This is a genomic window from Paraburkholderia sp. RL17-368-BIF-A (assembly GCF_046054045.1).
In the GTDB taxonomy this organism is placed as follows: domain Bacteria; phylum Pseudomonadota; class Gammaproteobacteria; order Burkholderiales; family Burkholderiaceae; genus Paraburkholderia; species Paraburkholderia graminis.
Genome location: NZ_JARESN010000012.1, coordinates 172,170 through 220,885, shown reverse-complemented (window position 1 = coordinate 220,885; position 48,716 = coordinate 172,170). Strand labels below are relative to the sequence as shown.

The 48,716-nt window shown below is 61.8% G+C and carries 51 protein-coding genes (1 of these 51 only partly in view); 12 read left to right on the top strand and 39 right to left on the bottom strand.

What is annotated here, in order from left to right; all coding sequences use genetic code 11:
• From P0D87_RS21635 to P0D87_RS21545, 19 genes are all read right to left on the bottom strand, one after another.
• Nucleotides 1-621, bottom strand: a 621-nt coding sequence (locus P0D87_RS21635; RefSeq protein WP_408637029.1) for a contractile injection system protein, VgrG/Pvc8 family, incomplete at its 3' end; no start/stop codon positions are given.
• Between the two features lie 413 nt (nucleotides 622-1,034).
• Nucleotides 1,035-1,400 (bottom strand): DUF3658 domain-containing protein, encoded by a 366-nt coding sequence (locus tag P0D87_RS21630; RefSeq protein ID WP_053859824.1) that lies wholly within the window; start codon nucleotides 1,398-1,400, stop codon nucleotides 1,035-1,037.
• Between the two features lie 80 nt (nucleotides 1,401-1,480).
• Nucleotides 1,481-2,152, bottom strand: a complete 672-nt coding sequence (locus P0D87_RS21625; protein WP_053859825.1) for a glutathione S-transferase — start codon at nucleotides 2,150-2,152, stop codon at nucleotides 1,481-1,483.
• A 90-nt stretch (nucleotides 2,153-2,242) separates the two neighbouring features.
• Nucleotides 2,243-3,466, bottom strand: a complete 1,224-nt coding sequence (locus P0D87_RS21620) for a dienelactone hydrolase family protein (RefSeq protein ID WP_053859826.1) — start codon at nucleotides 3,464-3,466, stop codon at nucleotides 2,243-2,245.
• Nucleotides 3,467-3,509: 43 nt separating this feature from the next.
• The gene (locus P0D87_RS21615; protein ID WP_053859827.1) at nucleotides 3,510-5,150 is read right to left on the bottom strand and encodes an AMP-binding protein; all 1,641 of its coding nucleotides are present in this window, start codon (nucleotides 5,148-5,150) and stop codon (nucleotides 3,510-3,512) included.
• 61 nt (nucleotides 5,151-5,211) lie between these two features.
• Nucleotides 5,212-5,607 carry a RidA family protein gene (locus P0D87_RS21610; protein WP_053859828.1) on the bottom strand — a complete coding sequence of 132 codons (396 nt, stop codon included), beginning with the start codon at nucleotides 5,605-5,607 and terminating at the stop codon, nucleotides 5,212-5,214.
• On the bottom strand, nucleotides 5,604-6,047 hold the full coding sequence (locus P0D87_RS21605; RefSeq protein ID WP_053859829.1) for an acyl-CoA thioesterase: 444 nt from the start codon (nucleotides 6,045-6,047) through the stop codon (nucleotides 5,604-5,606). The genes P0D87_RS21610 and P0D87_RS21605 overlap by 4 nt, the downstream gene beginning before the upstream one ends.
• Nucleotides 6,044-7,276, bottom strand: a complete 1,233-nt coding sequence (locus P0D87_RS21600; RefSeq protein WP_053859830.1) for an acyl-CoA dehydrogenase family protein — start codon at nucleotides 7,274-7,276, stop codon at nucleotides 6,044-6,046. Before P0D87_RS21600 ends, P0D87_RS21605 begins: the two co-directional genes overlap by 4 nt.
• A gap of 1 nt (nucleotide 7,277) precedes the next feature.
• Nucleotides 7,278-8,129 carry an enoyl-CoA hydratase family protein gene (locus tag P0D87_RS21595; protein WP_053859831.1) on the bottom strand — a complete coding sequence of 284 codons (852 nt, stop codon included), beginning with the start codon at nucleotides 8,127-8,129 and terminating at the stop codon, nucleotides 7,278-7,280.
• 31 nt (nucleotides 8,130-8,160) lie between these two features.
• Complete coding sequence (locus tag P0D87_RS21590; protein WP_053859832.1) at nucleotides 8,161-8,733, bottom strand: MarR family winged helix-turn-helix transcriptional regulator; 573 nt, start codon at nucleotides 8,731-8,733, stop codon at nucleotides 8,161-8,163.
• Nucleotides 8,730-9,503 carry an SDR family NAD(P)-dependent oxidoreductase gene (locus P0D87_RS21585; protein ID WP_053859833.1) on the bottom strand — a complete coding sequence of 258 codons (774 nt, stop codon included), beginning with the start codon at nucleotides 9,501-9,503 and terminating at the stop codon, nucleotides 8,730-8,732. Before P0D87_RS21585 ends, P0D87_RS21590 begins: the two co-directional genes overlap by 4 nt.
• On the bottom strand, nucleotides 9,500-11,872 hold the full coding sequence (locus P0D87_RS21580) for a bifunctional salicylyl-CoA 5-hydroxylase/oxidoreductase (protein ID WP_053859834.1): 2,373 nt from the start codon (nucleotides 11,870-11,872) through the stop codon (nucleotides 9,500-9,502). Before P0D87_RS21580 ends, P0D87_RS21585 begins: the two co-directional genes overlap by 4 nt.
• 118 nt (nucleotides 11,873-11,990) lie before the next feature.
• A complete protein-coding gene (locus tag P0D87_RS21575; protein WP_006047311.1) occupies nucleotides 11,991-12,734 on the bottom strand; it encodes an SDR family NAD(P)-dependent oxidoreductase in 744 nt (247 codons plus the stop codon).
• Between the two features lie 32 nt (nucleotides 12,735-12,766).
• Nucleotides 12,767-13,903, bottom strand: coding sequence for an amidase (locus tag P0D87_RS21570; RefSeq protein ID WP_053859835.1), 1,137 nt, complete (start codon nucleotides 13,901-13,903; stop codon nucleotides 12,767-12,769).
• Nucleotides 13,900-14,415, bottom strand: coding sequence for a nuclear transport factor 2 family protein (locus P0D87_RS21565; RefSeq protein ID WP_029967133.1), 516 nt, complete (start codon nucleotides 14,413-14,415; stop codon nucleotides 13,900-13,902). Before P0D87_RS21565 ends, P0D87_RS21570 begins: the two co-directional genes overlap by 4 nt.
• A gap of 4 nt (nucleotides 14,416-14,419) precedes the next feature.
• Entirely contained in the window at nucleotides 14,420-14,800 is a 381-nt protein-coding gene (locus tag P0D87_RS21560) for a hypothetical protein (RefSeq protein WP_053860789.1), read from the bottom strand.
• A 53-nt stretch (nucleotides 14,801-14,853) separates the two neighbouring features.
• Entirely contained in the window at nucleotides 14,854-15,228 is a 375-nt protein-coding gene (locus P0D87_RS21555) for a tautomerase family protein (RefSeq protein WP_044020373.1), read from the bottom strand.
• A 54-nt stretch (nucleotides 15,229-15,282) separates the two neighbouring features.
• Complete coding sequence (locus P0D87_RS21550; protein WP_053859836.1) at nucleotides 15,283-15,783, bottom strand: aromatic-ring-hydroxylating dioxygenase subunit beta; 501 nt, start codon at nucleotides 15,781-15,783, stop codon at nucleotides 15,283-15,285.
• Nucleotides 15,780-17,063, bottom strand: coding sequence for an aromatic ring-hydroxylating oxygenase subunit alpha (locus P0D87_RS21545; RefSeq protein ID WP_029967125.1), 1,284 nt, complete (start codon nucleotides 17,061-17,063; stop codon nucleotides 15,780-15,782). The genes P0D87_RS21550 and P0D87_RS21545 overlap by 4 nt, the downstream gene beginning before the upstream one ends.
• A 155-nt stretch (nucleotides 17,064-17,218) precedes the next feature.
• On the opposite strand from P0D87_RS21545, the gene P0D87_RS21540 reads away from it, so the two are divergent.
• Nucleotides 17,219-18,139: a LysR family transcriptional regulator gene (locus tag P0D87_RS21540; RefSeq protein WP_408637028.1), complete on the top strand. Its 921-nt coding sequence runs from the start codon at nucleotides 17,219-17,221 to the stop codon at nucleotides 18,137-18,139.
• 18 nt (nucleotides 18,140-18,157) lie between these two features.
• Here P0D87_RS21540 and P0D87_RS21535 read toward each other — a convergent pair whose 3' ends face one another.
• The 7 genes from P0D87_RS21535 to P0D87_RS21505 all read right to left on the bottom strand — a co-directional run bounded on the left by P0D87_RS21535 (nucleotide 18,158) and on the right by P0D87_RS21505 (nucleotide 25,405).
• Nucleotides 18,158-19,126: a PDR/VanB family oxidoreductase gene (locus P0D87_RS21535; RefSeq protein ID WP_053860790.1), complete on the bottom strand. Its 969-nt coding sequence runs from the start codon at nucleotides 19,124-19,126 to the stop codon at nucleotides 18,158-18,160.
• Between the two features lie 40 nt (nucleotides 19,127-19,166).
• Nucleotides 19,167-20,471 (bottom strand): MFS transporter, encoded by a 1,305-nt coding sequence (locus P0D87_RS21530; protein ID WP_006047302.1) that lies wholly within the window; start codon nucleotides 20,469-20,471, stop codon nucleotides 19,167-19,169.
• Nucleotides 20,472-20,613: 142 nt separating this feature from the next.
• A complete protein-coding gene (locus tag P0D87_RS21525) occupies nucleotides 20,614-21,534 on the bottom strand; it encodes a LysR family transcriptional regulator (RefSeq protein ID WP_006047301.1) in 921 nt (306 codons plus the stop codon).
• Between the two features lie 48 nt (nucleotides 21,535-21,582).
• A complete protein-coding gene (locus P0D87_RS21520) occupies nucleotides 21,583-22,272 on the bottom strand; it encodes a hypothetical protein (protein ID WP_053860791.1) in 690 nt (229 codons plus the stop codon).
• 2 nt (nucleotides 22,273-22,274) lie between these two features.
• Complete coding sequence (gene hpaC, locus P0D87_RS21515; RefSeq protein ID WP_053859837.1) at nucleotides 22,275-22,778, bottom strand: 4-hydroxyphenylacetate 3-monooxygenase, reductase component; 504 nt, start codon at nucleotides 22,776-22,778, stop codon at nucleotides 22,275-22,277.
• A gap of 21 nt (nucleotides 22,779-22,799) precedes the next feature.
• Nucleotides 22,800-24,014, bottom strand: coding sequence for an acyl-CoA dehydrogenase family protein (locus P0D87_RS21510; protein WP_053860792.1), 1,215 nt, complete (start codon nucleotides 24,012-24,014; stop codon nucleotides 22,800-22,802).
• Nucleotides 24,015-24,046: 32 nt separating this feature from the next.
• On the bottom strand, nucleotides 24,047-25,405 hold the full coding sequence (locus tag P0D87_RS21505) for an MFS transporter (RefSeq protein ID WP_053859838.1): 1,359 nt from the start codon (nucleotides 25,403-25,405) through the stop codon (nucleotides 24,047-24,049).
• A gap of 290 nt (nucleotides 25,406-25,695) precedes the next feature.
• Here P0D87_RS21505 and P0D87_RS21500 point away from each other — a divergent pair, with 290 nt between their 5' ends.
• The 4 genes from P0D87_RS21500 (at nucleotide 25,696) to P0D87_RS21485 (ending at nucleotide 29,665) form a co-directional block, all read left to right on the top strand.
• The gene (locus tag P0D87_RS21500; protein WP_053859839.1) at nucleotides 25,696-26,832 is read left to right on the top strand and encodes a muconate/chloromuconate family cycloisomerase; all 1,137 of its coding nucleotides are present in this window, start codon (nucleotides 25,696-25,698) and stop codon (nucleotides 26,830-26,832) included.
• A 25-nt stretch (nucleotides 26,833-26,857) separates the two neighbouring features.
• Nucleotides 26,858-27,148 carry a muconolactone Delta-isomerase gene (catC, locus tag P0D87_RS21495; RefSeq protein ID WP_006047295.1) on the top strand — a complete coding sequence of 97 codons (291 nt, stop codon included), beginning with the start codon at nucleotides 26,858-26,860 and terminating at the stop codon, nucleotides 27,146-27,148.
• Nucleotides 27,149-27,219: 71 nt separating this feature from the next.
• On the top strand, nucleotides 27,220-28,155 hold the full coding sequence (gene catA / locus P0D87_RS21490; RefSeq protein ID WP_053859840.1) for a catechol 1,2-dioxygenase: 936 nt from the start codon (nucleotides 27,220-27,222) through the stop codon (nucleotides 28,153-28,155).
• Between the two features lie 139 nt (nucleotides 28,156-28,294).
• On the top strand, nucleotides 28,295-29,665 hold the full coding sequence (locus P0D87_RS21485) for an MFS transporter (RefSeq protein WP_053859841.1): 1,371 nt from the start codon (nucleotides 28,295-28,297) through the stop codon (nucleotides 29,663-29,665).
• Between the two features lie 41 nt (nucleotides 29,666-29,706).
• On the opposite strand, the gene P0D87_RS21480 is transcribed toward P0D87_RS21485, so the two are convergent.
• Together P0D87_RS21480 and P0D87_RS21475 are read right to left on the bottom strand one after the other, a co-directional pair.
• Nucleotides 29,707-30,360 carry a Vgb family protein gene (locus P0D87_RS21480; RefSeq protein ID WP_053859842.1) on the bottom strand — a complete coding sequence of 218 codons (654 nt, stop codon included), beginning with the start codon at nucleotides 30,358-30,360 and terminating at the stop codon, nucleotides 29,707-29,709.
• Between the two features lie 9 nt (nucleotides 30,361-30,369).
• The gene (locus P0D87_RS21475; RefSeq protein WP_053859843.1) at nucleotides 30,370-31,596 is read right to left on the bottom strand and encodes a hypothetical protein; all 1,227 of its coding nucleotides are present in this window, start codon (nucleotides 31,594-31,596) and stop codon (nucleotides 30,370-30,372) included.
• A gap of 123 nt (nucleotides 31,597-31,719) precedes the next feature.
• On the opposite strand from P0D87_RS21475, the gene P0D87_RS21470 reads away from it, so the two are divergent.
• From P0D87_RS21470 to P0D87_RS21460, 3 genes are read left to right on the top strand one after another with little or no spacing between them, the layout of a single operon-like run.
• Nucleotides 31,720-32,487: a DUF899 domain-containing protein gene (locus P0D87_RS21470; protein ID WP_029967095.1), complete on the top strand. Its 768-nt coding sequence runs from the start codon at nucleotides 31,720-31,722 to the stop codon at nucleotides 32,485-32,487.
• Nucleotides 32,488-32,495: 8 nt separating this feature from the next.
• Entirely contained in the window at nucleotides 32,496-33,329 is an 834-nt protein-coding gene (locus P0D87_RS21465; RefSeq protein WP_053859844.1) for a DUF2182 domain-containing protein, read from the top strand.
• Between the two features lie 40 nt (nucleotides 33,330-33,369).
• Complete coding sequence (locus P0D87_RS21460) at nucleotides 33,370-33,879, top strand: DUF1697 domain-containing protein (RefSeq protein WP_053859845.1); 510 nt, start codon at nucleotides 33,370-33,372, stop codon at nucleotides 33,877-33,879.
• Between the two features lie 99 nt (nucleotides 33,880-33,978).
• Here the strand turns inward: P0D87_RS21460 and P0D87_RS21455 are convergent, their stop codons facing one another.
• The 6 genes from P0D87_RS21455 to P0D87_RS21430 form a co-directional block, all read right to left on the bottom strand.
• Complete coding sequence (locus P0D87_RS21455) at nucleotides 33,979-35,718, bottom strand: ABC transporter substrate-binding protein (protein ID WP_006047286.1); 1,740 nt, start codon at nucleotides 35,716-35,718, stop codon at nucleotides 33,979-33,981.
• Nucleotides 35,719-35,824: 106 nt separating this feature from the next.
• On the bottom strand, nucleotides 35,825-36,106 hold the full coding sequence (locus tag P0D87_RS21450; RefSeq protein ID WP_006047285.1) for a DUF2160 domain-containing protein: 282 nt from the start codon (nucleotides 36,104-36,106) through the stop codon (nucleotides 35,825-35,827).
• Entirely contained in the window at nucleotides 36,106-36,918 is an 813-nt protein-coding gene (locus P0D87_RS21445) for a carbohydrate ABC transporter permease (protein WP_006047284.1), read from the bottom strand. Before P0D87_RS21445 ends, P0D87_RS21450 begins: the two co-directional genes overlap by 1 nt.
• Entirely contained in the window at nucleotides 36,908-37,804 is an 897-nt protein-coding gene (locus tag P0D87_RS21440) for a carbohydrate ABC transporter permease (RefSeq protein ID WP_029967086.1), read from the bottom strand. Before P0D87_RS21440 ends, P0D87_RS21445 begins: the two co-directional genes overlap by 11 nt.
• A complete protein-coding gene (locus P0D87_RS21435; RefSeq protein ID WP_408637025.1) occupies nucleotides 37,801-38,925 on the bottom strand; it encodes an ABC transporter ATP-binding protein in 1,125 nt (374 codons plus the stop codon). Before P0D87_RS21435 ends, P0D87_RS21440 begins: the two co-directional genes overlap by 4 nt.
• The gene (locus tag P0D87_RS21430) at nucleotides 38,912-40,006 is read right to left on the bottom strand and encodes an ABC transporter ATP-binding protein (protein WP_053859846.1); all 1,095 of its coding nucleotides are present in this window, start codon (nucleotides 40,004-40,006) and stop codon (nucleotides 38,912-38,914) included. Before P0D87_RS21430 ends, P0D87_RS21435 begins: the two co-directional genes overlap by 14 nt.
• Before the next feature lie 343 nt (nucleotides 40,007-40,349).
• Between P0D87_RS21430 and P0D87_RS21425 the strand changes: the two genes are divergently transcribed.
• The 4 genes from P0D87_RS21425 (at nucleotide 40,350) to P0D87_RS21410 (ending at nucleotide 45,178) form a co-directional block, all read left to right on the top strand.
• Nucleotides 40,350-42,293: a putative bifunctional diguanylate cyclase/phosphodiesterase gene (locus tag P0D87_RS21425; RefSeq protein WP_053859847.1), complete on the top strand. Its 1,944-nt coding sequence runs from the start codon at nucleotides 40,350-40,352 to the stop codon at nucleotides 42,291-42,293.
• 59 nt (nucleotides 42,294-42,352) lie between these two features.
• On the top strand, nucleotides 42,353-42,781 hold the full coding sequence (locus P0D87_RS21420) for a hypothetical protein (RefSeq protein WP_053859848.1): 429 nt from the start codon (nucleotides 42,353-42,355) through the stop codon (nucleotides 42,779-42,781).
• A gap of 125 nt (nucleotides 42,782-42,906) precedes the next feature.
• Nucleotides 42,907-44,595, top strand: a complete 1,689-nt coding sequence (locus P0D87_RS21415; protein WP_171800049.1) for a purple acid phosphatase family protein — start codon at nucleotides 42,907-42,909, stop codon at nucleotides 44,593-44,595.
• 142 nt (nucleotides 44,596-44,737) lie between these two features.
• Nucleotides 44,738-45,178 carry a hypothetical protein gene (locus P0D87_RS21410; RefSeq protein WP_006047277.1) on the top strand — a complete coding sequence of 147 codons (441 nt, stop codon included), beginning with the start codon at nucleotides 44,738-44,740 and terminating at the stop codon, nucleotides 45,176-45,178.
• Nucleotides 45,179-45,271: 93 nt separating this feature from the next.
• On the opposite strand, the gene glnQ is transcribed toward P0D87_RS21410, so the two are convergent.
• From glnQ to P0D87_RS21385, 5 genes are all read right to left on the bottom strand, one after another.
• The gene (gene glnQ, locus P0D87_RS21405; RefSeq protein WP_006047276.1) at nucleotides 45,272-46,000 is read right to left on the bottom strand and encodes a glutamine ABC transporter ATP-binding protein GlnQ; all 729 of its coding nucleotides are present in this window, start codon (nucleotides 45,998-46,000) and stop codon (nucleotides 45,272-45,274) included.
• Nucleotides 45,997-46,653, bottom strand: a complete 657-nt coding sequence (gene glnP, locus P0D87_RS21400) for a glutamine ABC transporter permease GlnP (RefSeq protein WP_053859850.1) — start codon at nucleotides 46,651-46,653, stop codon at nucleotides 45,997-45,999. The genes glnQ and glnP overlap by 4 nt, the downstream gene beginning before the upstream one ends.
• A 63-nt stretch (nucleotides 46,654-46,716) precedes the next feature.
• On the bottom strand, nucleotides 46,717-47,469 hold the full coding sequence (gene glnH / locus P0D87_RS21395) for a glutamine ABC transporter substrate-binding protein GlnH (RefSeq protein WP_053859851.1): 753 nt from the start codon (nucleotides 47,467-47,469) through the stop codon (nucleotides 46,717-46,719).
• 271 nt (nucleotides 47,470-47,740) lie between these two features.
• Nucleotides 47,741-48,496: an enoyl-CoA hydratase gene (locus P0D87_RS21390; RefSeq protein WP_053859852.1), complete on the bottom strand. Its 756-nt coding sequence runs from the start codon at nucleotides 48,494-48,496 to the stop codon at nucleotides 47,741-47,743.
• On the bottom strand, nucleotides 48,493-48,716 hold the 3' portion of the coding sequence (locus P0D87_RS21385) for a CaiB/BaiF CoA transferase family protein (RefSeq protein WP_053859853.1). 943 nt of this gene lie beyond the right edge of the window; the window shows 224 of its 1,167 coding nt (coding positions 944-1,167); the start codon falls outside the window, past its right edge; the stop codon is at nucleotides 48,493-48,495. The genes P0D87_RS21390 and P0D87_RS21385 overlap by 4 nt, the downstream gene beginning before the upstream one ends.

Below are 48,716 nucleotides of genomic sequence, written 5' to 3'. Positions count from 1 at the left end.
TACGATCAACCGTGGGTCGTAGACATAGTGATCGACGTCATCCGCGAATACGATTTCGTCGCCGTATTGCGTCTCCACAATGAAGCAGTAAATTCCGGCCTTCTCTGCGAGCATGTGGACATAGGCAAGGTCGCTCATCTGGTGCTGCATGCGAAACAGATGCTTGCGGTACTGCTCGCGCAACCTGAATGAAAACTGGTGTTCCCTCAGCCCATGACTGCGCAGAACGGCCGCGATAATGTCGGGCGTGCTCGCGTGCTGGAAGATTTTTCTGCGGGTCACTGCCTCGAGTCGCGCGAAGTGCGATCTGAGCACGACCTGGTACTTCACATAGTCCCGCGTGGTCTGGATCGTCGAGAAGCGCGCGATGAATCCCGAGAACTTACGTGTAGCGCCATCGTCGGGCACGATGGAAAACGTGGCGTCAACGTTCAGGTAGTCGGCGCGTGCAAGCTGCTGCGGGTGGGTCAACTCGATGCGCACCTCGGTGGGTGCGCCCATCTTTTCGGTTGCCGTGAACGACACGACCGAGAGCGCCGCCGCGCTGTCCGTGCCGGGCACGTCGAGAAAGTACGCCTGGCGTCCGGTTATGGCACGCAGCGCGTCTTGCAGGTCTGCCATGGACCTGGCCTCCTTGTTGATTTGTCGGAGACGCGGCCCGATAGGTCAGGACTGCAAAGGTCAGGCTGGCCGCGATCTGGAGCTATTTCAGCTCTTCACGCGTTTTACGCTGTGGGGTGATTCGGTCCAATCAGACGTGTCTGAAAATCCGTTATCTGTGGTCAAACGGCAAAGGGCGACCGAAGTCGCCCTTTGTCGCCAGAAAACTGCTGGCGCGCTAATCATGGGGCGACGGCTTCCCGTCTCCCGTTTCGTACCACCGTACTCCCGACGCACGCGGCGCTTCATCACGCGGGTTGCCGGTGCCGATCTCAACCGAGCGCTGCAGGCAGCGGCGCAGTCGCATCACTTCCTAGGTTGTTGCGCGGTTCGCGCACACGGCTGGGATAGCATGCACTGGGTGCGGCGGCGCATCAGCGCTCACTCGTGCATTCGCCACTTGTCGACCGCGGCAACCGGACCTCGCTATAGCCCATGCGCTTCAGATCGCCGACCGCCTCGACAAGACCCTTCTCGACCATCAGCCTTATCCGCTGCGCGTAAAAGACATCGCCCAAACCCGGATATAACGACTGGTCGGCGAATCCGATAATAGTCGTGCCCACTACTCTCGCAACCTTCCGCCAGTTGTCGACAATGTTAGCAATGGTTGCCGCATCTATCGCAAGCAGATCAGCCTCCGTGAGGCGACTGACCGCTTCCTGCTGTGCAGCGGTCAACGGCGGATTGTCGCCGTGCGGGTCGTAGTCTTCCGGGTATTGATGGACTGACTTGATCATCCTGCGGGTGTCCTTTGTTCTTTTTGAAATCGCGGGAGTTTAGTGCAACGATGCATTCCGCGCCATGGCTCGTCACCCGATCACCCCCCACCCAAAACCCCATACTCCCCACCCCTCTCCAAAGCCCGCCGATACGCCGCGCGCGCATGAATCCTCTGCAAAAACGCAGTCACAGCAGGCAGCCGCATCCCACCGCGCGCCGTCGCCGCCTCAAGCGGAAAACTCATCTGCACATCGGCGGCAGAAAACTCATCGCCAGCAAACCACGTGCTCTTACTCAACTGATCCTCGATATACCCAAGATGCAGCTTCAACTGCGGATCCACAAAACTCGATTGCAGCGTCCCCGCAATTTTCCGCGCGATCGGTTTCGCAAAGAAGGGCATCGGCGCACTCGCGATACGCAGCGCGATCAGCTTCAGCAGCAACGGCGGCATCGCCGACCCTTCCGCGTAATGCAGCCAGTACGTGTAACGCAAACGCTCGGGGGTGCCGGCCGCTGGCGCAAAGCGCCCCTGTCCATACTTGTCGACCAGATATTCGATAATCGCGCCCGACTCGGCGATGGTCAGCCCATCATCGGTAATAACCGGCGACTTGCCGAGCGGATGCACCGCGCGCAACTCGGGCGGCGCGAGCATCGTTTTTGGATCGCGCTCATAGCGCTTGATCTCGTACGGAACGCCGAGTTCTTCGAGCAGCCACAAGACGCGTTGCGAGCGCGAGTTATTCAAATGATGGACAGTCAGCATGGTCGATAAACGGTGGCCAATGGAACGTCACATCATAGGGCTATTGTGCAGAGGCGGGCCTCTAGCCGCACCCTTGCACGAAACAAAGAGTCACACACGCGACTTCGCTCCCATCAACTCATTAGAAGGCAAGCTCTCATCGAGCAACTTACGCGCGCTTTCAATACCCGCCACCGGCAATCCCTCGGGATTGAGCAAGCCCACCTGCACCAGCACACTCGCCTGATCCCAGTAGATGTGCTCGTTATAAAGCTTGTCGCCGCGGAAGCACACCACAGCCAGCATCGGCACTTCGAAGTACTTTCCCGTCGGCGCAACACCCGGCAATAGCCAGTCGATTTCGCAGCTATGCGTGCAACTGAAAATGAACTCATCGACGATACGATCCGCGCCGATAGTCCGCGAAATCGGAATCAGCTTCGTGTCGGGCGGATTCGAGTTGACGAAGTGATGCGTGTAAAAGCGCTTGAGATTGTCATGACCGACACCGCCCGTCATCGTCGGAACGTGATTGACGTAAGGCTCGGCGACCATCGTCGGCATGACCGCTTCCACGTCGCGCGTCGCGAACTCGTGATAGCAATGCGCTTCCCACAACGCGTTGAGATCGTAGACAGGCCCGAGTACTTTGCGCAACAGGGCCAGCGTGCGCGAATACGCCATCATTGCAGCAGGCTTGTCGTATTGCGGACGCGCAGGCGCGGCAAACGCATGATCGCAACCGGGGTACACGTACTGCTCGATTTGCGGACGCGTGCGCAACGCAGCGCTGATCCGCTCGCGCGTTTCCGGCGGACACATCGCATCGTTCTCGGGGAAGTGAAACACCATCGGACAACGCACGGCCGGTACTTCGTCCAGATACGCATCGAGGCCCACGCCGTAGTAACTCACCGCGCAATCCACATCGGTACGCGCCGCGCTCAAAAACGCGAGCTTGCCGCCGAGGCAGTAGCCGACCGCGCCAACCTTGCCGGCCTGCTCGGGCATCGCGCGCAACGCGGCAACGGTGGCCGCGATATCGTCGACGGCAAGATCGGTGTCGAATTGCGCCAGATAGTTGAGCGCCTGCTTCATGTCGGCGTCGCCATAACCGAGTTCGATGCCTGGCTTGATGCGCCAGAACAGATCGGGCACCAGCACCACATAGCCTTCTTCGGCGAAGCGCTCGGCCGTCGCCTTCATGGTCTCGTTGATGCCGAAAATTTCCTGCAGCAGAACGAGCCCAGGGCCCGAGCCTTGCACCGGACGCGCAACGTAGGCATTGAAACGGCCGCCGTCCTGGGCGACAACTTCGATGAAAGAGCCGGCCATGCGTGTGTCTCCTGAGGTCTCTCGAGATTGGCGAGGAAGAGGGCTACGCCATCGTACGCAATTCGAAGCGCTTGAGCTTGCCTGTTTCAGTGCGCGGCAGTGAATCGACGAACACGATAACGCGCGGATACTTATACGGCGCCACCGTATCCTTCACGAATTCCTGCAACTGTGCGACGAGTTTGTCGTCGGCTGTATAGCCGGGATTGACGACGATGAACGCCTTCACGATCTGCCCGCGCGTGTCGTCCGGCACGCCGATCACGCCGCATTCGGCCACGGCTTCATGTTGCAACAACACGCTTTCCACTTCCGGACCGGAGATGTTATAGCCGGCTGAAACGATCATGTCGTCGGCGCGCGCCTGGTAGAACACGTAGCCGTCTGCGTCGATATAAACTGAATCGCCCGGCAGATTCCAGCCGTCGCGCACGAATTTCAATTGCCGTTCATCGGCGAGATAACGGCAGCCGGTCGGCCCGCGCACCGCGAGCTTGCCGATGGTGCCTGGCGCGACCGGTTGCATCGCGTCGTCCACGGCTTGCACGACATAGCCCGGCACTGCGCGGCCAATTGCATGCGGGCGTATCTCATGGCCCTGCGCCGAAATGAAAATGTGGATCAACTCGGTGCCGCCAATTCCGTCGATCATGTCGATGCCCGTCGCGTCGTGCCATAAACGCCTCGTCGAGTCAGGCAATGCCTCGCCGGCCGACACGGTTTTCTGCAAGCTCGACACGTCGTGATGCGCGACGAGCGGCGCCATCTGCCGATAAAAAGTCGGCGCTGTAAACATGATGGTCGCGTGAAAGCGCTCGACGGTCTGCAACAACGTCTCGGGCGTGAGCTTCTCAATCAGTACCGTCGACGCCCCCACACGCAGCGGAAAACACAGCAAGCCGCCAAGCCCGAATGTGAAAGCGAGCGGCGGCGTGCCGCAGAAAATATCGCTGGCGGAAGGGCGCAACACATGACGCGGAAACAGATCGCACATCGCCAACACGTCGCGATGAAAATGCATGCAGCCTTTTGGCGCGCCTGTCGTGCCGCTCGTGAACGCGATCAGACAGACGTCGTCGGCTGCGGTATCGCATGCGGTAAAGTCGTCGGGCTTATTGACGGCGAGCGTATCGAGCGAATCGGCTGCATCGTCATGAAACAGCAGTGTTTGCTTTAACTCCGCGCAATAGAACTCGTCTTGTGGATTTGTGCAGCGCGCGAGTTCTTCGGTCAGGCGCGCATCGCAAAGCGCGGCGCTCGCTTGCGCCTTCACGATGATCTGCTTCAACTCCTTCGCGCGCAGCAGCGGCATGGTCGGCACGACAACAAGCCCGGCCTTCAGCGACGCAAGCATGGCCACCGCCATCTGCAACGTATTAGGCCCGCGCAACAGAATGCGATTGCCAGGGTGCAAACCCATTTCATCGACGAGTACATGCGCGCTGCGATTGACCATCGCGAGCAACTCGTTATACGTGGTGGCGCGCGGCTCGCCGTCCACCAGCGACCAAACAGCCGGACGCTCGCCGTGACCTGCTTCGATCGTGCTATCGAGCAACTCCGTTGCGCAATTGAAACGCGCTGGATAAGCGACGTCGGGGTTGTCCAGCAGAAAAACAGGCCATTGATCCTGCGGCGGAAGATTGTCGCGCGCGAAAGTATCGACGTGTGCTGACGGTTCCATCGTGGTCTCCCCGGTATCGAGCCGGCTTCATGCGCTTCAGTTGACGAGAGCTTGCGTGTCCTTACTGCGGAATGACGGCGGTGGCTTCGATCTCGACCTTGGCTTCGTCCTCGATCAACGCGACGACTTGCACCGCGCTCATCGCGATGTCGTAGTCGCCGATCAACTCGCGAAACGCGCGGCCGATTTCCTTCAATGAGTCCAGGTACTCGCGTTTGTCGGTGACGTACCACGTCATTCGCACGAGATGCTCGGGTTTGCCGCCGGCTTCGTGCAGCACGGCGAGTACATTTTTGAGCGCCTGAATCGCCTGGCCGGCGAAGTTGTCGGTCTGAAACTGCGCCTGTTCGTCCCAGCCGATCTGGCCTGCAATGAACACTTGCGTGCCGGTTGCCGCGACGCCGTTTGCGTAACCGCGTGGCTTGATCCAGCCGGCGGGAAGAAGTGCTTTTTTCATGAGCGTTGCGCCTCGCTGAATTCGGGCTGGGGAGCAAACATCGCGAGTGCGTTGGCGATGTCGGTGGGAATGTCGATCGAGCGGCCGCTTTCAAGCGATGTCGTCACGAGTACCTGTTTCGCACGGAAACGTGTCTCGCCGTTGCAATGACCGAGAATGTCGATGCTGATCGAGCGTCGGCCGATCGCGTTCACGCTCAGCGTCAAGATGAGCGTTTCGCCCATCTGGCTCGGCCGTGAAAACTCGCAGTCGAGCTTGACGATAGGCAACCCGATGCGGCGCTGGGCGATCATCTGCGCATAGTCGATGTGCAAGCCCTCGTTGAACCAGTCTTCGACGAGCGCATTCGTCATCACCAGATACTGCGGAAAGAACACGATGCCCGCAGGATCGCAGTGCGAAAAGCGGATACGTACGGGCCTTTCGAAGTGCGTGGTCATTTCGCGCTTTCTCCAGCGACGGCGCTTGCGGCTGCGTGCGCCTTCAGCAGATCGCGGCCGACGATCAATTGCTGCACCTCCGTCGCGCCTTCGTAAATGCGCAGCGCGCGAATCTCGCGATACAGCATTTCGACCGAGACGCCGCTTTGCACACCCATGCCGCCATGAAGCTGCACGGCGGCGTCGATGACCTGTTGCGCGCCTTCGCTCGCGTGCCATTTCGCCATCGCCGCTTCGCGTGTCACGCTTTCGCCCTGATCGCGCAACCAGGCCGCGCGATAGACGAGGAGCGCGCTGCTGTCGATGGTCAACGCCATCTGCGCGAGCTTCGCTTGCGTCAGTTGAAAATCGGCGAGCGTCTGGCCGAACATCTTGCGCGACGCGGCGCGCGTGAGTCCTTCGGCCATCGCATGGCGCGCGAATCCGAGCGACGCGGCCGCAACCGACGTGCGGAAAATATCGAGCGTGCGCATCGCGAGTTTGAAGCCTTCGCCAGGCGCGCCGAGCATCTGGCTGCGCGGTACGCGTGCGCCCGCGAAATGCAGACGCGCGAGCGGATGCGGCGCGATGACGTCAATGCGTTCGGCGATTTCGAGTCCCGGCGTATCCGCGTCGACGATGAACGCGCTGATGCCGCGCGCGCCCGGCGCTTCGCCGGTGCGTGCGAACACGACATAGAAATCGGCGATGCCGCCGTTGGAAATCCACGTCTTGTCGCCGTCGAGTATGTAGGCGTCGCCGTCTTCGCGCGCAGCCAGCGACATGGCGGCGACGTCAGATCCCGCCTCCGGTTCGGACAACGCAAAGGCCGCAATCGCGGTGCCGTTCGCCACGCGCGGCAAGTAGCGGGTTTTCTGCTCATGCGTGCCGCCGAGCGAGATCGCGCCTGAGCCGAGGCCTTGCATCGCGAGTGCGAAATCCGCGAGGCCCGAATGTTTGGCCAGCGTTTCGCGCAGCAGGCAGACCGCACGCGTGTCGATGGTGTCGCCGTGGCCGCCGTAAGCGACGCCGCCGACGCCATACTTAAGCCATCCGCTTGCGCCGAGTTCGCGCACGAGCCGGCGGCAGGTCGCATCGACATCATCGCGCTCGACGTTTGCCGTGTGTTCTTCATGCGATAAATTCTCGCGGCACCAGGCCTCGATGCCCGCAGCCAGCTCACGATGACGCGGCTCGAAAAAAGGCCACGCGAGCGCGCTATGCAAATCGATGTGCTTATCGGCGCTCACGTCAATCTCCCTCGAACACAGGGCGCGATTTCGCGGCGAACGCCTGATATGCGCGCTCGAAATCGCGAGTGCTCATGCAGATGGCCTGTGCCTGCGCTTCGGATTCGATCGCCTCGTCAATGCTCATGCTCCATTCCTGATGCAGCATCTTCTTCGTGATGCCGTGCGCGAATGTCGGACCGGCGACGAGATCGGCGGCGAGCTTCTGCGCTTCTTCAAGAAGCTCGGCGGGCTCGCAAAGCCGGTTATAGAAACCCCATGCATAGCCTTCGTCGCCGCTCGCCGAGCGTCCGGTGAAAAGCAGTTCGGCGGCGCGTCCTTGACCGATGATGCGCGGCAAAATCGCGCAAGCGCCCATGTCGCAACCCGCGAGACCGACGCGCGAAAACAGGAAGGCGAGCTTGCTGCGCGCGGTGCTAAGGCGCATGTCGGACGCCATTGCGAGAATCGCGCCTGCGCCGGCGCACACGCCGTCGACGGCGGCAATCACCGGTTGCGGACAATGGCGCATCGCTTTGACGAGGTCGCCCGTCATGCGCGTGAAGAGCAGCAGTTCGGGCATCGGCAGGTCGATCAGCGGCGCGATGATGTCGTGCACGTCGCCGCCCGAGCAGAAGTTCTCTCCTGCGCCGTGGATGACGACGGCCTTCACGTCGGTCGCATACGCTAGCTGGCGGAACAGGTCGCGCAACTCCGCATACGATTCGAAGGTAAGCGGGTTTTTGCGCTCGGGGCGATTGAGCGTGATGGTCGCGACTTTGTTCGCGACCGACCAGCCGAAGTGCCGCGCTTCGTAATTCGCGAGTGTGACGCGGTTGCCTGCTAATAGCGCGTCGGCGTTTGTTTGTGACATATGCGTGTGTCCTCCTTGAATGCGCGAGGCCTTAGTCCTTCAGACTATCCAGCAGATGCTTCTTCAACTTACCAAGCCGCTGATGCGTGCGCGACTTCTCCTCGAGACTCAAGCCGCCGAACAGCTCCACAACCCATTGCTCATGCGCGGCCGCCATCCTGTCGAACGCTTTGCGGCCCGCAGGCGTGAGGCACACGCTAATCGAACGGCGATCGTTCGGATCGTTATCGCGCGAGACGAGGCCTTCTTTTTCGAGCTGATCGGTAATGCCAGTGACGTTGCCGCCCGTCACCATCAGGCGACGCGAAAGTTCGGTCATCTTGAGCCCTTCAGGATGACGCTCGAGTTGCGCCATCAAGTCGAATCGCGGCAATGTGGTGTCGAATTCGTTACGCAGACGCTTGCGCAATTCGGCCTGCACGAGGTTCGTCGTGGTCAGCATGCGCAGCCACAAACGCAAGCCCATGTGACTGTCGGCGCCAGTGCTCATTTCCAGATCCACGACGTTCTCCGCGGGTTTCGCGACGCCTTTGCGCGGCGCTTTGGCTTCTGCAGCCTTCGCGTCGCCGGTGGCAATCTTCTTGATGTTGGATGACTTGCTCACATCACTTCTCCACCGGCGATGGAAATTGACTGCCCCGTGATCGCGTCCGAGCCCGGTTGACACAGCCACAGCACCGCATTCGCGACCTGCTCCGGACTCACGAAACGATGCTGCGGATTCGAGCGAAGCAGACTCTCGCGCGCCTGTTCTTCCGTGCGCGAAGTCTTGCTGGTGATTTGTTCGAGCGACGCATGCAGCAGTTCCGTTTCGGTGTAACCGGGACAAACCGCATTGACGGTGATGCCTTTGGTCGCGACTTCGAGTGCAAGCGAGCGCGTAAGACCGATCACGCCGTGTTTCGCCGCGCAATACGCGGCCACATACGCATAGCCGATTTGCCCCGCTGTACTCGCCACATTAACAATGCGTCCGTTCTTGCGTTCGAGCATGCCCGGCAACACTGCACGCGTGCCGAGAAAGACACCGGTGAGATTCACGTCGAGCATGCGCTGCCATAGCGTCATGTCGGTATGCGTGAACGGCGCGGCCTGGGCCTGGCCCGCGTTGTTGATCATTATGTCCACCGCGCCCGCTTTACTGAAAGCCTTCGCGACGGACTCTTCTTGCGTGACATCGACGGTGATGCTCGCGACGTCGCCCAATGTGTGGCATTTTTCGCGTTGCATCTCGAGCCGCTCCGCATTGCGGCCCATCAAGGTGACGCGCGCGCCGGCGCGCAGCAGTGCTTCGGCAATAGCGGCGCCAATGCCGCTGCCGCCGCCCGTGACGACAGCATGTTGTCCCGCGAGTGACGAGTGGTTTGAATTCACGTGGTTCCTTCCGCGCGCTGTGCGCGCTCTTGCGCCGACAAACCCGCGTTGGCCGCAGCCTGCGCGCGTTCGCGTTCCAGGTTGCGTTCGAGTTGCGACTTCGCGGCGATGTATTGATTAGGCCACGTTACGTCGAAATAGCCTATTTTCGCGGCCTCATTCAACGTCCACGATGGATTGGCGAGATGCGGACGCGCGATCGCGCACAGATCGGCGCGGCCGGCGGCGATGATGCTGTTCACGTGGTCCGCTTCCGAAATCGCGCCGACGGCGATGGTCGCGATGCCCGCTTCGTTGCGCACGCGATCGGCGAACGGCGTCTGAAACATGCGGCCATAGACGGGCTTTTCTTCCTTGCTGACCTGACCCGACGACACGTCGATCATGTCGGCGCCCGCGGCTTTGAATGCGCGCGCGATCTGCACGGCGTCGTCGGGCGTCGTGCCGCCTTCGACCCAATCGTTCGCGGAAATACGCACGGAAATGGGCTTGTCTTGCGGCCACACCGCGCGAATGGCCTTGAAGATTTGCAGCGGATAACGCAGACGATTTTCGAGCGAGCCGCCGTATTCGTCGGTGCGACGGTTGGTGAGCGGCGACAGAAAGCTCGACAGAAAATAGCCGTGCGCGCAGTGCAATTCGAGCCAGTCGAAGCCGGCTTCCGCGGACATTTGCGTTGCGCGCGCGAACTGCGCTTCGATTTCGCGCAGGTCGTCGTGTGTTGCTTCGCGCGAATGCTGGCTGACGCCGCGCAGATACTGCTGCGGCGATGCGGAAATGAGCGGCCAGTTGCCTTCGTCGAGCGGCTGATCGATGCCTTCCCACGCGACGCGCGTGGAGCCTTTTGCGCCCGAGTGGCCGAGTTGAATGCCGATTTTCGCATCGGACTGACGATGCACGAAATCGACAATGCGCTTCCACGCGGTGAGATGCTCGGGCGCGTACATGCCGGGACACGCTGGCGTGATGCGCGCCTCCGGAGACACGCAGGTCATTTCCGTCATGACGAGCGCGGCGCCGCCCATTGCGCGCGCGCCGAGATGCATCAGGTGATAGTCGCCGGCAATTCCGTCGACGGCCGAGTATTGCGCCATCGGCGACACCACCACGCGGTTTTTCAGCGTGACGCCGCGCAACGTGAACGGCGTGAACATGGGCGGGACCGAATGCTTTTGCGGCGCTCGCTCGACGCCCGAACGCCGCGCGAGCCAGTCTTCGAAACTGGACACATAACGCGCGTCGCGCTCGCGCAGGTTCTCGTGCGAGATGCGCTGTGAGCGCGTGAGCAGCGAGTACGCGAACTGTTCGGGCTCGAACGATGTATAGCGCTCGACGTGCTCGAACCATTCCGTCGAATTGCGCGCGGCGTTCTGAATGCGCAATACGTCGACGCTGCGCACTTGCGTGTAGTGCTCCAACGCCGCATGCAGATCGTCGCGATGCGCGCCGATGCTGTTGGCAAGTTCGATCGAATCTTCGAGTGCGAGCTTGGTGCCCGAGCCGATCGAGAAATGCGCGGTGTGCGCAGCGTCGCCCATCAGCACGACCGGCGTTTGCGTGCCGTCTGCGTTGCTGCGCCAGTGCACCCATTCCTCGTTGACCACGCGCGGAAAGCGAATCCATTGCGATGAGCCGCGCAAATGTGCGGCGTTCGAGAGCAGCGGATTGCCGTCCAGGTACTTTGCGAAGAGCTTCTCGCAGAATGCGATGCTTTCTTCCTTGCTCATTTCGTCGAGTCCGGCGGCGCGCCATACGCGCTCCGGCGTTTCGACAATGAACGTGGATGTCTCGTCGTCGAAACGATAGGCGTGTGCCTGAAACCAGCCGAATTGCGTCTTTTCGAATGCGAAGGTAAACGCGTCGAATAACTTCCGCGTGCCGAGCCACACGAAGCGGCAATCGCGCATGTCTACGTTCGGCTTATAGGCCGACGCGTACTTCTGACGAATAGCGCTGTTCGCTCCATCGCACGCGACGATCAGGTCGGCTTCGTACTGGGTGTCGTCTGTGACCTGCGTTTCGAAGACGAGCTTCACGCCCAATTCCTCGCAACGCGCCTGCAAGATATTCAGCAGACGTTTACGGCCGATGCCGCAAAAGCCGTGACCGGACGAGCGCACTTTGCGTCCGCCGAAATGGATTTCGATGTCGTCCCAGTGATTGAACGCGTTCAGTATTGCGTCGGCGCTTGGCGCATCGGCGGCGCGCAGGTTGCCGAGCGTCTGATCCGAAAAGACGACGCCCCAGCCGAAAGTGTCGTATGGACGGTTGCGTTCCACGACGGTGACATCGTGCGCCGGGTTGCGGCTCTTCATCAACAGGGCGAAGTACAACCCCGCCGGGCCGCCGCCGATACAGACGATGCGCATGCTGTTCCCCACTGTGGACTTTGCTGTGGGGTTAATTTAGGTCTAGATAGTTTAGATGTCAAGTAAAAGACGTTGCGAGACCAGGCGGCCAGCCCACGATCCACTTAACGCTCAACGCTTAACGCATGAAAAGCCCGCCGTTGATGTCCCAGCAGGCACCGTTGGTGAAATAGGCATCTGGCGATGCCAGCAGCACGGCGACGTCCGCGATATGAGTTGCAGAGCCGAGGCGCCCCACCGGAATGCCGGCGATGATCTTCTCCAGCTTCTCTGCCGGTACGGTTTCATGAACGATGGCCAGATCGAGCGGACCCGGCGAGATAGCATTGACAGTCACCCCAAGCGGGCCGAGATCGCGAGCGAAAACTTTCGTGAGCGTGAGAGCGCCGCCTTTTGCCGCGGCGTAATGCGCGCCGGTCGCCGAGCCGCCGTTTTGTCCCGCGAGCGAAGCGATATTGACGATGCGCCCTGCGCCCTTTGTCGCGAAGTGCTGTCCGAAAACCTGGCAGCCGAACAGCACGCTGCGCAGATTCACGTCGATGACCTGATCGAACTGCTCGGCCGTAATGTCCATGACCGGAACGATCTTCGATGCGCCCGCGTTGTTCACGAGCGCATCAATCGCGCCCCAGCGCTCGAGCATCGCATCGCGTGCGGCCTCGAAATCCGCCTTCGATGTGACGTCGAGCCTGATCGCAAACGCACGCGATCCATCGCTGCTCAGTTCGCGCGCGAGCGCTTGAGCGGCGTCGACGGCAATGTCGCCTAACGCGACCCGATACCCGGCATCGAGAAAGCGGCGCGCGACCGCTGCGCCCAATCCTCTCGCAGCGCCTGTAACGAGTACGACTCTATTGGACATAAGCGCGGTTCCTGAATGTGCGTTCGACGCGCTCAGCGCATCAACATGGCTTCGATATGTGCCGCAACCGCGCACACCGTTTCATCTTCGCCCGTGCGACCCACGACCTGCAATCCCGCTTTAAGCGACGACCCGACGATCGGAACCGGCAACGTGAGCGCCGGATGTCCGCTGAGATTGAAAGGCCGGATAAGCGACGACATGCCGATCACCGACGTGCCGGCGCGCGCCGCTTCGATCGTAATCGGCAGCGCGGGCATTGTCGGGAGGATAAGCACGTCGGCTTGCTCGAGCGCGCGGTCGACCTCATCGGTGAAGATGTGGCGGATACGTTCGGCCGAATCCAGATCAGCCGCTTTGGTGTTCGCCGCGGCACGCAGACGGGCTTCGATATCCGCGCCGAGCTTCCCGCTGTCGACCAGATGACCGAACGCACGCCATGTCTCCGCGTTGATGACCGCAAGACCTGCCGCGAACGCATCGCGCATGGATGGCAGCCGCACGTCATGCGAGCCAAGTTCGCTGCGTGTCACGGCGGCCGCGATGGCGCGACTGATTTCGCCATCGGCTTCGACATCGAGCATGGCGATACGCGCGGTTCTTGCGTCGCGGCGCGCACGGTCGACTTCAAACGATGGGTCGATGGCGAGCATCACGTCGATAATCGTCGTCATGTCGCGCGCGAAGGGACCGACGCAGTCGAGCGTGGTAACCCGCGGCGACACGCCTTCGCGCGACACGCGCCCGAACGTCGGCTTGAGTCCGATCACGCCGCAGCATGCAGCGGGACCGCGCACCGACCCGCCGGTATCTGTTCCGAGCGCGGCATCGACGAGCCCGAGTCCAACGGCCGATGCCGAACCGCTCGACGAGCCGCCGGGAATGCGCGCCGCGTCTTGCGGATTGCGCGGCGTGCCGCTGAAGTCGTTAATGCCGGTCATGCCGAACGCCAGCTCGTGCATGTTCGTTTTGCCCGTGATGCGCCAGCATGCATCGAGCAGGCGCTGCACAACTTCCGCGTGACGCGAGGCGGGCGGCGTATCGGCGAGCGCGCGGCTTGCAGCGGTCGTTGGATAGCCGGCAATGTCGATGCTGTCCTTGATCGCGATCGTGGGCGCATTCGCGCGCGGTTGCGCGACGAGATCGAACTGTTGCAGGAAAGCGCTCATGCGCACGCTCCTTGAACGGGGTTGACGTGCCAGGGCGCACTGAAGAGACGCTCGGTGCGGAAGTGGCGAATCAGCCAGTTATCGTTGTCGCGCGGCGACGGCGTGAAATCCACTTCGAGGCGTGCCGAGATGAGCTCGGCGTTGGCACCGACATAGCCGGAAGCCTGCAACATGACCCAGCGGCCTTTGGCTGTATCGCCGTCTACTTCGATATGCTCGCTCGTCAGAAAATGAACGTTGGTCGCGAAGTGCGGCGTGGGCGGCAGATAGCGTTGCAACATCGCGACGATGTCCGCCGGTCCCTGCAAGCGGCCGAACTTGTTCGCATACTGCGGGCCGATGCCTTCCCACACGGCGTCATCGGTGAATAGTGCCGCGAGCGATTCGTGTTCGAGCGCGCGCGCCGGTACATCGCACAGTGCCATATACCGCGCGATGGTGTTGCGCACGGCGTTTTGCGCTTCGAGTGCGTGCAGGCGCGCCTGCAGTCGTTCGAGAGTGATGTCGATCATCGCGTCATATATCTTTGCTGGCGGAGACAGGCGGCGCGGTCAGTGGGCGACCTACACGCGCTTCGATCTTGCCGTAGCGCCAGAGGTTGTATCGGCCTACAGGCGTCGTGCGATACAGATTGCAGACCGCAACGGCGGTGTCGAAGTCGGCAACATCGGCCATGATGTAGAAGGTCCACGGCGCGCCGTCAGCGTTGCCGACGACCAGCCTGTCGTCGTCCATCACGCCGAGCACGCGTACATTTTCCATTGCTTCAATCGCGGCGAGCATGGTGCTGTAGGCTTGCCATACTTCACCGATCTCGTCGCGCGGCAGGTCGAAAAAGTTCTGCGTGACGCCGCAGCAAAACAGCACGCGCAACGGTAGTTCTCGAGTGTCGGTCATCATGTTCTTTGGAGTGACAGCGGGTTGGTGAGCCGCGCGCACGCATCGCGTCGCTATCGGCCCAAAGCGCGAGCGGTTTTACCGCCAAGACCAAAATCCGTATTCGGAATGTCCTTGATCATCACGCGTGTGGATTGCAACGGCACGTCAAGCACAGCGGCGCTGGTTTCACAAAGCTGTGCGATCAGCGCTTCTTTCTGCGCGTCGGTGCGGCCCGCGATCAGTATCGCGACGATCACCGGCAACGCGGCTGGCGTGAGCTTGCCGCCCAGCCCGATATTGGATGCCGGCAACTCCGACAATAGAATGCGTACGGACTCGGCGGGCGCGCCGATGGCATCGACGGTCGCCTGCGTGAGGCCATGAATGAGCGATGCCTTGCGGTCGTCGCTGTGACCTTGCGGCAAATAAACTTCGAGTGTCGGCATGATGAAAAGGCGAAAGCGCATCGGCGCATGCATGTGCCGATGCGCGATTGAACATCAAAGCAGGAAGCCGATCGCGTTCAGCGCTTCCGTCGAATTGATCAGGCGGATGACTTTCTCGACGAGACGCGGCTCGCCGTCGGCCATGCTGATCTTGTGCGTGAGATCGGCCGCGAAGATCGTCGACACGCCACGCTTGTACGCGATGATGATCTGCGAAGACTTCACTTCAACGACGTCCGCACTCTCCGACGACCGCGTGAAGCGCGACACCGTGCGCACCGTGCGCGCCGCATCGGATGCGGATGCCGAGTAGCCCGAAGTCATGCGTTGCACACGCAATTCGCGCATGTGCTGATCGTCGAAGGCGTAGTTAAGCGTGGATGCGTAGTCGGTCGTATCGGGATCGATCGGCACGACATAAACGCCTTTCGGGTCCCACATCTGCAACCACGCGTGATAGTCGCGCCGGTCGAGAAGCTCGGCTTCGCGCCAGATAAACTCGATCGCGCGTGCAAACGTCTGGTGCGAGAAAAGTGCGTTGCGCTCGTCCATCATGCTTGCTCCATCATTGCGCGCCATTGGCGGTACGCTTCGCGCATGCCGGTTTCGTCGGTTGCGTGCGCGGTCTTTTCGCCGTTCGGCGCGGTCGTTTCGCGGTTGAGGCCACGGTTCACGAGAATCGGTACGTCGGGGCCCGCATACGAGCCGCGCTGCACGCGTTCCCATGCTTCCGCGTCGTCGGGACTGCCGAAGCCAAACGGCCCCTGAAAGTGCTCGTGTATGCGAAGCCGCACGCGGTTCGCTTCTTCGGGGCCGCCGTCCATCGCGAGCGCGACGTGACGAATCTCCGTTTCTTCCGCGGAGATCGGGCGCAGCACGCGGAAGAAAGCCATCGACAACGCGAGGTTCGGGAACAGATTCAGATTGAAGCCGACGCCCATCAGCGATCGCACAATGCGGCGCACTTCTTCCGGCGTGTGCTTGTGCGCGAGTTGCGCGGCGAGTTCGTTAAAGCGCTCGGGCAACGGCGCGCCGTCGTCCTTATCCAGATCGACGATCTCGGGCACCAGCACCGCGAGGCTATGGCCATTGCCGAGCGAGCGGCAAAACGCGTCTTCGCTCGTCATGAAGCTGGTGATGGCGGCGGCGGTTTCATCGTCAATAGACTTCATCCACGACTTGTGCACGACGGGGAAGTGATAGAGGTCAGTCGTGTTCTCGAGTTGGATCTTCCAGTTGCCCTTGAACTTGAACTTGTGCTCGCCGTTGGCCTTGATCGGATAGCCGGCGCCTTGCTTCATGAAAAGGTCGATCCACGGTTTTGCACCGCCGAGGAAGTCTTCCAGCGATTCGATGTTTTCGTTGAAGCTCGCGAAAATCAAACCCTGGTACACGCCGACGCGCAGCTTCTTGAGCGGCAGATCGCCTTTCTCGCAAACGCCTTCGTAGCCGTCGCCATAGGGCAGCGCGCGCAGTGTGCCGTCGAGCGCATACGACCAGCTGTGATACGGGCACGTAAAGCCTTTTGCATTGCCCTTGTGCTCTTCGCACACGGTCGCGCCGCGATGACGGCAGCGGTTCTGCAGCACGTTCACCGCGCCCGTCTTGTCGCGTACGACGATGACCGGCTGCCGGCCGATCGTCGTCGTCACGAAGTCGCCTGGCTTCGGCAACTCGCTGTCATGCGCGACCCACACCCACGTCTTGTAGAAAATGCGCTCAAGTTCTTCTTCGAACAGTTGCGGATCGTAGTAAAGCGAAGGCGCGATGCGGTCGGCTTCCGCGCGCTTCGCGAGCGCGCTGGTGTCGATGGTTTGATAGGTCGGCGTACTCATCGTGATCGTGGGGAGGTTGAGTGGCTGAGAAGGGAGAGGCACTGCGACGTGAGCGCATCGTCTCGTTGACATCAGTCTCGCTTTGCGAAGATCATGCGTCAAATCGATTAAAAACAGGTCGCCCGATAAACGCGGCCGATTTAACGCGAGTCCCCATGACCTCCATCGACCACATCGATTTGAATCTGCTGCGCGTGTTCCAGGCCATCGTGGAGGAACGCAGTCTGACGAAAGCAGGCGAGCGGCTTGCGCTGTCGCAGCCCGCAGTCAGCTACTCGCTCGGACGACTGCGCACGCTTTTCGACGACCCGCTTTTCATTCGCACGAGAGCCGGGATGCAACCGACGCCCGTTGCGCTGGAACTCGCGGACATCGTGGGACGTGCGCTGGATACCGTGCGGCAGGCGCTGCGATACGCCGAGCGTTTCGATCCGGCGACGAGCACGCGCACGTTTCGTCTGTCGCTATCGGATGCAGGCGAAATGGCCTATCTTCCGGCGCTATGTGCCGCGCTCCAGAAAGCCGCGCCGCGCGTCAAGCTGGTGGTCGAGCCGATGCGCGTGGAAGAGATGGAAGAGGCGTTGCGTTCCAGCCGCCTCGACTTCGCGATTGGCAACCTGCCGTTGTTGTTGCCACGCACGAAGCATGGTTTGCTGTTCGAGGAATCGTATGTCTGCATGACGCGCAACCGGCCGGATTTGCCGCGCGGAAATGAGTTGAAGCTCGAGCAGTTCCTGACCGCATCGCATGTGCAGATCAATTCGCTCGAACACAGTCATCATGCGCTCGACGATGCGCTGCGTTCGCAAGGCGTCGGGCGCAATGTCGCGCTCGTGCTGCCGCATTTCGTGGCGGTGCCTGGCGTGCTCGCTGCAACGGATTTACTGGCGACGTTGCCGGAGCGGCTCGCGCATATCCTGAATCGCGGCGACGCTTTCCGTACTTACGCATTGCCGGTGCATGTGCCGAAAGCGGCTGTCACGATGCACTGGCACGAGCATTTCAACGACGACGAAGGCATTGTCTGGATGCGAGGCCTCATCACCGACATCCTCGCCGGCTTCACGAAGATGTGAGAAGTACAGGTCGCAGAGCTACAAATCCAGCACGAGCACCGGCGTACGCGAGCGCGATACACAGCAGCAGATCACGCTGTTGCTGGCGCGTTCCGCCTTGCTAAGGCAATGATCTCGATGCTCGGGCTCGCCGCTAATCACGTCGACCATGCAAGTGCCGCACACGCCCTCGCCGCATGATGTGTCTACTTCAATGCCGATCGAAGCGAGGGCATCGACGATGGATGTTTTTTCGTCCACCTTCACGGTCTGACCCGTGCTCGCCAGTTGTACCTGGAAGCTCGCGAGCGAGGTTCCCGTTTCGTTTGCGGGCTCGGCCTTGAACCGTTCGAGATGAATGGCATCGGCGGGCAAGCGCTTTTGCGCGGTGTCGACCACGAGGTCCATGAACGGCGCGGGACCGCATGTGTAGACATGGGCGTCGGGGCCCGCTTCGCTCAGGCAGATGTCGAGTTCGGCGGCAAGCGCGTCGCGCCGCACACCGAAGTGCAATCTCACATGGGAGTCGAACGGCGCGCGCGTGAGCAGCGTCATGAACGCGGCATGTGCCTCGCTACGCGCGAAGTAGTGCAGCGTGAAGCGCGCGCCGCGTGCAGCGAGGCGATAGGCCATCGAGAGCAACGGCGTAATGCCGATGCCCGCGCCGATCAGGATATGCTCGCTGGCGCCGTCGTTCAGTTGGAACAGATTGCGCGGCGCACCGACCTGCAGTTCTGTGCCGATACTCACTTCCTCATGCAGCGAGCGCGATCCGCCGCGCGACTGCTCTTCTTTTTTAACCGCGAAAACTTGAGACGATACGCATTCGGGATCGCCGCATAACGAATATTGCCGCGTGATTCCCGAGGGACTCGTGACGTCGATATGCGCACCCGGTTCAAAGCGTTCGAAGTCCATGCCGTCGAGACGCGAGATTTTGAACGAGCGCACGCCGTGCGCTTCTTCAGACAGGGCGTCGACGCGGACCTTGAGGGCTTGAGCTTGCATGATGCTTTCCGATGACAATTTCGAAAACGATGAGTCGAGGTTAGCGCCGCGTCTCATGCGTGAACCTGAGCGTCACGACGGTGACGAGACCCAGACCGATGAGGAATAACGCGACGGGCCAGTAAGCGTGATACCGCACGAGCAGCGCCGTCGCGATGAGCGGCGACAGGCCGCCCGCGAAAATCGACGCGACCTCATGTCCGAGTGCAACGCCTGAATAGCGCACTTCCGTGCTGAACAATTCGCCGACCAGCGCGGGCAGCGTGCCGATCATCGCGCCGTGGCAGACGGCCGTTCCGAGCACCAGCGCGAGCCAGATCAGCGGTGTCGAATGCGTGTCGAGCAGCCAGAAGAACGGGAACGCCATGACCACGAGCGACACCGCGCCGATCATGTAGACGGGCTTGCGTCCAATGCGGTCGGAGAGTTTGCCCCACAGAAGCATCGCAAACATCTCGATGATCATCGCGAGCATCACACCGGTGAGCATGATCGAGTTGGAGATACCGGCAAACTTTCCGTAGACCAATGAGAACGCGAGAAAGATATAGGCACCGCCGTTCTCCGCGACGCGCAAGCCCATCGCCATGAGAATCTCTTTCGGGTGACGCTTGATGACCTCGATCACCGGCATGTGCGCGGTCTTGCCCGCCTTGTTCGCTTCCTCGAAATCGTGGCTCTCCGGCAGGTTGTGGCGGATGTAGACACCAATCGCGAAGATGGCGATGCTCGCGAGGAACGGCAGACGCCAGCCCCACGAAATGAACTGATCGTGCGGCAACGCTTGAGCGCCGAGAAATGCCGCCGACGAAAGTACGAAGCCGCCGCCCACGCCCAGTTGGCTCCACGCCGCGTAGTAGCCGCGTTTTTCGGGCGGTGCGCTTTCGCTGATCATCAGCACGCCGCCGCCCCACTCGCCGCCCGAGGCAATGCCTTGCAGCAGACGCAGGCCGACCAGCGCGGCGGGCGCCCACAGGCCAACGTGATCGTAGGTCGGCAACAGGCCGATTCCGAACGTCGCGACGCCCATGATGAGCAGCGTCCAGACCAGCGACGCGCGACGTCCGTAGCGGTCGCCGATATGTCCGAACACGACGCCGCCTAGCGGCCGCGCGACAAAGCCCATCGCAAACGCCGCGAAAGCGCCGAGCGTTCCGACCAGCGGGTCCGCGTTGGCCGGAAAGAACAGTTGCCCGAACACGAGCGCCGCGGCCGTGCCGTAGACGAAAAAGTCATACCACTCCATTGCATTGCCCGCGACGGACGCGACGACGATACGTCTGAGTGCGCGATCCGGCGTCGCTGGAATACGTTCGGCTGCCGAGGAGGATTGAACCGTGGACATGTCTGCTCGCTGGGTAGGTAGGTGGCGCGCGCCTCTCGGGCTTCGCATAGCGGACAGTTTCAAAGCGCCGGATAACTGCGTCAAATCGGCCGAAAAGGGCGGGGAATATCAGCGCGGCAAATAGTCCGAGTGAGTGCGCGCGTCAGGCTTGCGGCTGATGGAACATCGCGAACAGCGCGTCCCGCAGCCATGCAATGCCGGGGTCAGACGCGGACTGCGTATGCGAATGCACCTTGATTTCGATCGGCGGCAGCGAGAACGGCAACGGCAGTACGCGGAACGCCTTGCCGCGATTGAACCGGCGCGCGATGCTCTTCGGAAAGATCACGGCAAGATCGGTGTTCATCACGATCTCCGGCGCGACGACGAAATGCGGCAGTCGCACGACGACCTCGCGCTTGACGTCGAGTTCGTCGAGCCACTGCTCGACCATGCGGTGCCCGGTCGCGTTGGTGGTCGCATACACGTAGCGCAGCGCGGCGAGGTCTTCGCGTGTCGGCTTCGCCTTACGCAGTGGATGACCCGCGCGCACCACGCACACATGTTCGTCGACGAACAGCGTCTGGCTCACGCAGCCTGCGTCGAGTCCGGGCACATAGCCGAGCGCCAGGTCGATCTCGCCGGCGCGCATCGCGGCGCTCACCGATTGAACAGGGATATTCGCCACTTCGATGCGAATGCCGCGCGCCTCGCGATCCAGCATCGAAACGAGCGGCGGCAGAAAATAAAACTCCGACATGTCGGACATCGACACGCGAAACACGCGCTGCGCCGTGGCGGGGTCGAACTTCGCGAGCTGCTGTACCGCGTCGTTGATGATCGCGAACGCCTGGGCGAGCGGCGGATAAAGGCGGTAGGCGGCATCGGTGGGCACCATGCCGCCGGGCGTGCGCAGAAACAGCGGGTCTTCGAAAAGATTTCGCAGACGACGCAGCGCGTGGCTCACGGCCGGCTGCGTCAAACCCAGGCGATCACCGGCGGCAGTGAGGCTGCGCAGATCCCAGATCGCAAGGAAAACGCGCAGCAGGTTCAGATCGGCGATGCCGACATGCGGCTTGGTCATGCGCTTCGCTCGCGGACAAAGGGGGCAACGCGCATCTCGCGACGCCGGTCAGTGTGTCCCGAGATTACCGTAGTTGCTGCGCATTGCAAAATGCGGCGTCGCGCCCGTGAAAGGCGGCAGCGCGTGGAAGTCGCGGCGCATCGCGTCGCGGACCGGAGAGGCAAGCGCGATCGCGAGTGCGGAGGCATCGTCGAATACGACCTTGTTGCGCTGCATCGCATTGGCTTGGGCAAAAGGCAAGCCGCTTCTGCTGTCGATGCGCGTATAGATCTCCAGCTCACGCAGCGCCGGCAGTTGCAGCATCAATGGGGGGTGATGTTCCAGGTAATGCGAAAGCCACGCGTTGAAGTTGTCGGCGATGCCTTCGTAGGCGACCAGATAGGTGCAGCGCTCGGCGTCGAATCGCGCGGTGCGTTTGTGCGTGCGCACCGCCATGACCTGCTGCGCGAACGATTGCCGGCTCAATGCGTGACTCGCCGCAGCCTGCAACGCGCGATGAATCGCGCCGTCTTCCGCGCAGGCGGCTTCGAGCGGCGCAAGATCGTCGAAGTACCACTGCAGTACGGTCGACGGCGCATCGCTCGAGGCCGCGATGCGCGGGTCGACGCGCTGTTCGAGCGGTTCATGAACGATGAGCCTGCTCAGACCTTCGACGCCTTCCGCCGCCCGTTGCAGCGCGGCGCCGTCAAGCAGCGGCTGCATGCGCGGACCGCCGATCAGGAAAAGGCAAACTTGCATCGTCATGCCGCCTCGCCTGTGAGCAGGTGGAATCGTCTGCCGAAGTAGACGAGGCCGTTGCCTTCGCCGCACAGATCGATATGCTCGATCCGCACGAAGATCACGGAGTGCGAGCCTATCGTTTTGCTGTCGATGATCGTGCCTTCCAGCGTGGCGATTGCATCGTCGAGCACAGGGACCGCAAGGCGGCCCGCGTGCCACGCGCATTGATCGAAGCGCGCTTGCATCGAGCAACCGGTCATGCCCGCGAACACGCGCGCCGGCTCCTGGCCTTGCGCGCCCAGCACGTTGATGCATACGCGGCCGTTGCCGTGCAGCACGTCGTGCACATAACTCGACTGATTGATGCAGATCAGCATGGTCGGCGGGGAGTCCGTCACCGAACACACGGCGCTCGCGGTGATGCCGCATCTGCCGTGCGGACCGTCGGTGGTGATCACGTTGACCGCCGCCGCGAGGCTCGCCATCGCGTTGCGGAACTGGGTGCGTTGTTCGTCGTGCGTCATGGCCATCGCTCCTCTCACGGCTCAGGGATACGGCGTCACAGGCGGAATGCCGACGAAGACGGCTCCCGATGCGTCGTAAGTCCCTTCGCCGAGGAACGCGTGCTGCGTCACGACGATCGAATCGCGCACGAGCCGTTGCATGCGGCTCTCCCGGTAGATCGCGCCAACGCCCGCCATCTTGTACGCCTGCATCACGATGTCGGCACACGTATGCGCCGCGTGCGTCGCTGAGAGGCGTAGCAGGTTCGCTTCCGCGGGCAGCACGGGGTCGCCTGCGAGCACGGTGCGCCACGATGCTTCCGCGGTGTCGAAGAAAAACGCGCGGGCGCTGCGCCACTGCGCTTCCGCTTGCGCGAGGCCGGAGCGATAGTAGGCGCGGTCGGCGAGACGCGGCGCGCCCGTGGTGGTCTTCGTCACGCCCGACATGCCTGCCAGCAGGTCGAGCGCCGCGCGCGCGAGGCCGACGTTGACGGCGGCATGCACCTGCGCCTGATAGCTGACGGCAGGGTAGCGATACAACGGCTCGTCGATCAGCGCGACGCCGCCGCGAACGAAGGTCCATCGCTCGTCGACGTACTTGTCCTTCAGGCGCAAGTCGTGACTGCCGGTGCCCTGCATGCCGACCACGTTCCAGTTCTCGACGATTTCGACTTCGCTTGCAGGAAAAACCGCGGTGAACGGCTTGCCCGCGTTTTTATCGTCTGCGCCGGCGGGAGCGCCGCCGATGCCGACGCCGATCCAGTCCGCGCCCTTGCAACCGCTCGCGAAGCGCCATTGCCCGGACACGCGGTAACCGCCTTCCAGGCGCTCGGCTTTTTGCAGCGGATACAGCCCGCCGGCAAAGACCTGATCGGGCCCGGACGCATAAATTTCAGCCTGCGTTTCAACGGGCAATGACGCGAGGTAGGTGTTAGCCGAGCCGAACGCGGCGACCCATGCGGTGGACCCATCGGCAATGGCGATGCGCTCGAGCACCTCGAGAAAGCGCGGCGGCGGCAGTGCGTCGCCGCCGAAACGCTTCGGCGTACTCGCGCGAAAAATGCCTGCGCGTTTCATCTTGGCGACCATATCGCGCGGCACATGCGAGAGTGCATCGAATTCATCGCGGCGGCGCTCGACCTCGTCGATCAGCACGTCGAGCGAAAGGGGCGCGGCGTATTCGGGGTAGTCGTTCTGCGAGTCGATAATCGATTCGCTAATCGATCGGCTAATCGATCCGCTATGAAGGGCTTGCATGCGAAGTACCTCTTGGTCAATGAAGTGATGCGTCATTCGGATCGCTGATGCGCGGCGCTGCGCATCGCTTTGGGATAGGTCTCGCGCGCGAGCAGCGTCGCAATCACGGTGACGAGGCCCAGGCCGCCGAGATAGATCGCAACCGGCACGGCGCTGCGATAGTGAGCCAGCATCGCGGTCGCGATCATCGGCGAGAGACCGCCGCCGAGTACCGACGACAACTCGCGGCCAATGCCGAGTCCCGAGAAGCGCAGGTGCACCGGCAGCATTTCGCTGATGAAGGCAGGCTGTGCGCCTTCCAGAATGCCCAGCGTGAGGCTGTTCGCCAGCAGCAGCGCGGCGATGACCTTCCAGTATTCGCCCGAGCCCAACAGCGAGAAGTAAGGCCATGCGACCAGCACCATCGCGATGGCGCCCACGAGGTAGACCGGCTTGCGCCCGACCTTGTCGGTGATGTGGCCGGACAGCAGGGAAACCGGGATCATCAGCAGCATGGAGATGGTGAGGCCGCCCAGGATCCAGCTCGACTTGATGCCGAGGAACTGTCCGTATGCAATAGAGAACGCGAAGAAGATGTACGACGCGCCGCCTTCGCCGAAACGCAGGCCGAACACGGTGAGCACTTCACGCGGACATTGCTTGAGGACTTCGATCACCGGCATCCGGCTTGCGTGGCGCGTCGCCTTGACTTCCGCGAAGGCGGCGCTTTCGCCGACCGACCGGCGCATCCACAAGCCGAGTGCGACGAGTGCCGCGCTCGCGACGAACGGTATGCGCCAGCCCCAGCTCTGGAAGTCGCCGGACGGAAGGTTCTGGACGAGCAGGAACGCAGCGGTCGACAGCACAAAACCAAGCGCGGCGCCGCATGGGCTCCACGCGGCGAGCGCGCCGCGCCTCGATTGCGGCGCGTTCTCGTGGATGAGCAGAATGCTGCCGCTCCATTCGCCGCCCGCCGCGAGCCCCTGCAAGATGCGCAACAGCACGAGCAGCACCGGCGCTGCGATACCGATCTGGTGATATGTGGGCAACAGTCCCATGAGCATCGTGGCCGAGCCCATCGTGAGAAGCGTGAGCATCATCACGACCTTGCGGCCGTAGCGGTCGCCGATATGGCCGCACAGTACGCCGCCGATCGGCCGTGCGATGAAGCCCACGGTAAAGCCGCCAAATGCAGCGATGGTGCCGGTCAACGGATCGGTGCCGACAGGAAAGAACAGCTTGCCGAAGACGAGCGCCGCAGCGGTGCCGTAAAGGAAAAAGTCGTACCACTCGAGGATCTGCCCAAGCACGGCAGTCGTGACGGCGCGCTGCACGTTGCTCACGCCGCGAGGCGCAGGCCTCGCGGCGAGCGTCGGCGCGCTCAGATCGGGATTCACGGCGTCAGGGTTCATAGTCATTCGGATAACGAAGGTTTTTAACCCGCTTCAAATTGCTCGAAGACGGCGCGGCGCTTTCAATCGACACGGAAACGGCATGCGTCGAACGATATAAGCCGCCATGACACCGGTCAAATTCGAGCCAAAAATGCGCGATATGAATTCGGTGCATGAGCTGTCCGTGAAAACCCTCGGCATTAATAGGCAAATCAGCGATATGGATGCGGCGCGCGATATTGATTTATTTGACCGGCGTTGCGGGCGACCTTACCTTGTGACGCAGCTATCAGTTCACTTCATTGGCCATGACTCAACCGACAATCGAACGTATCGAAACGCGCCTCGTCGACTTGCCGACGATCCGGCCGCACAAGCTGTCAGTCGGCACCATGCACGGCCAGACGCTGATGCTCGTGACGATCTATTGCAGCGATGGCAGTGTCGGTACTGGCGAAGGGACGACGATTGCCGGCATGGCGTATGGACCTGAAAGCCCGGAGTCGATGAAGCTCGCAATCGACGCATACCTGGGCCCCGCGATGATCGGCAAAGACGCCTCGCGTGTTCAGGCTTTAATGGCGCATTTGAGTAAGCTCGTCAAAGTGAATCACTTCGCGAAGAGCGCCGTCGAAACAGCGTTGCTCGATGCGCATGGACGGCGGCTTGGCGTGCCGGTCAGCGAATTGCTCGGCGGGCGTTGCCGCGATCGTCTGCCGGTTGCATGGACGCTCGCTTCGGGAAGCACCGAAAGGGACATCGTCGAAGCGGAGAAGATGCTCGAATTACGCCGGCATAAGACGTTCAAGTTAAAGATCGGCGCAAGAGATCCCAAGGTGGATATCGAACACGTAGCGCGCATCAAGAAAGCAGTGGGGGATCGCGGCGCAGTGCGCGTCGACGTCAATATGGCGTGGAGCGAAACGCAGGCGGCGTGGGCCATTCCTGCACTCGCCGATGCGGGATGCGAACTGGTCGAGCAACCGGTGAATTCCGCGGCAGCGCTCAAGCGGCTAATGCGTCGCTTCCCTGTTGCATTGATGGCCGACGAAGTACTCCAAGGCCCGCAGAGCGCTTTCGACATTGCGAAGAACGATGGCGCCGATGTATTCGCGATCAAGATAGAACAGAGCGGCGGACTCTTCGCGGCACAGCGTGTCGCTGCTATCGCGGACGCCGCCGGTATAGAGCTTTATGGCGGCACGATGCTCGAAGGCGCGGTCGGCACGATTGCATCGGCGCATCTGTTTGCGAGCATTCCGAATCTGCAATGGGGAACCGAGCTCTTCGGTCCGTTGCTGATCACCGAGGAAATTCTCGTAAAGCCGCTCGATTACAGCGATTTCGAATTGACCGTGCCGGATGGTCCCGGCCTCGGCATCGAACTGGACAAAGACAGGATAAAGCGCTTTACCCGCGACGGCTCCGAGAAGGTCACACAGTAATTCCCTGAAAGAGTGAGACACGACAATGCTCTACCACGTACGCATGGATGTCAGCATTCCGCCCGACATGCCGGCCGACAAGGCAAATGAACTGAAAGCACGCGAGAAGAGCTATTCGCAGGAATTGCAGCGTAGTGGCAAGTGGCGCCATATCTGGCGCATTGCAGGCGAGTACGCCAACTACAGCGTGTTCGACGTGGAAGGCAACGCTGAGCTTCACGACATTCTGATGGCTTTGCCGTTGTATCCGTATATGAAGATTTCCGTCACGCCGTTGTGCCGTCATCCTTCTTCCGTTCGTACCGGCGACGCGTGAGGCCGACAAAGCGCGCGATGTACTGACGCGCGCCCACGCCGCTTTCCCCAATACAACATGGAGACAGAATCATGAGTGTCAAAGTATTTGCAACACAGGAAGTGCAAGACCTGCTGACGGCAGCCGCGAATCTCAATAGCGATAGCGGCGATAAGCGCGCGAGACAGATCACGCATCGCCTGCTAAGCGACCTGTTCAAGGCTATTGACGATCTCGACATGACGCCGGATGAAATCTGGACTGGCGTGAACTACTTCAACAAGCTGGGACGAGATGGCGAAGCGGCCTTGCTTGCTGCCGGCCTTGGCCTCGAAAAGTACCTGGACATCCGCATGGATGCTGCCGACAGGCAAGCCAGACTCGACGGCGGCACGCCCCGTACTATCGAAGGTCCGCTGTATGTGGCCGGTGCGCCTGTGCGCGACAGCGTGTCGAAAATCGACCTCGATCCAGACAACGAAGCGGGCCCGCTAGTCATTCGCGGCACTGTCACTGGGCCCGATGGCGAACCTGTCGCGGGTGCGGTGGTCGAGTGCTGGCACGCGAATTCGAAAGGCTTCTATTCGCACTTCGATCCGACCGGGACGCAGAGCGACTTCAATTTGCGCGGTGCAGTAAAGACCGGTACGGACGGGACCTATGAGTTCCGCACCTTGATGCCGGTCGGTTATGGCTGCCCGCCGCATGGCGCAACGCAGCAACTGTTGGATGCGCTCGGCCGTCACGGCAATCGTCCGGCGCATGTGCACTTCTTCGTCACGAGCAATGAACACCGCAAGCTCACCACGCAGATCAATATCGAAGGCGATCCGCTGATGTGGGACGACTTTGCCTATGCGACTCGCGAAGAACTTATTCCCCATGTGCTCGAGAAGACCGGCGGCGAGGCGTTGGGTCTCAAGACTGACGCGTACAAGGAAATCGTGTTCGATGTGCGCTTGACGCCGCGCGTAGAGGGCAAGGACAACCAGTTGGTCAATCGGCTGCGTGCATCGGCGGCGGCGTGAGAACCCGGTAGTCATTCGACGGCGAACTCGCCGCCGCGACGCAGCACACGCAAGCAGGCAAGCAAGCACGCGAAGCCGGAACCTCCCCCCGCGCGACATGTCAATACAGCAATGTCGCGCATTCAATCGGGGGTGCGAAATGACTGCCACGCAACCAGGGGCGGTGCCCCTCTCCGACGAGGACGCACGGCGCCAACTGCGCCGCGCCGTTATCGCCAGCACGATCGGCACGACGATCGAATGGTATGACTTCTTTCTCTACAGCACGGTAACGGGTCTGGTATTTGCGAAGCTGTACTTTCCGCAATCGGACCCGCTCGTCGGCACACTCCAGGCGTTTCTCATCTACGCGGTCGGCTTTATCGCGAGGCCGGTGGGCGCGGCTATTTTCGGGCATTACGGCGATCGTATCGGCCGCAAAGCCACGCTTATCGTCACGCTGCTGCTGATGGGGCTGGCGACTTTCGCGGTCGCGTTTGTTCCGACGTATGCGTCCATCGGAATCTGGGGCGCGGTGATACTCACGGTGCTGCGCTTCATTCAGGGCGTGGGCGTCGGCGGCGAGTGGGGCGGGTCGGTGCTGATGTCGATGGAATGGGCGCGCACCAATGCGCACCGCGGCTTCGTCGCGTCGTGGCCGCAGTTCGGTGTGCCCGCCGGGCTATTCATCGCGAACCTCGCGGTATTGGCCATGAGCGCTATTTCCGGCGACGCGTTCCTGACCTGGGGCTGGCGCGTGCCGTTCTTCCTGAGCATTGTTCTGGTCGCAATTGGCCTCTACATTCGACTGAACATTCTCGAGACGCCGATCTTCGCGAAGCTCCTCGCGGAACGCAAAATCGAAAAGACGCCGATGCTCGAAGTCATTCGCCGTCAGCCGAAAGACATTCTTCTTTCGGCGATTGCGCGCATGGCTGAACAGGCGCCGTTCTATATCTTCACGGCATTTGTTTTCACGTATGGCGTAACGACACTCGGCGCGTCTCGCGATCTGCTGTTGACGGCGGTGCTGGTCGCTTCCGTGCTCGAATTCGGCACCATTCCGCTGTTCGGCCATGTGTCGGATCTGATCGGGCGCCGCCGCATGTACATGATCGGCGCGGCCGCGGCGGGCCTGTTCGGCTTTGTTTATTTCGCCATGGTCGACACGCGCGATCCGACGTGGATTTTCGTGGCCATCGTGCTTTCGCTCGTACCGCACTCGATGATGTACGGACCGCAAGCCGCATTGATCGCCGAGTCGTTCACGGGGCGGCTGCGCTATAGCGGCGCGTCGCTCGGGTATCAATTGGCGTCGGTGATCGCGGGCGGTCCCGCGCCGCTGATCGCGACGGCGCTGTTCGCTTACTATCACTCGGGCTACGCCATTGCCATCTATGTGTTCGTTTGCGGGCTGCTGAGCCTCATTGCTGCATCGCGTCTGGGCGACTACACGAACAAGGACATCTCGCAGGAATACGACGAGCCGCAGTCGATGAGCAGCAGCGATCATGGTCATCGGCATGCGTGAACATGCGGTGCGGCGCAGCATGCCGCACGCCGCGACTGCTGCTATCTGACTTCGCCAGTCTCGCGTTCGGGGCGGCGCACGGCGCGCACTGTTGCGCTATTGCCGCCGCCGCAAAAGAATTGCTCGCCGCCGTCCGACTCGAGACCGGACACGCCGACGCCCGCCGGCATCTCGAGGCTTTCCAGAACTTCGCCGGTACGCGGATCGATGTGACGCAGTTCGCTCGCGTCGTCTTCCCATGTGCCATGCCAAAGCTCGCCGTCGACCCACGTGACGCCCGTCACGAAGCGATTCGATTGAATGGTGGAGAGCACCGCGCCGGTCTCGGGATCGACCTGATGAATCTTGCGCTCGCGATATTCGCCGACCCACAGCGACCCTTCAGCCCACGCAAGTCCCGAAGCGCCGTTGCCGCCAGGCGCGGGGATCGACGAGAGTATGCGGCCGCTCGCCGGGTCGATCTTGTGGATGCGGCCTTCGGCGATCTGGTACAGATGCTGGCCGTCGAAGGCCGTGCCCGCGTCGGCGGCGATCTCTATGCTGCGCAGCGTGTCACCGCTCGCGGGATCGAATGCGTTCAGCGTCTTGCCGGCCGCGATCCAGACATGCTGGCCGTCATATGTGACGCCGCCGACTTGCTCGACGTCCGGAAAGGGACCGTATTCACGGATGATGGTGGCGTTCGATCGATTCATGCTGTCATCCTAATTGAGCGCGAGCGGCGCGGAGAGTAACAACGTTGTCGCGAATCCGGATGCGGGCGGCGCCATCCAGCGGCGCGCGCGTCCCCGGCCAAAAGACTGCGCCTTGCCTGCGGCCGCGAGCGAATCGAGTGTGCGCTGAACGGTGCGCTGGCTTGCGCCGAGTGCGAGCGCAAGCGCGGAACTCGACCACGACTCGCCATCGGCGAGCAGTGCGAGCATGGCCGCGTGAGTTTCTTCGACGGGACGCGCGAGCAGCACAACGCGATGCCCGTGACGCGGCATCAACGCAAAGCCGCGCCGCGTTGCACTCACTTCGGCCAGCGCCCCAAGCATCGTGCGCAGCCGGCCCATTTCGACACGCAGGCGCGCGCGATGCGAGTCGTCGGCGTGGCTCGTCCTGAAGGCGCGCGCGATCAGCGCGTCGCGCGGGACGTCGGCGGGCCACGCTTCGGCAAGCTGATACGCGAGATCGAACAGCACGGGCCGCCGCGTCAGCGAGACGATCGCGCCGGTCTTCTGCACGACGTGACGGCATGCGTCGACCACGAGCGCCTCTGACGCGAGCAACGCTTCCACTTCGTCGAGCAGTAAAAGCCGCTCTTCGCCGCTTGCGATCAAACGCGCGGCCGGCAGCTTCAGCGTGTGCGAAGCGCTTTCCACTTCGGCGATCAGCGCGGGAATACGCGCTTCATAGGCGGCCTGTTTCGCGCGTGCGAATGCGACGCGAGCCGCGGCAGTTTGCAAGCGCCGCAGCGCGACGCCTGCCACGACCAGCTCATGCGCGGCCCGCAACGCAGGCGGCAAAGGTGTGGGATCGAGCGCGGCAAGCAGGCGCTCGGCGTCGTCGATATGACCGATCAGCACGAGCCGCCGCACCTCCAGATACGCTGCATGCGCGGCATTGGCGCGGTCGCCGTGGGCTTCGAGAATCGCGCGCGCGTCGCGGAGCGCTTTGGCTGGCCATGCAAGATCGCGCGAGGCGAGGGCGATCTCCGCTTCCGCCACCACGCATCGCGCACGCGCGACGGCTTGCCGGGCGCCGAACGCGCGCGCGGCACTTCGCACCAGCGCCTTCGCCCGAATCAGATCGCCGAGTTGCGCCAGGGCGATGCCGCGAAGGGCGAGCGCCGGCGCGTCGTCGCGCAAGGCGACGCGCTTCAATGCGCCGAGCGGATCACCGGCCGCGAGTGCCTGCGCCGCGGCTTGAATGAGCGGATCGGTCTTCATTGAAATCGCGCCACACTTGTCACTCCCACGGTCAGGAATCCCGGTACTAATCTAGCACGACCGCTAACCAGTACGTCGTATCGAAAGCGATCGAACGACAAAGGAAACCGAACGGAGAGAGCCATGACCACGACACATAAGACCGGGACACGCGAAGAATGGCTGGCCGCACGTCTCGATCTGCTCAACGCGGAAAAAGAATTGACGCGGCGCAGCGACGAGATCGCGCGGCAACGCCAGGAATTGCCCTGGGTTCGCGTCGACAAGACGTATCGATTTGAAACCGAGCAAGGCAGTGCAACGCTTGCCGATCTGTTTGCAGGACGCTCGCAGCTTCTCGTTTATCACTTCATGTTCGGGCCGGACTACAAGGCGGGCTGCCCGTCGTGCTCGTCGATTGCGGACGGCTTCGACGGCTTCGAGGTTCATCTCGCGAATCACGACGTGAGGCTGATGGCGATTTCGCGCGCCCCGCTTGCAAAGCTCCAGGAATACAAGCGGCGCATGGGATGGACGTTTCCGTGGGCGTCGTCGGCGGGCAGCGACTTCAACTTCGACTTCAACATCTCGTTCACCGAGCAGCAGCAGCGCGAGGGCACCGTCGAATATAACTATCAGCGCGGCCGTCACGCAATGGACGCCGTGCCGGCGCCCGAACCCGTCGCTCAGTTTGCGGAGACTTGCGGAACCGACCCGTCGACGTATGCGCGCGACCGGCCAGGACTCAGCGCGTTCGTGCTCGAAGACGGCCACGTGTACCACACGTACTCGACTTATGCGCGCGGACTCGACGGACTGTGGGGCATGTACCAATGGCTCGACCGCGCGCCGAAAGGGCGCAACGAGACGGGCATCTGGTGGCGCCGTCACGACGAATACGAGAAGCGCTGAGGCGCGTGATGGACCTCGTTAGCGTCGGCGAAAGCGGCGCGCGATGCTCTGCGCGCGCTGTTTTCTACAGCGTCTGCGGCTTGCTGTTCGCGATCAGTGCGGGCGCGACCATCGCGGCTTGCCTGTCGATGTCGGCAATGGGCGAGTTGCCGATGCCCGGCGGCTGGAGCATGTCGATGATGTGGATGCCCATGTGCGGAAAGACGTGGCTGCGCGTCGCGGCGTCGTTCGTCGGCATGTGGATCGCGATGATGACCGCGATGATGCTGCCTTCCGTTGCGCCTGTGTTGTGGCGTTATCGCGAAGCGCTCGACAGCGCGCGGCACGGGCGCGCGCGGGCACCCGCGCTCACATGGCTGATCTGGCTCGCAGGCATCGGCTATTTCGCCGTATGGGCTGCATTGGGCGCGGTGGTGTTCGCGCTCGGCGCGGCCTTCGCCACGCTTCAAATGCGAGTGCCGGCGCTCTCGCATGCTGTGCCCGTTATAGCCGGCGTGATGGTGCTGCTCGCAGGCGCGTTGCAATCCTCCGCATGGAAGGCGCATTATCTCGACTGCTGCCAACAGCCACAGGAATGCGGTCACGCTGTATTGCCGCTGCGCTCGGACGCCGCGTTACGATACGGCTTGCGCCTCGGGCTCCATTGCTGCTATTGCTGCGCGAGCTTCACCGCGGTGCTCGTCGCGATCGGCGTGATGGATCTTCTTGCGATGGCCGCGCTTACTGTGGCGATCACGCTCGAGCGTCTCGCGCCGCGTGGTCCGCTTGTCGTGCGAGGCATTGGGTTCACAATCGTCGGCATGGGTTTGCTGATGATCGCGCGAGCCGCTTCGCTCATGTAAAAGCATTCGCTGCAACGCTCAATAGAACAGAAACGAACTGATGACCCGATATATCGCTCTGCTGCGCGCCGTGAATGTCGGCGGCACCGGAAAACTGCCAATGGCTGAATTGCGAAGTATGTGCGAGTCCGTTGGCTTCACGAATGTCCGCACGTATATTGCGAGCGGCAATGTCGTGTTCGACAGCAAGCTTGCCGAAGCGTCGGTGAAGAGCCGGCTCGAGCGTTGTCTCGAAGCGTATGCGGGCAAGCCGGTCGGCGTCGCGGTGCGCACGAGCGCGGAACTTGCGCAGGTACTCGCAGCGAATCCGTTCAAGTCGGCGGCAGCGAATCGTACGGTCGCGATCTTTCTCGACGCACCGCCGCCCGCCGATGCACTCGCTCACGCAAGCGGCCAGCGCGACGAAGAAATGGCGCTCGGCACGCGCGAGATTTACGTGCACTACAACAACGGAATGGCCGACACGAAGCTCAAAATTCCCGCAGCCAAAACGGGAACCGCGCGCAACATGAACACGGTTGCAAAGCTAGTCGAGATGGCGAACGAGTAGCGCAGAGTCTTCAATCGGCGTCGAAAAAAAGGGCGGCACAATCAATCGTGCCGCCCTTTCGCAGACTGACTGCGGATTGCCGATCGCAACGTTAGCCGCTTACCGCACCTTGCCCGCCTTCCACGCCGACAGCAACTGATCGTACTTGACTGTCTCGCCCTTCGGCTTTTCGTTGGCGAGCTTCTTCCACGGCGCGTGCTGATCGGACAACCACTTCGACGGATCGCTCGCCGCATTCATCTCCGGCGCGCATGCCTTCATGCCGGCTCTCTGCAAGCGCGACAACACCTGGTCCATCTCCTTGGCGAGGTTATCCATTGCGGCCTGTGGCGTCTTTTCTCCAGCGACGGCGGTGCCCACGTTCTTCCACCAGAGCTGCGCCATCTTCGGATAGTCCGGCACATTGTTGCCGGTCGGCGTCCACGCGACGCGTGCCGGGCTGCGATAGAACTCGATCAGACCGCCGTACTTGTCCGCGTTCTTCGTGAAGTAGTCGCTATGAATATCGGAGTCGCGAATGAACGTGAGACCGACAATCGACTTCTTCAGCGATACGCTCTTGGACGTCACGAACTGCGCATACAGCCATGCGGCGGCGCGCTGATTGGCCGGCGTCGACTTGAAGAAGGTCCACGAGCCGACGTCCTGATAGCCGTTCTGCATGCCGTCCTTCCAGTACGCGCCGTGCGGCGACGGCGCCATGCGCCACTTCGGCGTGCCGTCGGGGTTCGTCACGTTGCCGGGTTTCAACATCGACGCGGTGAACGCGGTGTACCAGAACACCTGCTGCGCGATCTTCCCTTGCGCGGGCACAGGGCCGGCCTCGCTGAAGGTCATGCCGGACGCTTCGGGCGGCGCGTATTTCTTGAGCCAGTCGATGTATTTGGTCGTCGCATAGACGGCCGCCGGGCTGTTGGTGCCGCCGCCGCGCGACACCGATGCGCCAACCGGATGGCAACCGTCCGGCGTCACGCGAATGCCCCATTCGTCGACGGGCATGCCGTTCGGAATGCCCTTGTCGGCCTCGCCCGCCATGGAAAGCCATGCGTCGGTAAAGCGCCATCCGAGCGACGGGTCTTTCTTGCCGTAGTCCATATGGCCGTAGACTTTTTCGCCGTCGATGTTCTTCACGTCATTCGTAAAGAACTCGGCGATGTCTTCATACGCGGACCAGTTCACCGGCACGCCCAGCTCGTAGCCGTACTTCGCCTTGAACTTGTCCTGCAGGTCCTTGCGGGCGAACCAGTCCGCGCGGAACCAGTAAAGATTGGCGAACTGCTGATCGGGCAGTTGATAGAGCTTCTTGTCCGGCGCGGTCGTAAAGCTCGTGCCGATAAAGTCTTTGATATCGAGCCCAGGATTCGTGTATTGCTTGCCTTCACCCTCCATGTAATCGGACAGCGGGATGATGACGCCATAGCGATAGTGCGTGCCGATCAGATCGGAGTCCGAGATCCAGCCGTCGTAAATGCTTTGCCCGGATTGCATCGACGTCTGCAATTTTTCGACGACATCGCCTTCCTGAATGATGTCGTGCTTCACCTGAATGCCGGTGATTTCAGTGAAGGCTTTCGCGAGCGTTTTCGATTCGTAGATATGCGTGTCGATCGTTTCCGACACGACGTGAATTTCCTTGACGCCTTGCGACTTCAGTTTGTTCGCGGTGTCGACGAACCATTTCATTTCGTCCATCTGCTGCTGTTTCGAGAGCGTGCTAGGTTGAAACTCGCTATCGACCCACTTCTGCGCTTCAGGTATGCCCGCCATAGCCTGGTTCCCAAAGGCACCCGACACGATGCTTGCCACTGCGAGCGCGACGATCCGTCTCCTCTGTTGCATGGTCTTCTCCTGTGTCCTTCGTGCCCCTTCGATCTTTCCGGCGCCCGCTTGGGGCATCAGCGGAACCGGCAGTTGCGAGTGCTCATTGCGTGCGTTTCGTTTCTATTCAACCTTTCCACATGATCGCGAGCAGAACCAGTAGCGAAGCCAGCGAGCCCGGCCACGAAGTCGAGCCTTCGGCGCTAATGCCGATCCACGCGAGATTCACATACGCGGCCGCGAGCAGGCCGATAAAAAGGCGATCGCCGCGCGTGGTCGCGATAGGCAGAAAGCCCTTGCGTTCATGCGTCGGCGAGCGCAGTTCCCACACGGTCATGCCGGCCAGCATCACGACGATGCAGACGAAGAAGATCGCCACCTCGGGCGTCCAGTACATCCACGTGAACATCAGACTCTCCCCATCGCAAAGCCCTTCGCGATGTAGTTGCGCACGAAGTAGATCACCAGCGCGCCAGGCACGATGGTCAGCACGCCCGCCGCCGACAGCACGCCCCAATCCATGCCGGCCGCCGATACGGTGCGCGTCATCACGGCCGCAATCGGTTTCGCGTTGACGGACGTCAGCGTGCGCGCGAGCAGCAGTTCGACCCAACTGAACATGAAGCAGAAAAACGCCGTAACGCCGACGCCCGATTTGATCAGCGGCAGAAAGATCTTCACGAAGAAAGCAGGGAACGTATAGCCGTCGATGTACGCGGTCTCGTCGATTTCCCGCGACACGCCCGACATGAAGCCTTCGAGAATCCACACGGCGAGCGGCACGTTGAACAGCATGTGCGCGAGCGCGACGGCGATATACGTGTCGGTTAGACCGACGCTCGAATAGAGCTGGAAAAACGGTAGTAAAAACACGGCGGGCGGCGTCATCCGGTTGGTGAGCAGCCAGAAGAACATGTGCTTGTCGCCGAGAAAGCGATAACGCGAGAACGCGTAAGCGGCGGGCAGCGCGACGAGCACGGACATCACCGTGTTCATCAGCACGTAGATGATCGAATTGATGTAGCCCCAGTACCAGGAGGGATCGGTGAAGATGATCTTGTAGTTGTCGAACGTGATGTGCTGCGGCAGCGTGGCGAACGTCGACATGGTTTCTTCGTTCGTGCGCAGCGAGATCGACAACATCCAGTAAAGCGGAATGAGCGCGAACAGCATATAGACGACGAGCACCAACGTGCGCATCCAGCGGCGCTTATCCTGCATGTTCGTCTCCTTCCGCAGCGGGGCCGCCTTTGCCTACGCGGCTCATCCAGTTATAGAGAATGAAGCACAGCAGCAGAATGATGAGGAAATAGATCAGCGAGAAAGCCGCGGCTGGGCCGAGGTCGAACTGGCCGACCGCTTTTTGCGTCAGGTACTGGCTGAGAAAAGTTGTCGAATCGCCGGGGCCGCCGCCCGTCAGCACGAACGGTTCGGTGTAGATCATGAAGCTGTCCATGAACCGCAGCAGCACGGCGATCATCAGCACACCGCGCATTTTCGGCAATTCGATGTAGCGGAAAACCGCGAAGCGGCTCGCGCCGTCAATTTCGGCGGCCTGATAGAACGCATCGGGAATGGCGCGCAAGCCCGCGTAGCAGAGCAGCGCGACGAGCGGCGTCCAGTGCCAGATGTCCATCACCAGCACGGTGATCCATGCGGCCGTGGGGCTTGCCGTGTAGTTGTAATCGAAGCCGAGGCTATTGAGCCAGTAACCGAGCAGGCCAATATCCGGGCGTCCAAAGATTTGCCAGATTGTGCCGACCACGTTCCATGGAATCAGCAACGGCATGGCGAGCACGACGAGCGCCGCCGATGCGCGCCATCCGGAAGCGGGCATCGAAAGCGCGAGGCCCACGCCCAACGGAATCTCGAACAGCAACACGCAAGCGGAAAAGATGATCTGTCTGCCGAGCGCGTCGCGCAAATCGGGGTCGGTCATGATGTTGCGAAACCATTCGGTGCCGACGAACACATGCTGCGTCGGACTAATGATGTCCTGCACCGAATAGTTGACGACCGTCATCAGCGGCAAGATCGCGGAAAAGGCCACGCAGATGAACACGGGTATTACGAGCAGCCACGCTTTCTGATTGACGGGCTTGTTCATTGCGCGGCTCCTTCTGCGTTACGTGCATCGATTCTTTCGTCATTGCAGAAGAACACCGTTTCTGGCGCGGCCACGCGCAGCCAGGCGGGCCCGTTCACCACGCGCACATGCGGCTCGAGTTTCGCGTTGAAGAGATGGCCGTCGCATTGCGCGGTCACGAGCTGGTAATTGCCGAGTTGCTGCGCGCGCAGCACCTCGACTCTGACGGCGCCGGCTTCGCCTTCGTGGGCGAGCCGCACGAACTCGGGGCGAATGCCCAATGTAAGCGGGCTCTTTGCCTGCTGATGCGCGTCGCCCAGCGCCGCGAGCGTGGCGGCGCCGAGCGTGAGACGCTGTGAGCCGATCCGCGCGCCGTCGGCGTCGAGTTCGATCGGACAAAGATTCATACCCGGACTGCCGATGAAGTAGCCGACAAACGCATGATCCGGCCGCAGAAACAGCGCATCGGCGCCGCCTTTCTGTACGACGCGGCCGTTCGTCATGACGACGACTTCATCGGCGAAAGTGAGCGCCTCGACCTGATCGTGCGTGACGTAGATCAGCGTGAGCTTCAGTTGCTGATGGATCTTTTTCAACTGCCGGCGCAGCATCCATTTCATCGCCGGATCGATCACGGTCAGCGGTTCGTCGAACAGAATCGCCGCGACGTCCTGGCGAACGAGGCCGCGTCCAAGCGATATTTTCTGCTTTGCGTCGGCCGCGAGATTGCTGGCCTTGTGCGGGAGATCGCGCGTCATGTCGAGAATTTCCGCGACTTCGTGCACGCGCTTTTTTACTTCGGCGGCCGGCATCCTGCGATTGCACAGCGGAAACGCGAGGTTGTCGAACACGGTCATCGTGTCGTAGATCACCGGGAACTGGAACACCTGCGCGATGTTGCGCTCGCGCGCGCCGAGCGCGGTCACGTCGCGTCCGTCGAACAGTACCTTGCCCTCGGACGGCTTGACGAGGCCCGACACGATATTGAGCAGCGTGGTCTTGCCGCAGCCGGACGGCCCGAGCAGCGCATAAGCGCCGCCGTCTTCCCACACCATGCTCATGGGCTGCAGCGCATAGTCGTCGAGTGTCGCGGGCTTCGGACGATATGCGTGCGCGAGATTCTGGAACTCAATGCGCGCCATGAGCGGCCTCCGGGCTCGATACCAGTTTCGTATCCGCGCCGAACACGAACAGTTCGTCAGGGTCGATGAAAACGTTGAGTTCGGTGCCGAGCTCGATCTGATGCACGCCCTGCAACTGCGCGACGAGGTCGATGCCGCCCGTGAGCGTGCGCAAATGCAGATAGGTTTCCGAGCCGCTCAACTCGGCCAGTTCGAGCCGGCAGGGAACGGCGACTGCATGCGGCGCTTTCGCGTGAAGGCGCAAGTGCCCTGGCCGTATGCCGATGCGGCATGCGCCGTTCGCAGCGGTGCCTTGCCGGAGCGGAACGTCGACGCCGATCGGCAGATGCGCGCGGCCGTTGCCGTTAAGTTCGCTCGTCAGCATGTTCATCGGCGGATCGTTGAAGACGGCTGCTGCATCGACGTTGATGGGCGCGTTGTAGACGTCGAGCGTCGGACCGAATTGCAGCACGCGGCCTTTATCGATGATCGCGGTATAGCCGCCGAGCAGCAGCGCTTCGAGCGGCTCGGTGGTGGCATAGACCACGGTCGTCTTGCCGTCCGCGAAAAGCGTGGTCAACTCCATGCGCAATTCCTCGCGCAGCTTGTAGTCGAGATTCACGAGAGGTTCGTCGAGCAGCACGAGCGACGTGCGCTTCACGAGCGCACGCGCGAGTGCGCAGCGCTGCTGTTGACCACCCGACAGTTCGCTCGGCCGCCGCTCGAGCAGATGCTCGATATGCAGTTTCCCCGCGACCTCGAGCACGCGCCGGCGAATTTCCGCCGAATCGGTCTTCTGCAACTGGAGCGGCGACGCGATGTTCTGGAACACGGTCATCGCCGGATAATTGATGAACTGCTGATAGACCATCGCCAGATTGCGCTGGCGCACGCTGACGCCTGTCACGTCCTGGCCGTCGACCAGCACGCGGCCCGCGTTCGGCCTGTCCAGTCCCGCCATCACGCGCATCAGCGTGGTCTTTCCCGCCTGGGTCGGACCCAGCAGCACATTGATAGCGCCTGGCACAAGACGCAAATCCACGCCGTACAGATACGGTTGCCCGCCAGAAACGACACTGACTTGCTCCAGTTCCAGGACCAAATTGTTCTCCTTTCAGGCGCGCGCGATGCGACCGTCAAACCGCAGCTTGACGATGGCATCGATTGGGTTGCACTTTTATTACACGCAGCAGACAGAATTTCCCTTTTGTTGGTTTGCGTTTAAATCGGGGTTAACCTTACGAAAGGCCGAAATAGAGAATCTCGTCGATACGGGTCTCCGTAAAGGGCCTACCAAGCCGTTTTCTGTCGGGCATATACCCAGCAAGTGGGAAAGCGGATTCGCGCCACTATTTGGCGGAATTAACCTTTTGCCGAACGTTTACGTGATAATCGGTACGCACGCTGCCGGTTTCGAACCACTAACCACTAAAAATGCGCGGGTCATGGCTTTTAGCGAACCAAGGTCTCCATTTTTCCGGTGGCTCGTGTCTTCGGCTCAGAATCTGAGCGCGGAGAACCGCCAGATACTTCTCGCCAATCTTTTCACACGCACCGCGTCCATCGTCTTCGCATCCATCTGCGAAATCAGCGTCTGCGCGACCGCTTACTATCTGCACCCGAGCTTGCTGTATGCGACGTGGACGGGCGCCGTTGTCGCGCTGCTGATCGTGCGGCTCGCGCTCATCTGGTCGTGCCGCCGCCGCAGCGCACTGGGTCTGCCCACACCTACCGCCGCCTTCCTGTTTGCAAGCGTTCTGTGGAGCGCGTTGTTCGGCCTGGGCGCTTTGCTGTGCAACATCAGCGGAGACGCAACGCTTTTCCTGCTTGGCAATGTTTGCGCGGTCGGCGTTGTCGGCGGACTCGCGGGACGCAATGCGGCCACGCCGCGGCTCGTGATGCTGCAGATCGTCTTCATCATCGGTTTGCTGGGCGTCGGCGCGGCGCTGTCGCCGGGCTCCGGAAAACTCGTGCTTCTGTTTCAGGCGCCGTTTTGCGCCGCCGGTTTTCTCACGGTTGCGCTGCGCAGTAATCGCGATACGGTTGCGCTGCTGCTCGCGCGCGAAAGCAGTCAGCGGCTCGCGCATCACGACAGCCTCACCGGCTTGCCGAATCGTGCGCGCATCAACGAACTGCTGTTCGAGCGCACGGCGGTCAGCGCGGCGCAGCGCGACGGATTGTTCGCTGTTCTATTGATCGACCTCGACGGCTTCAAGGCGATCAACGACAGTCTCGGCCACGCCGCGGGCGACCAGATTCTTCAGGAAGCCGCGGTTCGCCTGCGTGAAGTGATGCCGGCCACCGACATCGTCGGACGCCTCGCCGGCGACGAGTTCGTGGTGATCTCGGAAGCGCCAGAGCCGTCCCGCGAGGTGCGGCTCATCGCGGACAGCATCGTCAAGACGCTGGCGCGCCCCTTCGTACTGACGGAAGCGCTCGTGCACATCGGCGCGAGCGTGGGCGTGGCGCTGTACCCCGAGCACGCGTGCACGGGTCCGCAATTGCTGATTTGCGCCGACCGCGCGCTATACGCGGTCAAGCGCAGCGGCAAGAGCGCTTATCTGATTTTCGATGCACACGAACATGTCTCCGACGAAAGCCTGAGCCTGTTGCGCAGCGACCTGGAAGGCGCGTTGCGCACGTTCATCGGACTGCGCATGGAGTATCAGCCGATCCTGGACCTCGCAAGCGGCGAGGTGACGGGCCGCGAAGCGCTGATTCGCTGGACGCATCCGACGCGCGGCGAGCTCTCGCCGTCCGCTTTCATTCCGACAGCGGAACGTACCGGGCTGATACTCGCGCTCGGCGAGTGGGCTTTGCTGCAGTCGTGCAAGGAAGCGGTCATGTGGTGCGACAAGGTGCCGGTCGCGGTCAACGTGTCGCCGGTGCAATTGCGTGAGGAGGCATTTGCGTCGATCGTGGCGGGCGTGCTTCGCAAGACGCGGCTTCCGCCCGAGCGCCTGAACATCGAAGTGACGGAGACCGTGCTGCTGAACGACGACGTGGTGACCCGGCGCAACATCTCGCGGCTGCGTGCATTGGGCATCGGTCTTGCGCTCGACGATTTCGGCACTGGCTTCTCGACCATGTCGACACTCGTGCGCTTCACGTTCGACAAGCTTAAGATCGACAGTTCGTTCGTGAAGGAGTCCGTGCATCGGCGCGAATCCGCGGCAGTGGTGCGAGGGATCGTCGCATTGGCGCGCGAGATTGGCATGCCGACCACGGCCGAAGGCATCGAAACGCAGGAGCAGCTCGATTTCGTGCGGCGCTCCGGCTGCACGCATGCCCAAGGCTTCCTGCTTGGCAGACCGGTGCAAGGCTGTGAGATCGCGCGTATCGACGACAAGCTGCCCGTGCAGTCCGTGCGCTCCGTGAACCAGTCCTGAGCCACGGCCTGTATTGCAAACGCGAGGGTTCTTATCCAACAGCGAACGGCGAGGCAAATGTGGATTCGACCTTGAAATTCCAGCTACGGCTTACCGTATCGCCGGAACTTGCCGATGCGCTGCGCACCGACCGTTCGGGCGCGGCGCACGCGGAACTGCAGCGTATCTTGCGTCGGCATGATGCGACGCTGAAATGCCAGTACGACGCATTCGCGGACTACGTGAACGAGGCCGAGCGGCTCGGCACCGAGAAGTACTCGCTTTATCAGTGGACGCGCGAAACGATCCGGAATCCGGAGAAGAAAGCGAAGTACCTGCGATCGTTCACGGTCTATGTGAAGGGCGAGCAGATCTACGACAAGCAGATCGCCGATGCGATGGAGAACGAACTATTGAAGCTCGCCGGCGTAGACAGCCCAGGTGGCATTGAAAGCGTTTCGAAGTTCGACACCAATCCCGCGAATAGTCCGCAGCCGCCAAAGCGTTAGCCGCTTGCGCATCATTTGCCCGTCGCTTGCTCATTAGCGGTTAGCTCTTTTCATTCAACTGTCACCGTTTCGCGACTAGGATCACTGGTCAAAGCCGCCAGTCCTTCCTACCCACAAACACAGACATGTCGAATACAAAGAACGCTAATGCCTCGCCAGCCGATCAGGGCGCATCCATCGTTTCGCGTCGCGGGTTTCTGAAGTTCGCGGGCGCATCGGGTCTTGCCGGCGCGGCCAACGCGCTGTCGACGGCACGCGCCGCGAGCAGCACGCCGGACGGCACGCCCGAGCAGATCCATCTGACGTGGGGCAACGGTCCTTCGAGCGACGTCACCGTGTCGTGGGCGTCGCTCGCGGCCGCCGTGAAGCCGCATTTGCGCATTGGCCGCATCGGCGACGCGAAGCACATCGTGCATGGCGTGCAGACCACTTACACCGACGGCCTGAACGGCGAGGTCGTGTTCAACTATCACGCACGTCTGCGCGACCTCAAGCCCGACACGAGCTATGAATACGAGGTCACGGCCGAGAACGACAGCAATGCCGCGCAGCCTTTCACCGGCAGCTTCCGCACCGCGCCGCGCGGCCGCGCGCCCTTCCGCTTCACGAGCTATGGCGATCTCGCGACGCCGAACACCGGCTGGGTGCTGTCGTCGCCGCAAAGCCGCTTCGCGGTGCAGGCCGTCGAGCGCTTTCAGCCGCTGTTTCATCTGCTCAACGGCGACCTCTGCTATGCGAACCTGAACCCGACGCAACAGCCGCAAGTGTGGCGCGACTTCGGCAACAACTGCCAGAACTCGGCGGCGAATCGTCCGTGGATGCCGTGCCCCGGCAACCATGAAATCGAGTTCCATAACGGCGAGCAAGGCTTCGCGTCGTATCTCGCGCGTTATGCGCTGCCCGACAATCACACGCGTTTTCAGGGCCGCTGGTACAGCTTCCGCGTGAGTTCGGTGCTGTTCATTTCGCTCGATGCCGACGACGTCGTCTATCAGGACGCCGCCGCCTTCGTCGCCGGACCGGCCCCGCTCGTGCCGGCCGCAAGCACCGGCAATCCGCCGATCCAGCCAGGCACCTCGTTCTATGTGCGAGGCTACAGCGATGGCGAACAGACGCGCTGGCTCGAAAAGACACTGCGCCACGCGGCCGACGACCACGACATCGACTGGATCGTCGTGCAGATGCACCAGGACGCGCTGAGTTCGTCGAAGACAGGCAACGGTTCCGATAAGGGCATTCGCGAGGCATGGCTGCCGCTCTTCGACCGCTACGGCGTGGACCTCGTGCTGTGCGGCCACGATCACGACTACGAGCGCAGCTATCCCGTGCGCGGCTGCAATCATCACAAGGGCACCGACATCGCCACGGGCCATCCGGTCGATACCTTGCAGCCAAAGCCGGTGATGTCGGCGATCTCGGCGGGCGCGTCCACGTTCGATACGAGCCAGGGCACGATCCACCTGATTCTCGGCGGCGGCGGCACGAGCGCGCCGCTCGATGTCTATGGCGTCGATGCAGGCACGGGACTGCCGCAAGCGCGCATCTTCACGCGGCCGAATCGTCCGGTGCCGGGTACGACCGCGGGCACCTTCGTTCGTGCGAGCGCCGATGCCGTCGAAGATGCGATCTGGTCCGCGCAACGCGATACGGGCACGGGCTACGGCATCGCCGTGTTCGATCACGATCCGGGTCACGCGGGCGGCGAGACGACGATCACGATGAACTACTACCATGCGCCCGGCGCCGATCAGACGCCGACCGCCAACTACGAATTGTTCGAAACGATCGAGCTAAAAAAGAAGCGCAAGCGCTGAGGCCAGCGGACAGTAAAAAGGTAAAAATGACGGCGCTACATCATTTGTTACACGTCTTACCGGTAAGCCGTGCAGTGGTTACAGAGGGCTTTCATGTCACCGGTTATACTCGGCGCCGTCTCATAAAAACCAAAGACCTTTTATGTCCAGAAAAATCCTCCAGATTGTGGCTGTCGCGGCGCTTGCGAGCGCGGCGTCCTTGTCGGCTGTGGCCGGCGACATGAACAATGCGCTGGGCGGCGCGCTCGGTGGCGTTGCGGGTGCGGCACTGGGTGGCGCGGTCGGCGGCAGCACGGGTGCCGTGATCGGCGGCGCCGTGGGCGGCGGCGCGGGCGGCGCGGTGACGTCGAACCGCCGTGAGCGCACGGGTGCGATCGTCGGCGGCGCGCTGGGCGGCGGCGCGGGCACGGCAGCCGGCAATGCAATGGGCGGCCGTGGCGGCGGCCTCGTCGGCGCAGCCCTGGGTGGCGGCGCGGGCGCGGCGCTCGGCGGCAACATCTCGCGCTCGAACTCGTATTCCGACGACTACTCGCGTGGTTATCGTTCGGGCAAGAAGCGTCATAAGCATCGCCACTACGACTAAGCAGCACGCAGTAGCGTAGTGCGGTGAAGGCCGCGAAAAGCCTGGTGCGCCGCGCGAGCGGCGCTTGCTTCGGCGAATCGAGGCCGGGCTTTTTCAGCCGACGTGCTTCAAAAAGTCCTTCAAGCGCGGCGTGGGCGGGTTGTCGATCAGCTCGCCCGGCGCGCCATCTTCCGCGATGCCGCCGTTGTCCATGAACAACAGGCGCGTACCGACACGCTTGGCGAAGCCGATCTCGTGCGTGACGACAATCATCGTCATGCCCTCCGTCGCGAGATCCTGCATGACCTTCAGCACTTCATGACGAAGCTCGGGATCGAGTGCCGAAGTCGGCTCGTCGAACAGCATTAGCTTCGGCCTGATCGCCAGCGCGCGCGCAATTGCGACGCGCTGCTGCTGTCCGCCGGACAACTCGGACGGATAGTGATTCGCGCGCGATTCGAGCCCGACCTTGTCGAGCAGCGCCATTGCCTGATCGCGCGCTTCGGCTCGCGATGCGCCGCGTACCTGAATCGGGCCGAACATCACGTTTTCGAGCGCGGTCATCTGCGGGAACAGGTTGAACTGCTGAAACACCATGCCCGCTTCCAGGCGGATCGCGCGGATGTCAGACGCATTGCCTTTCACGCTCAGGCCGTCCACGAGCAGTTCGCCGCCGCTGATTTTTTCGAGTGCGTTAATGCAGCGGAGCATGGTCGACTTGCCCGAGCCCGACGGCCCGACGACCACCACGACTTCCGAACTCTCGATGCGAAGATCGATGTTGTTGAGCACCGGCAGATGGCCGAAGCTCTTTGAGACGCGCTGAAATTCGATCATGCTCATAGAATTCGCATCCTTCTTTCGACGACGCGCAGCGACAGCGTCATGACACCGGTCAGGACCAGATAAATGACCGCGACGGCGGACCAGATTTCCACCGCGCGAAAGTTGCCGGCGATGATCTCCTGACCCTTGCGCGTCAGTTCCCCGACGCCGATCACGATAAACAGCGACGTGTCCTTCAAACTGACGATGCACTGATTGCCCAATGGCGGAATCAGGCGTCGAAATGCGAGTGGCCCGACGATCTTCATCAGCACGCGCGGCGTCGAGAGTCCCATCGCGAGGCCCGCTTCCATCAAGCCCTTCGGGATCGACAGCAACGCTCCGCGCACCACCTCGGCAAGATAGGCGCCCGAATTCACCGTAATGGCGATGATGGCGGCGGTCAGCCCGTCGATTCGCAAATGCGCAAGCAACGGCAACGCGAAGTAGAGAAACATCACCTGAACCACAATCGGTGTGCCGCGTATCAGTTCGACGTAAACCTGCGCAATCACGTTTAGCGCAAGCGGGCCGTAGGCGCGGCATGTGCCCGCCACGACACCGACGATAAAGCCGCCGATCAAGCCCACGAAGGCGATGAATACTGTCAGCTCCACGCCGTCTATCAGATCTGGAAGCGCACTCCAGATAACTGTCCAATCGAATTCCACGAACCGCTCCTTAGGTGTGCGTCTGCCGCGCGGCGGGAACTGCCGCACGGGACGTCGCAACGATTACGATTTGGGCGGCTCGGAGCCGAACCACTTCTTGTGGAGCGTCGCATAGCGGCCGTCGGCCTTCATCTTCGCGAGTTCCGCGTTGACGCTCGCGACGAGCGGACTGCCCTTCGGAAAGCCGATGCCGTACTTGTCGCCGCTCACCGGCGTGCCGGCGACCTTGACCTTGCCTTTACCGGCCGTGCTCGCGAAATACAGCACGTTGGGCGTGTCGTGCATCGCGGCGTCGACGCGGCCCGCTTCGAGCGCGAGGTACGCCTGGTCGATGTTCGGGAACTGGCGGATTTCCTTCGGCTTCAGATGCGCCTTGATCCAGTCGATAGTGGCCGTGCCTGTTTTCGCCGCGATCACCTTGCCGTTCAGATCGTCGATGGACCGGATGCTCGTGTTGCCGCTTTGGACCATCGCGGCGAGGCCGCTGTCGTAGTACGGGTCGGAGAAGTCGATGGCTTTCCTGCGCTCCTCCTTGATCGTCATGCCCGACAGCGCGACGTCGATATTTTGCGTCTGCAACGCGGGAATCAGGCCGCTGAAATCCATCGGCTGGACCTTGTATTTCCAGCCCAGGTCTTTCGCGATTTCGGCCCACAGGTCCAGGTCGAAGCCGACGTACTTGTCGCCCTGCTTGAATTCGAAGGGCATGAACGACGTGTCCGTGCCGACCACGAGTTCTTTGGTGTCCGCGCGGGCGAGCGCGCTGCCGAATAGCGCGGCCGCAACGACGGACATGAGGAAGACGCGACGTACCATGATTTTCTCCGCATTGATTGACGATGAACACGCGTTGTTTCTACAACATGCGGTGTTCCGTCTGCATAAGCGACAACATATGTTGTCAATGCGGATACTACGACATTAAAAAGTTTGGCAACAGGAATTTTTGTCGATGAAAACCCTGGCGTGACGCCACGTGCCCGCCGCGGTGGACGCTCGTGCGAAACAAAGGCATAAAAAAAGCGCCGCTGTTGCGGCGCCTCGAGCGAGTCTCTTATGCGAAGGTATCGCGACTGCGGCTACGCCGTCATGACTTCGACGTGAACGCCGCGACCGCTTCCCTGAAACGGCTGCTGCCGTACACGCTTTCGATCAGATCCTCGTCGTCGAGCCGCTGATCGATCACGATGCGGCGCAGGCTCTCTTTCACCGCGTGCTGCGTGACGGGCGAAAGCGCAATCAAACGTTGCGCGAGCGAGTGCGCCGCTTCCTGCAATGCGTCTCGCCCGCAGACCTCCTGCACGTATCCGCACGCGAGCGCTTCTTCGGCGCTCAGATAGTCGGCGAGCATCAGCATCTTCTTCACGCGCGGTGTGCCGAAGGCTGCCTGAAGCCGCGCGATATTGCGCGACGACAGCGTGTTCGACAGCGTCTTCGCAATCGGCGCGCCGAAGCGCGAAGCGTCGGTGCAGACGCGAAAATCGCAGGCCGTCGCGAGCGCGAGACCGCCGCCCACCGCCCAGCCGTCTATCACCGCAATGGTCGGCATGGTAATTCGCTCGATAGTGTCGATCACGCGCTCGACGAACGCTTCGTATGCGAGCCCATCGCGGCCGTCGCGGAAGTCCTTGAAATAGCCGATGTCCGTGCCGGAAATGAACGACTTGCCGCCGGCGCCGCGCAGCAGAATGCAGCGCACGTCGTCGTTCGCTTCGCATTGCGCCACGAGTGCAAGCAGCGACTCGTACATGTCGAGCGTCATCGCGTTGTGCCGCTCGGGTCTGTCTATGAGGATTTCCGCCGCGCCCGAAGCGTGAACGGTCAGACGAACCGGTTCGCTCATGACGCGGCTCCGTTGATTTCGGCGAAGATCTCGTCGTTGTGCTCGCCGAGCAGCGGCGGATGGCGGCGCACGGTCGGCGGCGTGCCGAGCAGTTTGACCGGAAAGCCGATGTTCTTGACCTTGCCCTCGTTCGGGTGGTCGATCTCCATGCACATGTTGCGATGCTGCGCGTGCTCGCTTGCAAATGCTTCGGGATACGAAAGAATTGGTCCTGCGGGGA

What these genes read in the sequence shown, in the direction of transcription:
- P0D87_RS21630 (WP_053859824.1), bottom strand. Translation starts at nt 1,400, where the DNA reads ATGATCAAGTCAGTCCATCAATACCCGGAAGACTACGACCCGCACGGC.
- P0D87_RS21625 (WP_053859825.1), bottom strand. Translation starts at nt 2,152, where the DNA reads ATGCTGACTGTCCATCATTTGAATAACTCGCGCTCGCAACGCGTCTTG.
- P0D87_RS21620 (WP_053859826.1), bottom strand. Translation starts at nt 3,466, where the DNA reads ATGGCCGGCTCTTTCATCGAAGTTGTCGCCCAGGACGGCGGCCGTTTC.
- P0D87_RS21615 (WP_053859827.1), bottom strand. Translation starts at nt 5,150, where the DNA reads ATGGAACCGTCAGCACACGTCGATACTTTCGCGCGCGACAATCTTCCG.
- P0D87_RS21610 (WP_053859828.1), bottom strand. Translation starts at nt 5,607, where the DNA reads ATGAAAAAAGCACTTCTTCCCGCCGGCTGGATCAAGCCACGCGGTTAC.
- P0D87_RS21605 (WP_053859829.1), bottom strand. Translation starts at nt 6,047, where the DNA reads ATGACCACGCACTTCGAAAGGCCCGTACGTATCCGCTTTTCGCACTGC.
- P0D87_RS21595 (WP_053859831.1), bottom strand. Translation starts at nt 8,129, where the DNA reads ATGTCACAAACAAACGCCGACGCGCTATTAGCAGGCAACCGCGTCACA.
- P0D87_RS21580 (WP_053859834.1), bottom strand. Translation starts at nt 11,872, where the DNA reads ATGCGCATCGTCTGTATCGGCGGCGGCCCGGCGGGGTTGTACTTCGCC.
- P0D87_RS21575 (WP_006047311.1), bottom strand. Translation starts at nt 12,734, where the DNA reads ATGTCCAATAGAGTCGTACTCGTTACAGGCGCTGCGAGAGGATTGGGC.
- P0D87_RS21570 (WP_053859835.1), bottom strand. Translation starts at nt 13,903, where the DNA reads ATGAGCGCTTTCCTGCAACAGTTCGATCTCGTCGCGCAACCGCGCGCG.
- P0D87_RS21565 (WP_029967133.1), bottom strand. Translation starts at nt 14,415, where the DNA reads ATGATCGACATCACTCTCGAACGACTGCAGGCGCGCCTGCACGCACTC.
- P0D87_RS21560 (WP_053860789.1), bottom strand. Translation starts at nt 14,800, where the DNA reads ATGACCGACACTCGAGAACTACCGTTGCGCGTGCTGTTTTGCTGCGGC.
- P0D87_RS21555 (WP_044020373.1), bottom strand. Translation starts at nt 15,228, where the DNA reads ATGCCGACACTCGAAGTTTATTTGCCGCAAGGTCACAGCGACGACCGC.
- P0D87_RS21550 (WP_053859836.1), bottom strand. Translation starts at nt 15,783, where the DNA reads ATGATGGACGAGCGCAACGCACTTTTCTCGCACCAGACGTTTGCACGC.
- P0D87_RS21545 (WP_029967125.1), bottom strand. Translation starts at nt 17,063, where the DNA reads ATGAGTACGCCGACCTATCAAACCATCGACACCAGCGCGCTCGCGAAG.
- P0D87_RS21540 (WP_408637028.1), top strand. Translation starts at nt 17,219, where the DNA reads ATGACCTCCATCGACCACATCGATTTGAATCTGCTGCGCGTGTTCCAG.
- P0D87_RS21535 (WP_053860790.1), bottom strand. Translation starts at nt 19,126, where the DNA reads ATGCAAGCTCAAGCCCTCAAGGTCCGCGTCGACGCCCTGTCTGAAGAA.
- P0D87_RS21530 (WP_006047302.1), bottom strand. Translation starts at nt 20,471, where the DNA reads ATGTCCACGGTTCAATCCTCCTCGGCAGCCGAACGTATTCCAGCGACG.
- P0D87_RS21525 (WP_006047301.1), bottom strand. Translation starts at nt 21,534, where the DNA reads ATGACCAAGCCGCATGTCGGCATCGCCGATCTGAACCTGCTGCGCGTT.
- P0D87_RS21520 (WP_053860791.1), bottom strand. Translation starts at nt 22,272, where the DNA reads ATGCAAGTTTGCCTTTTCCTGATCGGCGGTCCGCGCATGCAGCCGCTG.
- hpaC (WP_053859837.1), bottom strand. Translation starts at nt 22,778, where the DNA reads ATGACGCACGACGAACAACGCACCCAGTTCCGCAACGCGATGGCGAGC.
- P0D87_RS21510 (WP_053860792.1), bottom strand. Translation starts at nt 24,014, where the DNA reads ATGCAAGCCCTTCATAGCGGATCGATTAGCCGATCGATTAGCGAATCG.
- P0D87_RS21505 (WP_053859838.1), bottom strand. Translation starts at nt 25,405, where the DNA reads ATGAACCCTGACGCCGTGAATCCCGATCTGAGCGCGCCGACGCTCGCC.
- P0D87_RS21500 (WP_053859839.1), top strand. Translation starts at nt 25,696, where the DNA reads ATGACTCAACCGACAATCGAACGTATCGAAACGCGCCTCGTCGACTTG.
- catC (WP_006047295.1), top strand. Translation starts at nt 26,858, where the DNA reads ATGCTCTACCACGTACGCATGGATGTCAGCATTCCGCCCGACATGCCG.
- catA (WP_053859840.1), top strand. Translation starts at nt 27,220, where the DNA reads ATGAGTGTCAAAGTATTTGCAACACAGGAAGTGCAAGACCTGCTGACG.
- P0D87_RS21485 (WP_053859841.1), top strand. Translation starts at nt 28,295, where the DNA reads ATGACTGCCACGCAACCAGGGGCGGTGCCCCTCTCCGACGAGGACGCA.
- P0D87_RS21480 (WP_053859842.1), bottom strand. Translation starts at nt 30,360, where the DNA reads ATGAATCGATCGAACGCCACCATCATCCGTGAATACGGTCCCTTTCCG.
- P0D87_RS21475 (WP_053859843.1), bottom strand. Translation starts at nt 31,596, where the DNA reads ATGAAGACCGATCCGCTCATTCAAGCCGCGGCGCAGGCACTCGCGGCC.
- P0D87_RS21470 (WP_029967095.1), top strand. Translation starts at nt 31,720, where the DNA reads ATGACCACGACACATAAGACCGGGACACGCGAAGAATGGCTGGCCGCA.
- P0D87_RS21465 (WP_053859844.1), top strand. Translation starts at nt 32,496, where the DNA reads ATGGACCTCGTTAGCGTCGGCGAAAGCGGCGCGCGATGCTCTGCGCGC.
- P0D87_RS21460 (WP_053859845.1), top strand. Translation starts at nt 33,370, where the DNA reads ATGACCCGATATATCGCTCTGCTGCGCGCCGTGAATGTCGGCGGCACC.
- P0D87_RS21455 (WP_006047286.1), bottom strand. Translation starts at nt 35,718, where the DNA reads ATGCAACAGAGGAGACGGATCGTCGCGCTCGCAGTGGCAAGCATCGTG.
- P0D87_RS21450 (WP_006047285.1), bottom strand. Translation starts at nt 36,106, where the DNA reads ATGTTCACGTGGATGTACTGGACGCCCGAGGTGGCGATCTTCTTCGTC.
- P0D87_RS21445 (WP_006047284.1), bottom strand. Translation starts at nt 36,918, where the DNA reads ATGCAGGATAAGCGCCGCTGGATGCGCACGTTGGTGCTCGTCGTCTAT.
- P0D87_RS21440 (WP_029967086.1), bottom strand. Translation starts at nt 37,804, where the DNA reads ATGAACAAGCCCGTCAATCAGAAAGCGTGGCTGCTCGTAATACCCGTG.
- P0D87_RS21435 (WP_408637025.1), bottom strand. Translation starts at nt 38,925, where the DNA reads ATGGCGCGCATTGAGTTCCAGAATCTCGCGCACGCATATCGTCCGAAG.
- P0D87_RS21425 (WP_053859847.1), top strand. Translation starts at nt 40,350, where the DNA reads ATGGCTTTTAGCGAACCAAGGTCTCCATTTTTCCGGTGGCTCGTGTCT.
- P0D87_RS21415 (WP_171800049.1), top strand. Translation starts at nt 42,907, where the DNA reads ATGTCGAATACAAAGAACGCTAATGCCTCGCCAGCCGATCAGGGCGCA.
- P0D87_RS21410 (WP_006047277.1), top strand. Translation starts at nt 44,738, where the DNA reads ATGTCCAGAAAAATCCTCCAGATTGTGGCTGTCGCGGCGCTTGCGAGC.
- glnQ (WP_006047276.1), bottom strand. Translation starts at nt 46,000, where the DNA reads ATGAGCATGATCGAATTTCAGCGCGTCTCAAAGAGCTTCGGCCATCTG.
- glnH (WP_053859851.1), bottom strand. Translation starts at nt 47,469, where the DNA reads ATGGTACGTCGCGTCTTCCTCATGTCCGTCGTTGCGGCCGCGCTATTC.
- P0D87_RS21390 (WP_053859852.1), bottom strand. Translation starts at nt 48,496, where the DNA reads ATGAGCGAACCGGTTCGTCTGACCGTTCACGCTTCGGGCGCGGCGGAA.